48 protein-coding genes and 2 tRNA genes (2 of these 50 cut by a window edge) are annotated in these 57,671 nt (G+C 48.4%); 17 read left to right on the top strand and 33 right to left on the bottom strand.

Annotated elements, in window-relative coordinates; translation table 11 throughout:
• On the top strand, positions 1–610 hold the 3' portion of the coding sequence (locus tag ACFSUS_RS17075; RefSeq protein ID WP_381524643.1) for a YheT family hydrolase. 356 nt of this gene lie to the left of the window's left edge; 610 of the gene's 966 nt are visible here — the last part of the coding sequence; the start codon falls outside the window, past its left edge; the stop codon is at positions 608–610.
• A gap of 56 nt (positions 611–666) precedes the next feature.
• Here ACFSUS_RS17075 and ACFSUS_RS17070 read toward each other — a convergent pair whose 3' ends face one another.
• The 7 genes from ACFSUS_RS17070 to ACFSUS_RS17040 form a co-directional block, all read right to left on the bottom strand.
• The gene (locus ACFSUS_RS17070; protein ID WP_381524641.1) at positions 667–1,545 is read right to left on the bottom strand and encodes a MerR family transcriptional regulator; all 879 of its coding nucleotides are present in this window, start codon (positions 1,543–1,545) and stop codon (positions 667–669) included.
• A 198-nt stretch (positions 1,546–1,743) separates the two neighbouring features.
• Positions 1,744–2,406 (bottom strand): carotenoid biosynthesis protein, encoded by a 663-nt coding sequence (locus tag ACFSUS_RS17065; protein ID WP_381524638.1) that lies wholly within the window; start codon positions 2,404–2,406, stop codon positions 1,744–1,746.
• Between the two features lie 79 nt (positions 2,407–2,485).
• A tRNA-His gene (locus ACFSUS_RS17060) sits at positions 2,486–2,561 on the bottom strand.
• Positions 2,562–2,662: 101 nt separating this feature from the next.
• On the bottom strand, positions 2,663–3,277 hold the full coding sequence (locus tag ACFSUS_RS17055; protein ID WP_381524636.1) for a superoxide dismutase: 615 nt from the start codon (positions 3,275–3,277) through the stop codon (positions 2,663–2,665).
• Between the two features lie 56 nt (positions 3,278–3,333).
• Entirely contained in the window at positions 3,334–3,771 is a 438-nt protein-coding gene (locus ACFSUS_RS17050; RefSeq protein WP_381524633.1) for a nucleoside deaminase, read from the bottom strand.
• A gap of 59 nt (positions 3,772–3,830) precedes the next feature.
• Positions 3,831–7,733, bottom strand: a complete 3,903-nt coding sequence (locus ACFSUS_RS17045) for an Ig-like domain-containing protein (protein ID WP_381524630.1) — start codon at positions 7,731–7,733, stop codon at positions 3,831–3,833.
• A 284-nt stretch (positions 7,734–8,017) separates the two neighbouring features.
• Positions 8,018–11,101 carry a glycoside hydrolase family 3 N-terminal domain-containing protein gene (locus ACFSUS_RS17040; RefSeq protein WP_381524627.1) on the bottom strand — a complete coding sequence of 1,028 codons (3,084 nt, stop codon included), beginning with the start codon at positions 11,099–11,101 and terminating at the stop codon, positions 8,018–8,020.
• Between the two features lie 284 nt (positions 11,102–11,385).
• On the opposite strand from ACFSUS_RS17040, the gene ACFSUS_RS17035 reads away from it, so the two are divergent.
• Positions 11,386–11,886: a rhodanese-like domain-containing protein gene (locus tag ACFSUS_RS17035; protein ID WP_381524625.1), complete on the top strand. Its 501-nt coding sequence runs from the start codon at positions 11,386–11,388 to the stop codon at positions 11,884–11,886.
• 1 nt (position 11,887) lies between these two features.
• On the opposite strand, the gene ACFSUS_RS17030 is transcribed toward ACFSUS_RS17035, so the two are convergent.
• Both ACFSUS_RS17030 and ACFSUS_RS17025 read right to left on the bottom strand, forming a co-directional pair.
• Positions 11,888–12,133 carry a hypothetical protein gene (locus ACFSUS_RS17030; protein WP_381524623.1) on the bottom strand — a complete coding sequence of 82 codons (246 nt, stop codon included), beginning with the start codon at positions 12,131–12,133 and terminating at the stop codon, positions 11,888–11,890.
• Between the two features lie 144 nt (positions 12,134–12,277).
• Positions 12,278–13,117, bottom strand: a complete 840-nt coding sequence (locus ACFSUS_RS17025; RefSeq protein ID WP_381524621.1) for a T9SS type A sorting domain-containing protein — start codon at positions 13,115–13,117, stop codon at positions 12,278–12,280.
• Between the two features lie 178 nt (positions 13,118–13,295).
• Between ACFSUS_RS17025 and ACFSUS_RS17020 the strand changes: the two genes are divergently transcribed.
• The 5 genes from ACFSUS_RS17020 (at position 13,296) to ACFSUS_RS17000 (ending at position 18,543) form a co-directional block, all read left to right on the top strand.
• Entirely contained in the window at positions 13,296–15,197 is a 1,902-nt protein-coding gene (locus tag ACFSUS_RS17020; RefSeq protein WP_381524620.1) for a sensor histidine kinase, read from the top strand.
• A 54-nt stretch (positions 15,198–15,251) separates the two neighbouring features.
• Positions 15,252–15,947, top strand: a complete 696-nt coding sequence (locus ACFSUS_RS17015) for a response regulator transcription factor (RefSeq protein WP_381524619.1) — start codon at positions 15,252–15,254, stop codon at positions 15,945–15,947.
• Between the two features lie 108 nt (positions 15,948–16,055).
• Positions 16,056–17,027: a porphobilinogen synthase gene (gene hemB, locus ACFSUS_RS17010; protein ID WP_381524617.1), complete on the top strand. Its 972-nt coding sequence runs from the start codon at positions 16,056–16,058 to the stop codon at positions 17,025–17,027.
• On the top strand, positions 17,024–18,361 hold the full coding sequence (locus tag ACFSUS_RS17005; protein WP_381524615.1) for a dihydroorotase: 1,338 nt from the start codon (positions 17,024–17,026) through the stop codon (positions 18,359–18,361). The genes hemB and ACFSUS_RS17005 overlap by 4 nt, the downstream gene beginning before the upstream one ends.
• 98 nt (positions 18,362–18,459) lie before the next feature.
• Positions 18,460–18,543: transfer RNA gene (locus ACFSUS_RS17000), tRNA-Leu, on the top strand.
• A 436-nt stretch (positions 18,544–18,979) separates the two neighbouring features.
• On the opposite strand, the gene ACFSUS_RS16995 is transcribed toward ACFSUS_RS17000, so the two are convergent.
• Positions 18,980–19,603: a hypothetical protein gene (locus ACFSUS_RS16995; protein ID WP_381524613.1), complete on the bottom strand. Its 624-nt coding sequence runs from the start codon at positions 19,601–19,603 to the stop codon at positions 18,980–18,982.
• A gap of 653 nt (positions 19,604–20,256) precedes the next feature.
• On the opposite strand from ACFSUS_RS16995, the gene ACFSUS_RS16990 reads away from it, so the two are divergent.
• The 4 genes from ACFSUS_RS16990 (at position 20,257) to ACFSUS_RS16975 (ending at position 25,386) form a co-directional block, all read left to right on the top strand.
• The gene (locus ACFSUS_RS16990; protein ID WP_381524611.1) at positions 20,257–21,678 is read left to right on the top strand and encodes a hypothetical protein; all 1,422 of its coding nucleotides are present in this window, start codon (positions 20,257–20,259) and stop codon (positions 21,676–21,678) included.
• Between the two features lie 393 nt (positions 21,679–22,071).
• Positions 22,072–22,473 carry a T9SS type A sorting domain-containing protein gene (locus ACFSUS_RS16985; protein WP_381524609.1) on the top strand — a complete coding sequence of 134 codons (402 nt, stop codon included), beginning with the start codon at positions 22,072–22,074 and terminating at the stop codon, positions 22,471–22,473.
• A 215-nt stretch (positions 22,474–22,688) separates the two neighbouring features.
• Positions 22,689–24,653, top strand: coding sequence for a response regulator (locus tag ACFSUS_RS16980; RefSeq protein ID WP_381524607.1), 1,965 nt, complete (start codon positions 22,689–22,691; stop codon positions 24,651–24,653).
• A gap of 223 nt (positions 24,654–24,876) precedes the next feature.
• Positions 24,877–25,386, top strand: coding sequence for a hypothetical protein (locus ACFSUS_RS16975; protein WP_381524605.1), 510 nt, complete (start codon positions 24,877–24,879; stop codon positions 25,384–25,386).
• Positions 25,387–25,406: 20 nt separating this feature from the next.
• On the opposite strand, the gene ACFSUS_RS16970 is transcribed toward ACFSUS_RS16975, so the two are convergent.
• From ACFSUS_RS16970 to rpmG, 13 genes are all read right to left on the bottom strand, one after another.
• Complete coding sequence (locus ACFSUS_RS16970; RefSeq protein WP_381524603.1) at positions 25,407–27,074, bottom strand: ABC-2 family transporter permease; 1,668 nt, start codon at positions 27,072–27,074, stop codon at positions 25,407–25,409.
• A gap of 4 nt (positions 27,075–27,078) precedes the next feature.
• On the bottom strand, positions 27,079–27,849 hold the full coding sequence (locus ACFSUS_RS16965) for an ABC transporter ATP-binding protein (RefSeq protein ID WP_381524601.1): 771 nt from the start codon (positions 27,847–27,849) through the stop codon (positions 27,079–27,081).
• Positions 27,850–27,959: 110 nt separating this feature from the next.
• Positions 27,960–28,970 (bottom strand): aspartate-semialdehyde dehydrogenase, encoded by a 1,011-nt coding sequence (locus tag ACFSUS_RS16960; protein ID WP_381524598.1) that lies wholly within the window; start codon positions 28,968–28,970, stop codon positions 27,960–27,962.
• Positions 28,971–29,502: 532 nt separating this feature from the next.
• On the bottom strand, positions 29,503–29,940 hold the full coding sequence (locus ACFSUS_RS16955) for a porin family protein (protein WP_381524596.1): 438 nt from the start codon (positions 29,938–29,940) through the stop codon (positions 29,503–29,505).
• A gap of 146 nt (positions 29,941–30,086) precedes the next feature.
• Positions 30,087–30,707, bottom strand: coding sequence for a 5-formyltetrahydrofolate cyclo-ligase (locus ACFSUS_RS16950; protein WP_381524594.1), 621 nt, complete (start codon positions 30,705–30,707; stop codon positions 30,087–30,089).
• A gap of 9 nt (positions 30,708–30,716) precedes the next feature.
• Positions 30,717–32,264 carry a bacillithiol biosynthesis cysteine-adding enzyme BshC gene (gene bshC, locus ACFSUS_RS16945; RefSeq protein WP_381524593.1) on the bottom strand — a complete coding sequence of 516 codons (1,548 nt, stop codon included), beginning with the start codon at positions 32,262–32,264 and terminating at the stop codon, positions 30,717–30,719.
• A gap of 84 nt (positions 32,265–32,348) precedes the next feature.
• On the bottom strand, positions 32,349–33,662 hold the full coding sequence (gene rimO / locus ACFSUS_RS16940; RefSeq protein WP_381524591.1) for a 30S ribosomal protein S12 methylthiotransferase RimO: 1,314 nt from the start codon (positions 33,660–33,662) through the stop codon (positions 32,349–32,351).
• Positions 33,663–33,867: 205 nt separating this feature from the next.
• Positions 33,868–34,326, bottom strand: a complete 459-nt coding sequence (locus ACFSUS_RS16935; RefSeq protein WP_381524590.1) for a hypothetical protein — start codon at positions 34,324–34,326, stop codon at positions 33,868–33,870.
• 53 nt (positions 34,327–34,379) lie between these two features.
• A complete protein-coding gene (locus ACFSUS_RS16930; protein ID WP_381524588.1) occupies positions 34,380–34,586 on the bottom strand; it encodes a type II toxin-antitoxin system Phd/YefM family antitoxin in 207 nt (68 codons plus the stop codon).
• A complete protein-coding gene (locus ACFSUS_RS16925; RefSeq protein WP_381524875.1) occupies positions 34,583–34,795 on the bottom strand; it encodes a type II toxin-antitoxin system RelE family toxin in 213 nt (70 codons plus the stop codon). Before ACFSUS_RS16925 ends, ACFSUS_RS16930 begins: the two co-directional genes overlap by 4 nt.
• A gap of 55 nt (positions 34,796–34,850) precedes the next feature.
• The gene (gene ftsY, locus ACFSUS_RS16920; RefSeq protein ID WP_381524586.1) at positions 34,851–35,807 is read right to left on the bottom strand and encodes a signal recognition particle-docking protein FtsY; all 957 of its coding nucleotides are present in this window, start codon (positions 35,805–35,807) and stop codon (positions 34,851–34,853) included.
• Between the two features lie 178 nt (positions 35,808–35,985).
• Entirely contained in the window at positions 35,986–36,141 is a 156-nt protein-coding gene (locus tag ACFSUS_RS16915) for a DUF4295 domain-containing protein (RefSeq protein ID WP_012929818.1), read from the bottom strand.
• A gap of 99 nt (positions 36,142–36,240) precedes the next feature.
• Entirely contained in the window at positions 36,241–36,426 is a 186-nt protein-coding gene (gene rpmG / locus ACFSUS_RS16910) for a 50S ribosomal protein L33 (RefSeq protein ID WP_012929817.1), read from the bottom strand.
• Positions 36,427–36,585: 159 nt separating this feature from the next.
• Between rpmG and ACFSUS_RS16905 the strand changes: the two genes are divergently transcribed.
• The gene (locus ACFSUS_RS16905; protein WP_381524584.1) at positions 36,586–37,806 is read left to right on the top strand and encodes an NADH-quinone oxidoreductase subunit D; all 1,221 of its coding nucleotides are present in this window, start codon (positions 36,586–36,588) and stop codon (positions 37,804–37,806) included.
• A gap of 44 nt (positions 37,807–37,850) precedes the next feature.
• On the opposite strand, the gene hpt is transcribed toward ACFSUS_RS16905, so the two are convergent.
• Positions 37,851–38,378: a hypoxanthine phosphoribosyltransferase gene (gene hpt, locus ACFSUS_RS16900; RefSeq protein ID WP_381524582.1), complete on the bottom strand. Its 528-nt coding sequence runs from the start codon at positions 38,376–38,378 to the stop codon at positions 37,851–37,853.
• Between the two features lie 186 nt (positions 38,379–38,564).
• Here hpt and ACFSUS_RS16895 point away from each other — a divergent pair, with 186 nt between their 5' ends.
• Positions 38,565–39,782 (top strand): tetratricopeptide repeat protein, encoded by a 1,218-nt coding sequence (locus ACFSUS_RS16895; RefSeq protein WP_381524580.1) that lies wholly within the window; start codon positions 38,565–38,567, stop codon positions 39,780–39,782.
• A 69-nt stretch (positions 39,783–39,851) separates the two neighbouring features.
• On the opposite strand, the gene ACFSUS_RS16890 is transcribed toward ACFSUS_RS16895, so the two are convergent.
• The gene (locus ACFSUS_RS16890) at positions 39,852–40,319 is read right to left on the bottom strand and encodes an Lrp/AsnC family transcriptional regulator (protein ID WP_381524578.1); all 468 of its coding nucleotides are present in this window, start codon (positions 40,317–40,319) and stop codon (positions 39,852–39,854) included.
• A 173-nt stretch (positions 40,320–40,492) separates the two neighbouring features.
• Positions 40,493–40,786, bottom strand: coding sequence for a TIGR03643 family protein (locus ACFSUS_RS16885; RefSeq protein WP_381524576.1), 294 nt, complete (start codon positions 40,784–40,786; stop codon positions 40,493–40,495).
• A gap of 46 nt (positions 40,787–40,832) precedes the next feature.
• Between ACFSUS_RS16885 and ACFSUS_RS16880 the strand changes: the two genes are divergently transcribed.
• On the top strand, positions 40,833–40,994 hold the full coding sequence (locus ACFSUS_RS16880) for a DUF2256 domain-containing protein (protein ID WP_381524574.1): 162 nt from the start codon (positions 40,833–40,835) through the stop codon (positions 40,992–40,994).
• A 46-nt stretch (positions 40,995–41,040) separates the two neighbouring features.
• Positions 41,041–42,729 (top strand): family 10 glycosylhydrolase, encoded by a 1,689-nt coding sequence (locus tag ACFSUS_RS16875; RefSeq protein WP_381524572.1) that lies wholly within the window; start codon positions 41,041–41,043, stop codon positions 42,727–42,729.
• 2 nt (positions 42,730–42,731) lie between these two features.
• Here ACFSUS_RS16875 and ACFSUS_RS16870 read toward each other — a convergent pair whose 3' ends face one another.
• Positions 42,732–43,973 carry a 4-hydroxy-3-methylbut-2-enyl diphosphate reductase gene (locus ACFSUS_RS16870; protein ID WP_381524570.1) on the bottom strand — a complete coding sequence of 414 codons (1,242 nt, stop codon included), beginning with the start codon at positions 43,971–43,973 and terminating at the stop codon, positions 42,732–42,734.
• Between the two features lie 130 nt (positions 43,974–44,103).
• On the opposite strand from ACFSUS_RS16870, the gene ACFSUS_RS16865 reads away from it, so the two are divergent.
• Both ACFSUS_RS16865 and ACFSUS_RS16860 read left to right on the top strand, forming a co-directional pair.
• Entirely contained in the window at positions 44,104–44,607 is a 504-nt protein-coding gene (locus tag ACFSUS_RS16865; protein ID WP_381524569.1) for a flavin reductase family protein, read from the top strand.
• A gap of 46 nt (positions 44,608–44,653) precedes the next feature.
• A complete protein-coding gene (locus ACFSUS_RS16860; protein WP_381524567.1) occupies positions 44,654–45,955 on the top strand; it encodes a hypothetical protein in 1,302 nt (433 codons plus the stop codon).
• A 9-nt stretch (positions 45,956–45,964) separates the two neighbouring features.
• On the opposite strand, the gene ACFSUS_RS16855 is transcribed toward ACFSUS_RS16860, so the two are convergent.
• The 6 genes from ACFSUS_RS16855 to ACFSUS_RS16830 all read right to left on the bottom strand — a co-directional run.
• Complete coding sequence (locus ACFSUS_RS16855) at positions 45,965–47,488, bottom strand: GH3 auxin-responsive promoter family protein (RefSeq protein ID WP_381524566.1); 1,524 nt, start codon at positions 47,486–47,488, stop codon at positions 45,965–45,967.
• A gap of 71 nt (positions 47,489–47,559) precedes the next feature.
• Positions 47,560–48,438 carry a glycerophosphodiester phosphodiesterase family protein gene (locus ACFSUS_RS16850; RefSeq protein WP_381524564.1) on the bottom strand — a complete coding sequence of 293 codons (879 nt, stop codon included), beginning with the start codon at positions 48,436–48,438 and terminating at the stop codon, positions 47,560–47,562.
• Between the two features lie 68 nt (positions 48,439–48,506).
• Complete coding sequence (locus ACFSUS_RS16845; RefSeq protein ID WP_381524562.1) at positions 48,507–52,019, bottom strand: VCBS repeat-containing protein; 3,513 nt, start codon at positions 52,017–52,019, stop codon at positions 48,507–48,509.
• Positions 52,020–52,100: 81 nt separating this feature from the next.
• Positions 52,101–53,636: a RagB/SusD family nutrient uptake outer membrane protein gene (locus tag ACFSUS_RS16840; protein WP_381524560.1), complete on the bottom strand. Its 1,536-nt coding sequence runs from the start codon at positions 53,634–53,636 to the stop codon at positions 52,101–52,103.
• A gap of 24 nt (positions 53,637–53,660) precedes the next feature.
• The gene (locus ACFSUS_RS16835) at positions 53,661–57,134 is read right to left on the bottom strand and encodes a SusC/RagA family TonB-linked outer membrane protein (RefSeq protein ID WP_381524558.1); all 3,474 of its coding nucleotides are present in this window, start codon (positions 57,132–57,134) and stop codon (positions 53,661–53,663) included.
• A gap of 11 nt (positions 57,135–57,145) precedes the next feature.
• Positions 57,146–57,671, bottom strand: partial view of a FecR family protein gene (locus tag ACFSUS_RS16830; RefSeq protein ID WP_381524556.1) — the 3' portion only. The gene runs 473 nt beyond the window's last position; the window shows 526 of its 999 coding nt (coding positions 474–999); its start codon lies beyond the right edge, outside the window — the gene reads right to left on this strand; it ends in the stop codon at positions 57,146–57,148.

The raw sequence follows: 57,671 nt of genomic DNA, 5'->3' as shown, positions 1-57,671 counted from the left end.
TGAATTGCTCGATCATGCTTTACGGACTAAGTCGTATGAGGAAATCGTACTCGTCGGCTACAGTATGGGCGGAAACATTACCCTGAAATACCTTGGCGTTCATGGTAAGCATCTTCCGGACGTAATTAAGAGAGGAATTGCTATTTCAGCTCCGACGGATCTAGGTGCTAGTGCCGCTCTGCTCGACCGACCATCGAATCGCTTTTACAGAAACCGGTTTATGAAAAAACTGGTCGTCAAGATCAGCCAGAAGGCGACGCTTTTTCCCGGGCGGTTAGACATGACCCAGTTACAGCAGGTGAAACAATGGCGAGATTTCGACGAGTTTTTTTCGGCTCCGGTCAATGATTATCGCGATGCAGACGATTTCTATGAGCAGGCATCGGCTGTCAATTTCATGCCTGGTATCACTGTGCCAACACTATTGCTGAACGCTCAGAACGATCCGCTCTTATCCGTTGAATGTTCGCCAGAGTGGCTAGCTCAGACGCACCCCAACGTATTTCTGGAAGTACCCCGAACAGGAGGGCATGTTGGTTTTCAGGTGCCACGCGATTCGCACACGTATGCCGAACGGCGGGCTTTAGCCTTTGCTCGGAACCAAGTCTGAGCAGGTAACCTGAATGAAGATTAGGATGAGTAAAATGCCTTTAAATGCCAAAGGCTTTACGTAGCGGCCAGACGGATCAGATCTTCGATCTGGTTGATAATCGTTGCATTCTCCGGAATCTCTATGTCCTGCCCAACGACTTGATAGCCAGTTAAGAGTAAGTGAGAGTCTGGAAACGTTTTCACCATCCGGTCGACGAAAGGCTGTACTTCATGGTTGGATGGTACCGAGGTGATAGCGGTAAAGATGTAATCTGGCTTATGGACGTTGTAAGCAAATACTAACTCATTGAACGGTAAGCTTTGTCCTAAATAGATAACCTTGTTGTAACGAGCGCGAATGATGTAATTGGCAAAAAGTAAGCTTATCTCATGCAATTCGCCTTCGGGTAGGAACAGCATGTATTTCTTGCCGTTCGGTCGCTGCTTGCTTACCTGACCATCAATGGCAACGATGATCTTTTGGCGAATAAGGTTGGTGATGAAGTGCTCTTGTGCTGGGCCGATGGAGCCTGTTACCCACAACGTACCAATTCGGCTTAAGAACGGGTAAATGATGTGAATCATCGTATTCTCAAAACCAAACTGCAGAATATTCGTGCTGACAATTTTTTCGAAACGCTCTTCGTCCAAATCAATCATTGAGATGGTCAGCGCGTGAATCTGATCAGGATAGTTGAGTTGTCTGTCAGAAATCTTGATAACTTCTCGGTACATTTCCTCCACCGAGAGCTTGGATATCTCTGAAATCTTATACCCGTGGTCTTTCAACAGGGAGATATTCAAGACCAGTTTAAGGTCCTGATCATCGTAGGTACGAATGTTTGTGTCTGTCCGTTTGGGCGTGATAATGTTGTATCGTTGCTCCCAAATCCTCAGTGTGTGGGCCTTAATGCCTGACAGCTGTTCTAGATCTTTTATCGAATAATTGCTCATAATATAAGACCACTAAAGATAAACGGACAAGTAAGTAATCGTTGCTTACAGAATTAGATTGTTAAGTATAGCAAGTAGTTGCATCTGGTTAAAATTTACCGATATATGAACAAAAGAAGACTGCTCGCTATGGGTAATATCAACTTCTAAAAGCCGACATTAACACAAAGATAACCCAGCTATGAGAGTTTTGTTTAATTATTTTCGCAAAAAGATGAACAAGTTATGACTTATGAAGAAGAGAAATTGTAGAGTCAGCAGCCATTTAGCCAATCTGTTTTCTTTGCGAAACGGGAGAGCGTACCAAACACTGAATAAAACGGCGGAGACGAGCCACCAGCCGATATAATTTCTTAGAGGCACCGGTTGGTCAAACCAAGTCCAGAAATCTAGCTCTACAGCAACCGGTTCAATAAAAAAATCCAATACAACCATTAACGTAGCGGCTGCAATAACCTTAGCATAGGTTGGCACTTTAAGATGGCTGCATACCGAGCCACAACAGTATGAAAGGGCTAGCCAGTTAATGCCGATGACTGGAGGAACTTCCCATAGTCGAAAGCCTAGCCCCCATCCATACGCATAATGACCGAAAATCAAGCCCGTGTGTACTCCTAACAGTTCAATAAAGTAACCAGTTAGCACCGCCAGCACTAGGTAAAGATAAAAAGCTGGGCGCCAATCGGTGTGGTACAACAAGAGAACAACTAACGAACTTATTAAGGTAAACGGACTAAGTGGTCGGAAATAAACAGCTAAACCGGGTAACTGTAATCCTATAACACCTGCTATGTAAGCAAGAGTTAATACCGTGCGGACGGTAGGATGATAACGAGGAGCTATAGGAATACTCGCGGGCATGAATAAACAACCGCCTGTTGGAGCAGAAGGTTAGCTTACAGAAATGAAAAAGCCCTGACGGTGTCAGGGCTTTTAACTAGGGTGAAAGACGGGGCTCGAACCCGCGACCTTCGGAACCACAATCCGACGCTCTAACCAACTGAGCTACAATCACCGTTTTAGGATTGCAAAAATAACGATGAATGATGAATTATAAATGGTATTGGCGCATTTTTTCGCGACTTCATTCATAATTTATCATTCATCATTGAATAATTTAGGCTTGCTTTCCTTGCTGATAGCGCTTTTCCGCTGCGTTCCAATCAATTACATTGAAATAAGCCGCAATGTAATCGGGTCGGCGGTTTTGATATTTTAGGTAGTAAGCGTGCTCCCATACATCGAGGCCAATAATCGGAAAGCCCTTCGTTTCTGCAACATCCATCAGCGGGTTGTCCTGGTTTGCCGTTGAGGTAATGGCCAGCTCGCCTTCGGGAGTAACAATTAACCAGGCCCAGCCTGAGCCGAAACGAGTTGTTGCCGCTTTGGTAAACTCTTCTTTAAAAGAATCGAACGAACCAAACTTCTGGTTGATGGCTTCGGCTAAATCGCCGGTAGGTTGTCCTCCACCACTACCAGAAATCGTGTTCCAGAACAATGTATGGTTATAATGGCCACCCCCATTGTTCCGAACTGCCACTGGCGACTGGCTTACACTTGCCAGTAAGTCTTCAATGGATTTATTTTCTAATTCGGTCCCGGCGATGGCATTGTTCAGGTTCGTCACGTAAGCATTGTGGTGCTTTCCGTGGTGAATTTCCATCGTTTGCTTATCGATGTTGGGTTCGAGCGAATCGCTTGGGTAGGGTAGCGGATCTAATACAAAAGCCATTTTACTAATCAGTTAGAATGGAAGATTATCGGATGGGTTAACAAGCCACTTTCAAATTATGTTCTTAAGCGCTTAAAAAACTTCGTCAGTAGCTCCTGACTTTCTGTAGCTAGTACCCCTGTTTCGAGCCTGGTTTTTGGATGAAGCAGTGAGGGCTCAATGCGGCTATACCCTCGTTTAGCGTCACTCGCTCCAATAACTAACCGGCCGACCTGCGCCCAGAATAAAGCTCCGGCGCACATTACACAAGGTTCCAGCGTGACATAAAGGGTACAGTCTGTAAGGTATTTGCCGCCGAGGTACTGAGTTGCCGCCGTAATCGCCAACATTTCGGCGTGGGCGGTTACGTCGTTTAACTGTTCCGTTTGATTGCGCGCTTTGGCAATAATGCGGTTGCGGCAGACGACCACAGCACCAACTGGAATTTCGCCTTCATCGGCCGCTTCTTCAGCCAAGCCGAGCGCGATCTCCATAAAATAGTCGTCGGTGAACATAACATCCGGGAAGGTTCCCGGGAGCAGTATAACATAAAGCACTGCTCCCGGAAAATGACTTACTGCTTCAATATCTTTCGTGCCGTTTGCCGGTCGCCAACCTGAATACGCAACATATATAATCCATTCGGCTGACTTGTTAAGTCAAGTTCATTTCGGCGGTTGCGTGTTAGTTGTTGTAGTATGGTACGTCCTCGAAAGTCGATAACAGTCAGTGTCGCCGGATCGCGGGTCAGAGGTAAATCTAGCTCGACTGTGATAGTAGTGGTAGTTGGTACTGGATAGGTCTTGACCAGCGGATCGAGCGAGTTGTCTTCCACGCCCAACAGCGGTAAAACTGCAACTGTGGCCGTACCTGAGCTAGGGCCCGTGCCGCAGCTGTTGCTTACAGACGTTATACGGTAGTTTGTTGTGCGAGCTGGGCGTACCTCAGAAACATAAGGATTGGTCGTTGCTATGGCCGAGTAACTACGTATACTATCGGCATAAGCAATTGTCCAGGGACCGTCGCCCCCTAACGTAATGGTTAGGTTGGCTGGCGTGCCCTCGTATATATTTTGGGTACCTGCCAATGTAGCTGAAGGCAGTGAACGTACGGTCAGCATTGTGGGGCTGTTGGAACCTGTAACACCGATACCCGGATTTGAGGCTTTCACCCGAACGAAGTATTGGCCACTGGGTAAAGCACTCGGTAGATCACCCGTTACTGGTGAGCTGTTCGCGGTAGCTAAAACGTCGTATTTTTTAGAGGTATCCGCTGCGCTGGCCAGCTCAATCTGAAACTGATTGCCTTGGTTGAACTCCCCCGTCGTTGTAAAGGGAACGACAAGCGACGTGCCAGCGCACAAGGTCGAAGAGCTTATCAACTCAGTTGAAACGGTTGGCACCCGAACTGTAACCATAGCTGTGGCAGGGTTACCGGGTAAGCCAATTCCGCAACCATTCTGAACGGCCGTTACCTGATACGTTGTATTGCCACGTGGTAATACCGCAATCGTGGTATCTGATGTTCGCGATGTTCCGGCATAGCCTCCGGTAAGGGTATAGCTATAAGGGCCGGAGCCCGTAAATCTCAAATGTAACGGAGCCGTTTGACCAAGGTTAACTGATGCTACCGGAGCAACTAAAGCTAACGTTGGCGTCGTGTTGACAACAACTCGTATCATGGATCGGGCGCTGTAACACCCGTTAGCGCCAATTTGATACACGTAAAAGGCGTCGCCCTGCGGATCAACGTTGGTATTAAGCGTTGATGGGGTTGGCGCATCATTCGTCGGGCGGTTATAAGGGTCGATCCAACGTAAACTAGCTCCTGATGCTGCAACCGCTTCTAAGGGAGTAGCATTATCATTGATACAATAAGCGACCAGTGGTTTAGGAACGACCGGAGCCGCCACTGCATTAACGGTTACCTGAAGGGTAGCTTTTGCGCCTTCACACCCATTCACAACCTGGCTTACCTGATAGGTTTGAACTCCGGCTTGGTCGATTGACGGAATAGGCGCATTGGGAATCGAATTGTTATCGGTAGTGTACCAGCGCAGATCCGATCCATTAGCCTTTAACGGATCTATATTTTGTGCTGGCTGATCCTGTTGTTTTTGGCAATAACTAACCGGAGATACGCCCGGCGCACCCGGCAACGGTTTTATAGTAACGGTTAAGGTGGCTTTAGGACCTTCGCAGTTGTCAACAGTTTGAGAAACGCCAAAAGTTTGATCACCTACAATACTGGTATTAGGAGTAGGTACTCCTCCAAGTGGATTGCCAGTTAGATCAAACCATTTTAATTCAGCGCCTTGAGCTTGAAGCGGTTGAGCCACTTGATTATTACAATAACTGATTGAGTTTACACCAGGTGCAGCAGGCAACGCTTTTACCCGCACATTCACGCTGGCTCGTGGGCTCTCACAACTTTCTAATGTCTGGCTGACGTAGTACGTTGTTGTTCCAGGCGTGTTGTTCGACAAAGCGGGTGGGATAGTCGCCCCTGTTCCGCCGGTTGCCGCTGTTCCATACCATTTTGGGGTCGCGTTTGTCACGAACGTTGCTGACAGGACCGGAGCTGGAGTGCCCTGACAAAATTCAATAGCCGACGTAGCTGGGGCACTGGGGGTAGGTTTTATGGAAACGGCAATAGGTGTTCGACCGCTTTCGCAACCATTGACGGTTTGTGTAACGTAGTAGGTAGCAGGCCCCACAGTAGTAGTACTAGGTATCGTGGGATTTGAAGAGCCAGTGCCACCGGTTGCCGCCGTCCCGTACCATTTTAAGCCTTGACCCGTAGCCGTTAATGATTGTACTGTGGCGCCCTGGCAAAAAGGAGCTGGTGCAGTAGCGGTTGGTGGCGCTGGTACAGGACTAACCGTAACGGTAAGTGAGGCCCGTGGGCCTTCGCAGCCAGCAACACTTTGGCTGACGTAATACGTTGTAGAACCCAAGGCCGTAGTTGACGGAGCCGGAGCGGCTGACGATGGCGTGCCGCCCGTTGGGGCTGTCCCATACCAGTTCAATGTTCCGCCCGTAGACGGAGCCGCGGTTAAGGCAACGGCCGTTTGACTCTGACAAGCGGTAACAGGACTCGCAACAGTTGGGGCGCTTGGAGTAGATTTTATAGTTACAGGAATAGAGGCACGGTTACTCTCGCAGCTGTTAACCGTCTGGCTGACGTAATAATTAACAGTCCCTGCCTGAGTCGTAACCGGTGTGTTTGCTGTTGGTGATGGAGTACCGCCGGTTGCGTTTGTGCCGTACCAATTGAGCGTTCCACCAGTGGATGGGGTAGCCGATAAGGCAACCGCTGTTTGACTTTGGCAGTACGATGGAGCTGTTGTCGGAATTGTCGGTGATGCTGGTTGAGGCTTAACCACTACAGCAATGGCAGTCCGGGCGCTTTCGCAGCCATTAACCGTCTGGCTAACGTAATAGTTAGTTGTGCCATCCGTAGTTGTAGCAGGTGTGGTTGGTGTTGGAGATGCCGTTCCGCCGGTTGCCGCTGTTCCATACCATTTTAACCCTTGTCCGCTGGCTGAAAGGGCTATGGCCTGAGCACCTTGGCAATACGTAGTGGGGGCTGGAGCGGTTGGAGCCGCTGGAGGAGCACTAACTGTTACGACAATACTAGCGCGAGGGCCTTCACAACCATTCAGCGTTTGACTGACATAATACGTCGTGCTGCCTGCGCCAGTTGTTGACGGGGTAGGAGCTCCAGACAAAGCGGTACCGTTTGATGGAACTGTATACCAGTTAAGCGTAGCCCCAGCAACGGCCGTTGCCGTCAGCGGACTAGCTGCCTGACCCACACAATAGCCAATCGGACTAGCTCCCGGTGCGTTAGGTTTATCTTTTACAGTGACAGGAACAGAGGTTCTTGGCCCTTCGCAACCACCAATCGTCTGACTGACGTAATAAGGTGTAGTCCCAATTACACTAGTATTTGGTGTTGGGGCATTGCCCGATCGAGTGCCGCCGGTTGCGTTTGTGCCGTACCAGTTGAGCGTTCCGCCGGTCGATGGGGTGGCCGATAAGGCGGTTGCTGGGTCGCCTTCGCAATATGGATTTGGAACCGTTACTGTAGGATTTGGTGGGGCATTAACCGTTAATGCCACTAAGCTATTGGTACCGACTCGTGCTGGAGCGCTCGATACAACCCGAATGCGGTACGAAGAACCTCCCGCTGTGTTAGCAGGGATTGTGGCGGTAAGAGTGCCTGCGTTTTTGACTGTGCCTATGGCCGTTGGATTTGCCGGAAACGCGCCAGTTGGATCAGACAGTTGAGCGGTGAAGGTGTTGGATGCTGCAAAGGTGCCGGATGTAACAAAGGTTACAGTAACCGTGCCGCCGGAGCATACGCTAGTTGGAGTAACCGTCCCTGTTGTGATTGTCTGAGCAAAACTAGCAGTAATAAGCCCAAGGATGCATAACCAGATTAATAAACAGGAGTAAAAAATACGTCCTTTCATAGTCAAGAGAATAAAGCAGTAATGGGCCTAAAGTTAAGATTTTTATGTACTATATTAAGTTAGCTGATAAGCACATTGTAGTTCATATATTCATGCTGTATTGTGTATATTGGATGCCTAGTTGATTGGCGTACAGAAGTTTAGTGTGATAACTCAATTGCCCCTCTGGTAAAAATCGTGTGTGAGAGACATGCAGCAATAAAAATGCCACTGTTTTAAAACAGTGGCAGTGAATAAGTTAAGTGCATGAAAGCAAAGAAGAGTTGACTATTAAAAATCTTACCTTACTGAACAGCGCTGTAGATTACCTCATGAATGCGTCGACGGAGTTTAGTCGTATTAATCGAATTGTTACCCGCTGTTGGATAGATTCGGTTAGAAAGGAAGATAAAGATCAACTCCTGATCGGGATCGACCCAAACGACGTTGCCCGTGAAACCTGTATGACCAAATGAACGGGGTGATGCTTGCGGGGCCATATAAACGCTACTTGGACTCTCCGGATTTGGCTTGTCCCAGCCTAAGGCCCGGTGGCTGCGGTTGCTCAGCGTTTGCGTAAAGTAGGGAACCGTCATCGGTTGAAGAATGCGCTGGTCACCGTACTCACCTTTTTGAAGGTTCATTTGTAGTAACGTCGCTATTTCGCGGGCGTTGCCAAACAAGCCAGCATGGCCCGATATACCTCCCTGCACAGCTGCCATCTGGTCATGCACCGTGCCAACCAGCAACTGATTTCGGTAGTACGTATCTTGTTCGGTCGGCGCGCATTGCGGATGCTGCAACCGTTGCAACGGTGTAAATCCTAACTGATGCAATCCTAAAGGTTTATATACGTTCTCCGTAACAAACTTGTCTAAGGGCTGCTTACTTACTCGCTCCACGACTTTCTGTAAGGTCAGGAAGTTTAAGTCGCTATACACATAAGCAGGCTTGCCCGACTCGTCCAGTTTTTTCGACATAGGTGATTGAACAACCCACTTCCAGACGGAGTCTTTCAGCGCTGGTACGGCCCAGAGCGTAGGAGCGATCTGCAGTGTGTGCAGACTGTCAGGCGTAGCGTTATAGTATTCAGCTTTCAAGCCGCCACCCGGCATCCGGGTACGGTCCCAGGTGGTTGGGTAAAAAGACACCATGCCTGATTGGTGCCAGAGCAGATCCAGCAAGGTAATATTTTGCTTGTTTGTACCTCGTAACTCGGGCAGGTAAGCCGATGCTTTCTGAGTTAGATCAACTTGCTTGCGATCGTATAAGACCATCACCGACTGGAGCGTAGCGAGTACTTTGGTTAGCGACGCCAGATCATACAATGTCTCATCGGTCACCTTTTCGGCACCTGGGGCATAGGTCAGCGCGCCAAAGTTCTTGCTGTATACAATCTTACCTTTTCTGGCTACCAGCACCTCACAGCCAGGAACGACCCGGTCTTTCACCGCATTCTGCACAATGGCATCTATTTTGGCCAGTACCGTTGACTTCATTCCGACGCTTTCGGGCGATCCCATCGAGAGCCGCCCTTCAGGTCCTAACGTCAGGCCCATCCCTACTTTCATATCGCCGGTAGAGATTGGTAACATACCACGTGCGCCTAAACCGCCGAAAAGCACCTGAGGCACCACCCGTTGCATGTCGTCGAGCTCCTGGTAAGCGCAAACGAGTGCGTCGGCCTGACCAAACTGAGGCAGGCTGTAAGGCGAGCCAAAGGCTGTTACAATCACTTTTGTGCCCCGCTGTTTCAGACGTGCAATGAGATCAAGCGAGGCTTTGGTAATGCCATACTTACGAGCCCCTGATTCGCTCATGCGGTGGAAGCTCACCACGACCGTATTGGCGTCGCCAATCTGAGTCATCATATTGCTCAGGTCAGCTTCCGAAACTGGTTTTTCTGGATAAGCTAGCGTCTGGAACGGCGCGTACTGATTGAGTGTCTTTTGAAATACGTTACCTGGCTCAGCACCAATAGCTACAGAGGCCAGCCGTAAGGTATCAATACGTTTCAGCGGCAACAAATTATTTTGATTGCTGGCAACCGTAACCGATTGCTCACATAGCTCCTGCTTCAGCAGCTCTGCCTCCGGTGAATTCAGTTCCGACGACAACCCCGCCAGATTTATTGGCTTATACTTGTTTAGCCCGGCCCAGTATTTGGCCCGAAGTATCTTCTTAACCTTTTCATCAACAAACTCCTGGGAGATAACCCCTTGCTGAATGGCATTCAGGATATTGGTGGTGGCATCACGTACGTTTTCCGGATACAGCAGGATGTCGTTACCAGCAATAAGCGCCCGCAGGTTAACATCCATCGCTTTGGGCGACCGGCTGATGCCACCCATGTTCAGCGCATCGGTGAATACCAAGCCGCGAAAGCCTAATTCTTTCTTGAGTAACTCGGTAACAATTTTTTCGGAAAGGGTCGCGGCTAAGGCGGGCGTGTTATCCATAACAGGCACGTGCAGGTGGCCTGTCACAACCCCCATCAAGCTATCGGCAATAAGTTTGCGGAATGGATACAAGTCAATCTCTCGCATCTGCTCCGACGACCGACTAACCGTTGGTAAGGTATGGTGCGAGTCGGCGTTGGTGTCGCCATGACCCGGAAAGTGCTTAGCAGTTGCGATAACGTGGGTCTGCTGTAAGCCCCGCATGTAAGCCGATGCCTTCAACGCTACGTTCTCTTTCGATTCGCCGAACGAGCGAACGCCAATGACTGGGTTTGCCGGGTTACTGTTAATATCGGATACGGGAGCAAAATTGATATGAATACCCAGACGTTGGCACTGCCGACCAATCTCGGCGCCCATGCGGTAGATCAGTTCATTATCGCGAATGGCGCCCAAGGCCATTTGCTTCGGAAAGCCCATCGCGCTGTCAAGCCGCATACCCAAACCCCATTCCCCATCAATGCCAATCAGCAGCGGCACTTTAGACAAGGCCTGGTAGCGGTTCGTCAGTACGGCCTGGCGATACGGGCCACCCTGGAAGAAAATCAGCCCACCAATATGGTTGTTCTGAATGAGGTGATCAATGTATTGGTAGTGGTTCTCGTGACGGTTAGAGAACGTAGCCACCATAAAAAACTGGCCAATCTTTTGTTCAGGAGTGAGCGTCTGAAATACACTATCGACCCAATGTTGGCCACTATCTGTTAGATTAAATACTTCGACGGGACGAGCCGCTGGCCCAAATACGTAGCTGGAAATCTCCTTACGGGCAACCGGGGTTACATGGCGCTTGGAGGCATGTCTGTGAGACGCTGAATGGGAAAGCCGCGCCCAAAAAGAGCGGCCTGGTTTGGTTAAACCAAACGCGGTTAGCAAACTGACGGACAAAAAGCCGACGAGTAAAATTGGCCGTACTACACTACTACGCATGGATACTCAATGGGTAAAAAGGTACAGTCAGCTATCGGTGGGGTTTTGCCAAACCATAAAAGTAGCCAATGACTATCGAAAACCATAACCCGTACTGGAATTGTCTAAGTTTTTAACAATATAATGTAGTGTGAAGGTTTCAGGTGCTGGATTAATACAAAATTAAACATAGGCAACGGTTATTTTTGCGTGTATAAAAATTAGGCCAATTTCTATTCTATAGATAGAAAAAATGCCTAGTAGTTTAGTAGTAAAATAAACGCAGAGAATACTAAGTAAGTATTATGAAGCAATTATGGGTTTTGTTGGGAGCATTGTTGGGCACAGTGCTGGTGAGTAAGGCACAGACAACCAGCAAGACGTATGGGGCGATGCTCGAAGCGATGTATAAAAAAACCGTGCCGTTAGTCAGTGTAGCCGAACTGAAGAAGATACCTAATGCCGTTCTGCTTGATACTAGAAGTAAACAAGAGTTCGATGTAAGCCATTTGCCCAACGCGCGGTGGGTTGGTTACGACGACTTTGATCTGAAACGGGTACAGGGAGTACCTAAGGATGCGAATTTAGTGCTCTACTGCTCGGTAGGGTATCGAAGCGAGCGGGTCGGAGAGAAGCTGCTTAAAGCCGGTTATCAGCACGTACACAACTTATACGGCAGCTTATTCGAGTGGGTCAATGAAGGAAATCCGGTAGTTGATGCGCAGGGGAAGCCTACACAACGTGTTCACGCTTATTCGCGGCTGTGGGGCGTCTGGCTAAACCGCGGAGAGAAAGTATACGAGTAAATTAATAGGCTTGTGCCGAGCCCACGCGTGCCAGAGCCGCAAATACACGCTTGCTTAAGCTAGCTTTACCTAACTCTACGGTTGATTGCCAGCATACGTCCGTAGACGATTTTGCTTTCATCATCGAAGCTGTTGCTTTAGCGCGCATTTTTTTGCGGGCAGCAAACACATTATGCGGATGGCCCATGCTCATCGCCTGTCCGCTCATACCTACTAAGAGAATTCCGATAATCAGGTACGTTTTCATTGCCTTTCGTTTGATTTACTATGCAAAGATATATGCTTTAGTTGGTATCTTGCAATACATAGTACTATATTTTTCATAATATTTTTTGTGGTAGATCAAGCAGCTGGTCTGAATAGACTTTTCAACTGCTTGATCCTTCAAGCTTTAGTCAACGACAACTCGCTTTACAGCCCCATCTTCGTTTTGAGTAACGGTAATGAAGTAAGCACCCTGTGGTTTTTTGCCAAGGTCAATCTGACCAACAAATTCACCCGAGAAGTCTTTAATCTCACGCCGGGCTACCTCTTTCCCCTTAGGATTCGTCACGATAATGCTGATATCGCCTTTAGCAGGTGCCGTGAAGCGAACATTCAATAGATTTTGATCGGGGTTGTTCGGGAAAACATCCAGCCCACGAATGGTTGACGGTTTACCACTGAAATTACGTGCCCAGTCTTCAAAAGGCCGAGCAAGCTGACGATCGAAATCCCTTGGCATCTGAAGTTTCATTCGATTCAACCGATCAGCTAACGAATCGGCTCCTCGGTGAAACTCATACCGCCAAGCCCGTGTATCCCAAGGGTCATTGCCCAATTTTGGTAACGGATTACGTTGTACGTACGCATCACCTTGACTGCGTCGCTGGCCAGGGCTCATTCGTTCGCGAGTCACAATCCGATCGCCATCGCTGTCTTCCACAATGATTGTCATCTGCCGTTTCCCACCGTCTTTCCCTTTCCGGGCAGCCTTCAGTGAGTCGACTAGTTTCATAACCATTTTGTCCCGTTGAGGATCGGTCATGCCATCCATACGATACGTCCGTTCGATTTCACGAACCTCGTCGCCATTGCGCTCTATAATTCTGACGTTTACTTCATTAGCGTCAGACTTATCCGACTTGGGTGAAGCTGGCGTTGACTTTTGAGCCAGAGCAGCCCCGCTTAAAGCACCCGTAAGCAGCAGCGCTGAAGCGAACCGGTGCCAGGTTAAAACTGTTTTTTTCATGGTACGATACGTTTGCAAACGAAGGAACAATAACTGGTTAAAACGATTGATACTGGGCTTGTTAAAGTTTGTTAAAGACCCAATTCTTGGTCAAAGCGGTTCGTACTTTTACTGACAACCTCAACCGTTTTGTAATAGATGCGTAAGTCGGCCAAAGGTTGCATGAGCGAGTAAAAAAATGTCTAAACAACGCATACGCTGGATTGTCCTGTTAATGGCCGTTGGGCTGTTGGGGCTGGTAGGGCTGCAGCTCTATTGGATTGGCAGCGCCTTACAATTACAGAAAGAACAGTTTGCTTATAAAGTGACGGATGCCCTGCAGGAGGTTGTCCGAACGCTGGAACGGCAAGAGATTAAGGTCTACCTGACGAAACAGCACACTCAGGCTCGTGAGCAACAGAGCCGGTTGATGGCTATTGCCAAAAAAGAGGGCAAGTCTACAACTTCCAAGAAAGCCGATCGGCAGGCGATACCGAGCCGGACCGAAAATTTAGCTCAGCAGCCTAACCAGTCAAAATCAATACCGCTGACCAGTCAGCAGATGATGCCGATTGGCGCTGCTCCTGCTGGGGCCGTAGTCGTTCAGTCGGACGTACTGCATCCCATTGTTCGCCCGCTCTCGCCTGAGCAGATGATGGTTGTTGAAGAATTCTTCCGGCAGCAGGATGAGCTGATGGCGATTGGAGACTGGCAGACACAGATGGTGCAGCAGCAACAGTTTGATCATTGGGTTGAGCACATCCTGGCCAATGAGATGACCAATATCAATAACCAGGCAGCTCGTCGGCAAGATTCGACTAAACGGGCGCTTAAGAATCGTGTTAAACGTCAGCAGCAGAAAGCCCAACAGGCCAATATCGTAGCAGCTAACACCATGGCGCCCATCAGCCGCCCGGCCAGTCTGAGCCAGCATAAAGCTGAAGAACAGTCGAACATGGTCAAGGACGTGCTGAAAGGACTTTTCTTGTCAGACCGGCCCATTGAAGACCGGGTGAATCGGCTGGCCCTTGATACATTACTTCGCCAAGCACTCGTCGAGCGAGGCATTAGCATACCGTTTGCTTACGGAGTGCGCACCCGGTTACAGCCTAAATTCCTGTTTACGTCGATGGGAACGGAGCCGCATCAGCTCGATGTCAATGGCTACAAAGCGGCTTTATTTCCTAATAATCTGATGGAAACGGGCAACTACGTGTACGTGTACTTCCCGACCCAGAAGCAGTTTATCATGAGCCAGCTCGGCTTTACGTTCGGCGCGTCGGTTGTGCTGATTCTGGTTATTCTGGCCTGCTTCTATATTGCTATCAGCACCATTGTGCGGCAAAAGAAACTGGCCGACATCAAGAATGATTTCATCAATAACATGACCCATGAGTTCAAAACGCCCATATCGACTATCTCACTGGCGGTCGAAATGGCACAGGAACAACTCCGGTCAGAAGGGAATAACCTGTCATCAGCGCCCGAATCTGGCGGTAAGCTCGACGTTCGTTTGACACGCTACATGGGGATTATCCGGGACGAAACCCGGCGGCTCGGCTCGCACGTGGAAAAAGTATTGCAGATGGCCTTACTTGATCGGGGCGAAATCAAGCTGAAGCTATCGTCGGTAAACGTTCATGACGTTATCGAGAAAGTACTCAATAACATCGGCATTCAGATTGAACAGCGTGAGGGTGAAGTTGATTTAGATTTCGAGGCTGAGAATGAAATTATTGAGGCTGATGAGGTGCATCTGACGAACATCCTGTATAATCTGCTCGATAACGCCATTAAGTACTCGCCCGAACATCCGCACATCACGATTCAAACCCGAAGCTTGCCCGAAGGTATTAGCATCACCGTTGCCGATCAAGGATTGGGCATGACTAAAGAGCAGATCAGCCGGATTTTTGAAAAGTTTTACCGCGTACCGACCGGAAACCGGCACGATGTAAAAGGCTTTGGTCTGGGATTGAGTTACGTAAAGAAGATGATTGACGAACACCACGGTCAGATCCAGGTTGAAAGCCAACCCGGCAAAGGCAGCTCGTTCGAGATAATTTTACCATATACAATAAGTGAAAGAGTAAAAGAGTGAAAAAGCGTTGGGTAACGCGCTTTCACTCTTTCACTCTTTCACTCTTTCACTATCATGCCTAAAATCTTACTTGTTGAAGACGATCCTAATCTTGGCCAGTTGGTACAAGAATATCTGTCCATGAAAGGCTATGCCACTGATCGCGCTACGGATGGTAATCAGGGGTTGCAGCAGTTCATGGCGAATCAGTATGACCTGTGCATCTTCGACGTTATGATGCCCAAAAAAGACGGCTTTACGTTGGCTAAAGAAGTACGTATGGCAGGCCGTGATATCCCCATCATCTTTCTGACGGCGAAATCGATGCAGGAAGACACCATCCAGGGGTTTAAAGTAGGGGCCGACGATTACATCACCAAGCCGTTCAGCATGGAAGAGCTTTTGCTCAGGATTCAAGCGATTCTTCGTCGTTATCAACGCTCGGGCGATACACCAGAGCCAACTACGTATCAGATTGGCTCGTTTGCATTCGACTATCCACACCAACTTTTAACACATCAGAATGATAATGGTGAAGCGCAGTCACAGAAGCTAACCAGTAAAGAATCGGAACTGCTGAAACTGCTGGCGCAGAACCTTAATCAGCCCGTTAGCCGCAGTTTTGCCTTGAAAATGGTCTGGGGCGACGACTCGTATTTCAACGCCCGCAGCATGGACGTGTACGTAACGAAGCTCCGTAAATACCTCAAAGAAGACGCGGCCGTTCAACTCGTCAACGTCCACGGCGAAGGATTTAAACTTATCGTTTGAAAAAGTTGTAGAGTTATAGAGTCGTATAGTTGTAAAGTCATTCTGATCTGCCAGGGTTGGCTGGCACAAAAATTTACAACTTTACGACCTATAACTCCTCAACTTAGTATGCTTATAAATCGCCGTCCGCGTCGGAACCGCCAATCGGCTGCCATCCGCGATATGGTTCAGGAAACGCATCTGTCCGTTTCTGATCTGATACTTCCCCTGTTTGTTATGGAAGGCCAGAACGCTCGTTCTGAAGTTGCTTCCATGCCGGGTATCCACCGTCTGTCGACGGATTTGTTACTGGACGAGATTCAGGAATGCATGGATCTGGGCGTCCGTGCTTTTGATCTGTTTCCAAACTTACCCGAGTCCAAAAAAGATAAATACGCTACCGAGAGCTACAATCCGGATGGGCTGTACCTGCAAACAGTGCGCGCCGTTCGGGATCGGTTTCCCGACGCCGTGATTATGACCGACGTAGCCATGGACCCGTATAGCTCCGATGGGCACGATGGTATTGTTGAAAACGGCAAAATCCTGAATGATCCAACCCTGGAGGTGCTCGGCAAAATGGCCTTGGCGCAGGCGCAGGCCGGAGCCAGCATCGTGGGACCGTCGGACATGATGGATGGGCGAGTGGGTTATATCCGGCAAGTGCTCGATGAAGGCGGTTTTCACGACGTGGCGATCATGGCTTACACGGCCAAGTACGCCAGTGCTTTCTATGGTCCTTTCCGCGACGCCCTTGATTCAGCCCCAAAATTTGGTGACAAAAAAACGTACCAGATGAATCCAGCGAATAGCCGCGAGGCACTGATCGAAGCCCAACTCGATTTTGCCGAGGGCGCTGATTTTTTGATGGTAAAACCTGCACTGGCTTACTTGGATATCATTAAGCTGCTGAACGATAATTATGACTTGCCGATTGCAGCCTATAACGTCAGCGGAGAATACGCCATGATTAAAGCGGCAGCGCAGAATGGCTGGCTCGATGGCGAACGGGCGATGCTCGAAGCGCTGATGAGCATTAAGCGGGCGGGGGCTAAAGTGATTTTGACGTACTTTGCCAAAGAAGTCGCCAACATCTTATGAGTAAACTCTTAATCCGCAACGCTCAGTTAGTCAACGAAGGCCGTATTACTGAAACCGATGTCTTAATTGAAGACGGCTTTATTGCCCAACTGGGTACTGGTTTATCGGACAGTGGAACCAGTCGTGTTATCGACGCGAACGGTCAATACCTCTTACCCGGTGTCATCGACGATCAGGTGCATTTTCGCGAGCCGGGTTTAACCCATAAAGCGACGATCCAATCCGAGTCGCGGGCTGCCGTGGCCGGCGGGGTTACGACGTTTATGGAAATGCCGAACACTGTTCCGAACGCCTTAACGCAGGAACTGCTGGCGGATAAGTACGCGATTGCCGCCCGGACGTCGTTGGCGAACTACTCATTTTTTATGGGGGCGTCCAACGATAACCTCAGCGAAGTGCTCAAAACTGATCCGAAGACGGTGTGCGGCATCAAAGCCTTTATGGGATCGTCGACGGGTAACATGCTGGTCGATAATGAGCAGCTCTTGAACGAGCTGTTTCGGGAAAGCCCGATGCTCATTGCCACCCACTGCGAAGACGAAGCGACCGTTCGAGCCAACACAGAACGGTATCGCGCCGAATATGGCGATCGGGCCACCGCAGCGCTGCACCCGGTTATCCGCAACGAAGAAGCCTGCCTGAAATCGTCGTCGCTGGCGGTTGAACTGGCGCGTCGGCACAATACGCGCCTGCACATTCTGCACATCTCGACAGCCAACGAGCTGGCTTTATTCAGCAACGATAAACCCTTGACCGAAAAACGCATTACGTCGGAAGTATGCGTGCATCACTTGTGGTTCGATAGCCGGGACTACGAACAACTCGGCAATTTGATTAAGTGCAATCCGGCTATTAAGGCTCCGCACCACAAGGAAGCTCTGCTGGCGGCCTTGCTTGACGATCGGTTGGACATCATCGCCACCGACCACGCCCCACACACCTGGGACGAAAAGCAGCAGCCGTACTGGCAGGCACCCTCGGGATTGCCACTGGTTCAGCACCCGTTGCTGATGATGCTGGAGTTTGTGCAGCAGGGTAAGCTATCCATCGAAACGGTTGTCCGCAAAATGAGTCACGCACCCGCCGACTGTTTCCAGATTGACCGTCGGGGCTACGTTCGGGAAGGCTACTGGGCCGATCTTGTCCTGGTGAATACTGCCCGGCCAACTCAGGTATCTAAAGAGAATATCCTGTACCACTGCGGGTGGTCGCCGATGGAAGGCCACACGTTTAGCGCGACCGTTACGCACACGATTGTATCGGGCGAGCTGGTCTACGAGAACGGTGAACTTCTCACGGATCGTGCTGGTGAGCGACTAGCCTTTAATCGGTAAAAGCCTGAATTTTTTTGCCTGAAACGCTTGCAAAAGCCGAAGAGCGGGCTGTATCTTTGCAATCCCAACACGGGGAAATGTGTTGCCACAATAGAATTGCCGAAGTGGTGAAATTGGTAGACACGCACGTTTCAGGGGCGTGTGTCTTTACGGACATGCGAGTTCGAGTCTCGCCTTCGGCACAAATATTAGCCGTAATCAATTGTAAGTCAATTGGTTGCGGCTTTTATTTTTAATGCGGGGGACGGTTTAGGGGACGGAATTAGTTAAAAGGTGTGGCAAAGCGATTATGGCTACACATTATTGAGAACTATACCTGTATCGCCTGGGGTCACTAGTGCGAGCCCCGTCCGGACCGCCAACTTTGACGCCACTTATATAAGCATCAATGCGCAAGTATTTGTATAGATTGCTGGTCCTGTTACTGGCAGTTAGTTTACTCTCCCAATGCAAACAGGCAGATTCGCCTGCTCCTTGATTGGGCATACCCACCGTACAAGCAGCCTTGGAAGTAAAGACGGATGAGGTTTTACTATAAACAGATACTTTGCTCGACAAGTGGGCATAGGCGGTATGACTCCCGGCCATGACCGAGAGTCGTATCAAAGTTGAAGCAGCTTAGTGACCACCCAAAACAAACTGAGCCCCTAAACCAACACTAGCATATCTGAGCAGGCTTGTGTTAAAAGTGCCATCATAATTAAAAGGAACTACATTTATTTGTCCGGTTAAGGCTAATCTTTTCTTGATCGAATAGGCCAATCCTAAGCTGGCAGATAAACTTGAAGCGGAGGAATAATTCGTTAAAAAATTTCCGACTCCTTTTTCCCTAGCGCGGGTTGGAAGGCCAGGGTTGTCAGAGAACATATGTATGTAGCCAATGCTGCCATATCTAATCCTTAAAAAGGGAGAAAAACGCGTAGCCATAAACGTGTAACTAATCTCAGGGCTTAGGTTAATCATATAAGTCCTTGATGTATAATACCCAGGTGTAGCTGTTCTGAGGGATCTGTTACTGTACTCCCCCAGTAGCCAAATCCCTACGGCTAACTTATCGGTTAAATAGTAATGTACAGAGGTTCCTAGATTAACATATTGACGGGAAAAGATGGAGTCGGACTTAAATTTCCACTCACTAACCAACGCCTGCGGATTAATTACAAAACTCCCCTTGCTGGGTTGTGCCCATAAACGGCCATGAGGAAGCAATAAACACATTAGTAAACCTAGAAAAAATCTCATATAGAGGGGTAAGCGTTTAAGCAATGTAATCTATGTAAGCCTAGCAGTAAGGCAGTTGAAAACTGGCTGGCTCTTGGAGCGGTATATTATTAGGGTAGCTACTGTCTTCGACATTATTGGTGAAAGCTAAGAACGTGATATCCAAGTTAATGGTAGATTTTACAAGGCCAGTAGCCCATGTTCTGAGCCTAGCTAACCGAAACACGGCTAACCTCTGACCGGCACCGAGCCAAACCGTGACACTCATAGCTGTGATAGGCATAAGCTGACCGGCTACCACAGATGAGAACGGTAGCAACGGCTGGACGTGGGCTAACATGCTTGCGATGATAGGTGCTAGTAACAGTGCCTTGGCCGAAGACGTTGGCTACTGGCAACAGCGCTAGGAGAAAAAGTTGTTTCAAGGTTCAGCAAGGTTACGGAGAGGAAGCGCCAGTACTAACTCATTGTTGAAGTCAGCTATCGACAAGTTTACTATAATTCCGAGTCAGCGTACTGAAAAATCTACTGGACGGTTTAACTATCAAATCATTCAGTCTGCTATAAATAAACAGCTAGTTTAATTCCATCAAAATCACGGTACACTGCCAACTGGGCTACTAGTTAATGACCGAAAAGTAACTTACTTTACTCTCCACTTAATTGCCGTAGCTATGACAAGACTTTACATACCTTATCTTTCTTTTTTACTAGTGTTAGCATTAAGCACAACCCTAACACTGGGTCAAAATGCTAACTACATTGCTTCCGAGCCTAACTCGACTACTCCAGGCAGCGCCAACACGTTTGTTGGCCCAGCAGCCGGTCTAAACACGCAAACTGGCGCTGAGAATACTTTTGTCGGGGCGAATGCCGGACGAAATTTAACTTCGGGTGGCAATAATACCGTTGTTGGGTCCTTTGCTGGCATTGGGATGCAGACCGCTAGTGCTAACACGTTTGTTGGTTATGGTGCTGGAGCGCTCAATCGGACAGGAAACAGGAACGCCTTTATTGGCGCTGGCGCTGGCCGCTTAAATGATGAAGGTTATAATAACATATTTATTGGCTATGAAGCTGGACGTTTTAATCGACAAGGACGAAGAAACGTCTATGCAGGTTTCTTGGCTGGCTTCAATGGCGATACTGATGACAATGTCTTCGTCGGCGACTCATCCGGTTATAACAATAAGGCTTCCGCTAACCTATTTATAGGCAGTAAAGCCGGTTTATCGAATCAGACAGGCGTTCAAAACACGTTTCTTGGCTACCACTCTGGCTATAACGCAATATCTGACTCCAATACCTTTGTTGGCTACCAATCCGGCTACGCAACGACTACCGGCCGAGGCAATACCTTCTTTGGTGCGGCATCCGGCCGAGGTAATACCACGGGAAACCATAACACATTTGTTGGAAACGGGGCCGGACCTTCCGGTAGCAACAGTGATGACAATGTTTACATTGGCCACAATACGGGCCGTCATGATAGTGGTTCACGCAATACCATATTAGGAACGGGCGCTGACGTTCTGGCTCAGAATCTAACCAATGCAACGGCAATTGGGGCCGGTGCAGGCGTGGCCGTCAGTAACGCCCTGGTCTTAGGCCACAACGCAAATGTTGGTATTGGTACCTCTGCTCCCACTACCCGCTTAGAGGTAAATAGTGGGATCAGTCATGAATCAGGGCTTCGCTTAACTCAACTGCTTTCTGAGAGTCCAGTAGCTTTAGTCACCGCTGATAAAGTATTAACCGTCGATGCAACAGGTCGCGTTATTCTTACCCAAGCTGGCCGTTATTCGGTGCGAAGCGTTACCGATTGGTCTGACAACGTGTTTACCCCCGGCTATCGGCTAGCTCCTCTCAAGGAAGTAGAGCGCTATATTACTGCTCATCAACATCTCCCCGGTATTCCCTCCGCTGAAGAAGTGGTAAAAGAAGGCGTCGATGTTGGAAAGATGGAGGCTAAACTGTTACAAAAAGTAGAGGAACTTACCCTCTACAGCATCGAGCTGGAGAAGGTAAACAAGCAGCAACAAGCTGATATCAATGACTTGAAACAGCTAGTAAAGCAACTGTTAGAAAAGAAATAAAGGTAAGTACTATAGTTTTATGTGTAGTTCGAATTGCCAACTCAATGCAAGCCTTAATATTGTGCTTGTCCAGCGAGAAATCAAGTATCTCAGACATTGGAACGGATGGCTGAGCCAATGTCTGATCAATCGTTTAGTCGACATCCTTAATTTATAATACATACAACAAGGGAACGCAGGGCAGTTCCTTGTTGCACAAAGCTTTAAATACCACGCGCTTCTTTATGAAGTACCTCTCCAGGCTTTTGCCTGCTAATTTTGCCCTTCCACGGCTTATGTGTTTTCTTTTCTCAAAAGTGCTAGTATCTGACTCATTTGAGACAGCCTTTGCTGGCTAACCACCCGACCTTTGATCTATCCAAAACGGACAAACTTTCTAAAACACGATAGATCATGAAAACCCTCATCAAACCCCTGCTCATTGCTTTCGCTTTCGTATTGATCAACTTCTCTGCCGCTCAGGCGGAAACCACCAAGCCCATTGGTCGTCCAAGTTCAGCCGTCGCTTACCAGAGCGGTATCTACACCACCGTTGAAGGTAAAGTACAAATCGGTCTGGCTAAACAAGCGGGTGGTATGGTCGAGATTCGGTTGACTAATGCAGCTGGCAAAGTCTTATTCACCCAGCAAGTGGGTAAAAATCAGACAGCGGCCCGTATTCGTCTAGATGTGAGTGCATTACCTGATGGAGCTTATCAGTTGGAGATCACTAACGGCGTCGACAGCACACGTCATGCTATAACCTTAGCCACCCCACAACCTAGTGAACAAAGCCGATTAGTGGCCCTTGATTAACCTGTAGTAATCGGATAAACAGTACGTGCCCTACTGAGCAATTAGTCTTCTGTCTGACTAAGCTGCTCAGTAGGGCATTTTCTTGAAACAGCCGTAGAATAGGGCAGTTCAAGCGTCGTTTCGTACCTTAGCCTGATGGCCGGGACTCCTTTACGCCGGAGCCGACAGGACACGATTCGCCAGGGTTGGCGGCCTAACGCTGGCGCTCTACATTGATGAAGACCAAAATACTCCTCGTGGATGATGAAGTCGATTTGGCACTTCTCTTCCAGCAACGTTTTCGCCAACTCATTCACAATGGTACCTACGAGTTTGTTTTTGCCCACGACGGTCAGCAGGCACTGGATTTGCTTCAGGAGCAACCGGACATTGATCTGATACTAGCCGATATTAACATGCCCGGTATGGATGGTCTGACACTGCTGGACCGCCTTCCTCAAATCAACCCGATTGTACGTACCGTGATGGTCACGGCTTATGGTGATATGGCCAACATCCGAACCGCCATGAACCGGGGTGCCTTTGACTTTATAACCAAGCCCATTGACTTCACGGATCTCAAAGCGACCATCGAGAAAACCCGGCGCTACGTCGATCAACTGCGGCACACGCAAGAGCTGCAAGCCCTCGACGCTATGAAAACCCGTTTCTTTGCTACCGTCGTCCACGAGTTGCGCTCGCCTTTGGCGCTGATCATGGCTCCGGTGGATAAACTGTTAGAAACTGATGGGTTGCCGGAGCCCTTGCAGGAGCCACTATTGACTGTCCGGCGCAATGCCGGTCAAGTGCTGCGGCTGCTGAATCAGCTGGTTAGCCTTCATCAGCTCGATACCGAACAAGTTGAGCTGGTAGAGCAGGTGGGGGACTTACCCGGTTTTGTGGGCCAACTCGTTGACCTATTTCGGCCGTCAGCGGAGTTAAAACAACTGACCCTGACGTTTGAAACCGATTTGCCCGTGGGTAACTACCGCTTCGATGCAGGCAAATGGGAAACCATTCTGGCTAATTTGCTCACTAACGCCATTCGGTTTACCAACAAGGGCGGAATCACCGTTACGTTGCAATCAACAACTTCAGGAATTCGCTTAGCGGTACAGGATACAGGTATTGGCATCAGCGCCCATAAGCTACCGCACGTGTTTGATCGCTATTATCAGGGAGATAACCAGCGCATCCGAGCCAATGACAGTACGGGCGTTAGCTTAGCCCTGGTGCGCGAATTGACCCTGCGACTTGGAGGGCAAGTGTCCGTGGAAAGCCAGGTAGAAGGGGGCAAAGGGCCATCCGGTACCCGCTTTATACTCGATTTGCCGCTACAACGTATCGCTGAAGCCGGGGTGGCAGCGGCCACCATTGCCCCGGAGGTAGTAGTTGATTTACCTGCCGTACCTAAGTCGTCGCCAGATACCTCCGCGTTTGGACCAGCTTCATTGCCCCCGTTGGTGCTGGTTGTGGAAGATAATGCTGAATTACGGGCGTTTATAGTTGCTGAGCTGGCCACTGAATACCGGGTTCGCTCGGCCGCTAACGGGTACGATGGCTGGGTAATCGCCAAAGAGGAGTTGCCTGCTATTCTGATCACCGATTTGAGAATGCCCCGCGTGGATGGCTACGGCCTGCTTGAACGCCTGAAAGCAGACTCGGCTACGGATCATATTGCCGTAGTCTTACTGTCGGCAGAAGGGGGTGAGCAGCCACGCTTGCAGGCGCTATCGATGGGCGCTGACGACTATCTGACCAAACCGTTTCATCTGGCCGAGCTGCGATTACGCTTACGTAACTTGCTGATACGTCAAGAACGTTTGCAGGAGAAGTATCGTCAGCAGTTAGCCCAGCCTGATAGCCCTAATCCGTTGCTGACGGTAGGTGATCAGTTTTTACGCCGATTGTATGAGCTGATTGAACAACGCCTGGACGATTCGACGTTGAGTGTAGAATGGCTAGCCGATGCCTTGGCGCTGAGCCGCAAAGCACTGTACTTAAAAGTGCATAATCTTACTCACTTGTCGCCTATTGAATTGATTCGGCAGTATCGGCTTCGCAAGGCCATTGATTTACTACGGCTAGGGCATAGCGCGGCCGAAACGGCCTATTTGGTAGGTTTTGAAAGCCCTTCTTATTTTACGAAGGTTTTCCGGGAGTTTTATAAACAAACTCCAACGGCTTATCAGAAGGGGTAGATCGTTGGGGTTTGGCATAGTCTGGAGAGTATGCTCAACAGGAAAGGGATAGATCGTTAAGGTTTGGCGTAGTCTCCCGACTACGCCACAGCGTTATCCGGTCTCCGACCGGAATAGTTAATACTTAAACCGGTCGGAGACCGGATAACGCCGGAGCGTAGTCGGGAGACTACGCTCAACAGCCAGACCATGCTCAGTAAACGCCGACTTTTAACGCAAACCGATGCTAAACCCCAGCTTAAACCCCGGTGATTCTGTACTCGATAAGATTTATCTGTTCCTGCGTGAGATAGGACTTAATGTGGTTGAGACAATCCTCGATGTCCCTACGTTTATGCCTGGTATTTTGATCGATGCGGGGACAGTAAAAGTTGATCCTACCAAGCTACTTTACCCCGGCGACGTATTACACGAAGCGGGCCACGTAGCCGTAACGTTACCTGAAGAAAGGGCATTCCTTCACAACAACATTACGCACGAACGACCCGATAAACAGGGCGACGAGATCGCGGTGCTGCTGTGGACATTCGCGGCTTGCCGGCACATTGGTTTGCCTTACGAAGTTGTCTTTCATCCCGATGGCTACAAAGGGGACAGTCAATGGTTGATTGATACATTCAGTAAGCAAGAATACATTGGCTTGCCGTTGTTAGTCTGGATGGGAATGACGCAGGCAGATACGTTCCCAACGATGACTCACTGGCTACGACCCGCCTTACACGTAGATGACTGATTAATAAAGTCGCTCGTAATTTATCCCATCTCAATTTGCGCCCAGCTCGTGCGTCGATATTGCCGGAACAGATACCAGAACAAGCCTATTGATAGTGGGATCGCTATCCAAACCCCATAAGGCAGAAACGTAAGCCCATAGTGCGAAAAGCCAACGACGCCCAAAACAAGGCTTATGGCAATGCCCCGGGCCGTATTATTTTGTTTAAGGGCATCCTGTGCCACGGAAAACGGCATGTAGCGCGTTGACAACAAAGCCGCTCCCATAAGCATGATCAGCGAATTGCTGTAAGCCAGGAGTACGTCGCTAAGTTTATCAACGCCGTAGCGGTATAAGATATAACCTGCCAGGACAACGTAGAACGGCGTCAGCAACTTTATAATTAACGCTTTCAAAGAGCCCGACAGAACATCACCCGGATCGCGAATCGGGGCGCTACCGTAAATCCATGCTGCCCGGTAGTTGTCGGAAACACTCAGTTGGTACTGGGCTACCATAACATAGATTCCAGCGAAATAGAGGGCGAATAGGTAAAAGAAGCCACTAGCGTCCGATCTCCGACTTTGCAGCGACATAACTACGACGTAAGCAAGGCCAAAGCCTAGTTGAGGGTAGGTTTTCAGTTTGAACTTCCGGTCACGACCCGTTATGCGCCAGGTAAAACCAAACGCGGCTCGTTCGAGCGGGCTTGTGGTGAACCAAGTCGATAATCGCTCCAAAAAAACCGAATTCGTGGGTGCTGCCGACTGTGCCGAGGTCGTGGATGGTTCGGTCCGGTTCTCCTGATCAATACCGCTTAGCGTTTGGGTGAAGTTAGTGGTCAGAAACCGGTTCATGAACCATAGTCCAGCGAATGGCGTCAACAGGGCCAGTAAGAAAAACGTCAGGTGTGTAGAGTCGAGTGCAGGGCGAACAATGGTATCAACGGCACCGGCCATCCACATGGGCGGAACAAGGTAATGCCACCACTCGTGCGTAGTAACCTGAGTCATCGCCGTACGGCCAATCAGCTGAGGCAACAACTGATAGCCTCCGTAGAAGAGGATGGCCATCACAATCTGGAAGTAGTTAATGACTTCGCGTACTTTCTCTTCACTCACGAAGCGCATGAGTACTAAATACACTACGTTCGTCAGAAACACCATCAACACCGCTGACAATAAGCTCATTATCAGAAAAACAAGCCCTGCCAAGGCGCCGAACCGGTACGCAATGACCAGCACCGCTACGACCGACAACGACAATGCAATGGCGAACAGATAACTGGTGATGTGAGTGACCCGCGCTACCCAAAGCGTTCGGCTACTAACGGGCCGGGGTAAAATGATCTGGTTGTCTGACGAGTCCAGAATGACCGATGAAAAGTCGGAAATGAGCGTCATGGCACATAAGGCCATGATGTACGAAAACTGCAACGTAAGCGGCAGAAACATGGCTTCCTGCGGAGGGACCATTAACATACTCAAACTAAGCAAGCCGCCGATCAAGGCATAAACGCCCAGGATTTTAGTGAAACTATTGCTGGTTTCTGCCGCTTGCTTGCCGTACCGTCCGAGTGTGACGATGCTCCGGCGGTTGTCCATCATGAGCTTGACCTGCACGATCGCCCGCACCTGGTCATGGTTAGCACCGGATAGCACAAGTAAGGGTTTTATTCGGTTAAGGACCCAGAGAATAAGGTTAGTCATCCTGTTACTTAGTTAGCGTATGAATAAACTCTTCGGCTACGCTCGTTTGGCCGTCGCTGCCGGTTAGTTCGGCAAAAAGCTGTTCGAGCGATTCAGGACGCTGGTGTTGCAGCTCAGCAAACGTACCGTCGGCAATGATCTGACCCTGATTAATAATAATGATCCGGTCTGAAATCTTCTCAACCACATCCATGATGTGCGAGCTGTAAAATATCGTTTTGCCGCTGTTAGCCAACTGACGGATAATTTCTTTCACCAGCACAACGGCGTTAGCATCTAAGCCCGACAAAGGTTCGTCCAGAAAAATGACATCCGGATTATGCAGGAGGCCCGAAATAAGCAGCACTTTCTGGCGCATACCCTTTGAGAAAGTAGTCATCCGCGCATCAGCGTGGGTGCTAAGTTGAAAGAGCCGTAACAAGTCAAGTGCTTTCTGTTCAAGCTGATGCGTGTCGACTTCATACAGTTGCCCAATGAAGCGCAGGTATTCCATGGGCGTCAGCGTGTCGTACAAAGCTGCGTTTTCGGGTACGTACCCAATTCGACGTTTAATATCGAGCGCGTTGGTTTTTACGTCCATACCCAGCACGGTGGCTTCTCCCGAAAAGTCGGGTAACATACCAATCAAAATCTTGATGGTCGTTGATTTACCCGCGCCGTTGGGGCCAATATAACCCACAACTTGCCCGGCTTCGACACTGAGGTTAATTCCTTTAAGGACGGGCGTTGCCCCGTATGACTTATGAAGGTCCTGAAGTTGGATGATGGCAGACATTGCGACTGTTATTCGTTGTTTAACGCTTTACGAAAGATAACCAAAAAGTCCCGCCCAGCAGTAAGCCGAACGGGACTTTAGGTTATTTATCAGGATGGCCGGTGGCCAGACTAGACTGCTTCAGTAACAGCTAATAACTCGTGTTTCATTAAGTATTCTGCAATTTGAACGGCGTTTGTGGCGGCTCCTTTACGGAGGTTATCGGCCACAATCCACATATTCAGCGTTTTAGGCTGGCTTTCGTCGCGTCGGATACGACCCACAAAAACCTCATCGCGGCCGTGAGCCGTCAACGGCATTGGGTACACCTTATTCGCCGGATCGTCCTGAACAATTACGCCTTCTGCGTTGCTTAGCAGTTCAACAACCTCACTGAGTTCAAACTCGTTCTCGAACTCAACGTTAACCGCTTCCGAGTGCCCACCGATGGTTGGGATACGTACCGTTGTGGCCGTTACCTGAATCGAGTCGTCACCCATAATTTTCTTGGTCTCGTTTACCATCTTCATTTCCTCTTTAGTGTAGCCATTGTCGAGGAAGACGTCGATGTGAGGCAGGACGTTCAAATCAATTGGGTGCGGATATATTTTTTGCACATCTGATCTGCCTTCGCGCTCGGCGAAAAGCTGATCGACAGCTGCCTTACCCGTACCCGTCACCGATTGATAGGTCGATACGACAACACGCTTTACTTTGTAGCGATCGTGCAGCGGCTTCAGGGCCACCACCATCTGGATAGTCGAGCAGTTCGGGTTTGCAATGATTTTATCTTCGGGAGTCAACGTATTGGCGTTGATTTCAGGAACAACCAGCTTTTTAGTTGGGTCCATGCGCCAGGCCGATGAGTTGTCGATCACGGCAATACCCGCTTCGGCAAATTTTGGCGCTAAGGCCAGCGACGTGCTGCCACCCGCCGAGAAAATCGCAACGGCTGGTTTGGCCGCAATGGCATCCTCAAAGCTAACAACCGTGTACGGTTTACCCTTGAACGTAACCTGTTTACCAACCGACCGCTCGGAAGCAACTGGAATGAGTTCAGACACGGGGAAGTTACGTTCTTCCAAGACCTTCAGGATTTCGCCACCGACCAGGCCTGTGGCACCAACGACTGCGATTTTCATATTAATTTACCTTGATTATTGTGAAATTGGCTGCAAAGGTACGGTAAAAGTTTGATGGCCAGGGCTGATTTTTTAAAAAGTTAAAAGCAGCCTACTAAACTTATGCCTGTTTGCGTAGATTCAGAGTAGGGTTCTAAACGCCAGGAAACAGAACGTCTGGTTAAGGCTCGATTGTATGTTTGTACGGCTCGGTGCAGACTTTGATTGACTTTGTAAGAGGAAGCCCCGATGCCGCAAAGAATACCGCCGAGCAGAATGAGACTTAATCCGGCAATGGCTCGGCCTCGTTAGGTAGGTTGGTCACGGTTCGTTTGAGGATAGGGCGATTGATACTGGGCGTTCCGCTGTTCTCGAATTGCGCGTATGTAACTCGCTCCCACACCCATGCCGGCACCAGTGATTAGCAAGCCAAAAACGGATGCCATTGTGTTTCCTTGCCGAATCTGTACGTATTGGTTATAGGCTTCGCTAGTAGCTGAATCACCAAGCGCAAAAAAATAACGTGGTAATTCTTTGCTGGGTTTGAGAATATCTACTTCATCATAGCTATAAATCCGCTGAATACTAGGACTACCATTTCGGTAGAATGTGCCAAGTTCTCGGTATTCAATGCTGGCCCAGCTTCTACGCCGTACATCAACTGAATGGGAACCTCAACGTAGTTAAATGTATACGTTCCTTCGGCGTCATTACCGCCTAGGCCGCCCAAGAGCGCATCAAAGTTAAGTTTCATGCCCTTAACCGAATACAACACCTGGGGACGAATGGAAAAACTTTCCGACAAAGCAGCATCCAGAACAAGACCAGCTGTAAAGCCAATGCGGTTTGAGCCACTTAACGAAAACCCACCAATTTCATTTTTTTGGTTAGCGAGTTGGACACCACCGGTTACGCCAACCCGAACCTGGGCAAACGTGGTTAAGCTCGCTACTAACAAAGTACTTACTACAAGTGTAAATTTTTTGATCATGTTTAACACGTGTTTGGTGAATGAAATAGTAAAATCCAACGCCAAATGTAGTTACTCTGATTAGATGAACCCGGCTTATGATTGAAAAAATGTTAATCTATTGGTAATATGGAAGTAATCAGGGTTATTGATAAACGGGTGCTTAACTAAGACAGATGCATGAAGCTGTACACACTTTGGGGCGTAACGCATTTATCTAGACGAACATCCGTTATTTCAACTTCATCAATCCGTTCAACCGGCTCGAAAAGAGACAAACCCACTTTTAAACAATCAGGGCGGCACTCAGCGAGAAAGCGATCATAAAAGCCGCCACCGTAGCCAACGCGGTGCCCTTGTTGATCGAACGCTAGGAGTGGGACCAGAATTAAGTCAATAGACTCAGAACGGACTGGCTGTCGTTGCCAAACCACTGGCTCAGGAATGCCCCAGCGGTTGTTCAGTAAAGCGGTATCCGGTGTGAGCTCGTAATGCAAGAGATGGCGGGTTGACATGTCGGTCACAGAGACCACGATCTGAACGTTGACATAGCTACCCCAGATACGGTGAATGATTGGCCACGTATTGACTTCGTTCTGCTGGACAATGGGCAGAAATACATGAATCATTTTAGGCTTAAAACCGACCGTTGACGAGCTGATTAGCTCTTTAACCGGGGCGTAAGCCAACGTGTTGCCTGCAATGGTTGTGCTCAGCTTTTCAACATCTTTTGCTGATAAAGCCCGGCGCTGGGCCAGATACTGAGTTCTTAACTCGGCTTTTGTCACGGGCTTGGTTTACTCCAGACAAAGTTGCATTTGGTAGTTGAACGGATCGAAAGCTGATAACATCTTCTGCAGAAACGTCCGGTCGTTTAAATAAAACGTCAGGAAGTTTTCGCTACGTTCCTGCAAACTACCATTGGGGAAAAGCTCGTTCTTTACGGCCAATAGCTGTCGGATACCCGTTTCCTGATTACGTTCTTCGGCGCGTCGCATCTTCTTTTCGAGTCGGACAATCGCGTTGGCAAACCGCTTCGTTTCAGCTAATACGGCTTTTTCCAATGTCGGGTCAACCATTTGCGCTTTATGCAAAATAGCGTCGAGCGCCTGGTTAACCGTCTTGTTCTCCTTATCAAACTTCAGCGAATGGCGAGTATGTGTATCAACAAATTCGTGCTTAAGAGTTAAGTTATCTTTGAACAGATCTTCGGGCGTTAGTCCTAACTTTCGGATGCGTTTAGCGCTCACGGCCGGAATATACATCGCAAAGTTACGCGGCATTAATAGAGGAAATGGCGTCTGAAAATGGTCAAAAACGTCTTTCAGCTGTAGCCAATAGGGCACCTCCGATGGCCCACCGATATAAGCCAGATTCGGCAGAATCGTTTCCTGGTACAGAGGTCTAAGCACTACGTTTGGGCTGAACTGCTCAGGGTGCTCCGCCAGCAAGGCTAATATCTGGCTTTCCGAAAATCGAATCTTCGTATGTATGACTCGATAATCCCCTTTTTCGGTTCGTTCGATACGCTCGCGTATCTGATCGTCGAGGTAAAACAGATTGATGTCGCGGGGCGTAATAACGGTTTTGTAGCCCATCTCGGCTAATCGCTCGGTTTGCTCGTTCACAAGCTGGCCTGAATGCTGATTCAAGAGCTCATCACGCATAGTTGGCGCAAAAATGCCCTTTAAACCGGCGTCATCAGCGTCTAAACAAATGAGCCCTTCGACGCCAAATAGTTTGTTGATATAATAACGAGTTGCGTCGGCTAGTGTATCCTGCTTTAAGTAAGCTTCTTCAAAAAGAGACAGCTTTTCGGGAATTTGGTCGAAAAGATTTTTCAGCTCTTTGGGGTTCATACGACCAACGGCCCCACGCTGCTCGGTCTGCCAGGCATAGTTCTTTCCAAAGAATGAAAAATGGTTGATTTCCGCGAAGTCATGGTCTTCGGTTGCCATCCAATAGACAGGCACGAAGTTATAGCTAGGGTAAGTTTCTTTCAACTGCTTAGCCAGGTTAATCGTCGTGATGAGCTTATAGACGATATACAGCGGTCCCGTAAAGATATTCAGTTGGTGCCCTGTTGTAACTGTAAACGTGTTTGGTTCAAGCAGAACAGAAAAATCGGGTTTATCAGCAATGGCTTCGTACTGTCGTTCGAGGGCATCGACCAGAATTCGCCGTTTTGACTCATCAAATGATTTTTCTTTTATCTGCTCACGAAACGCTGGCAGCTTTGGAAATCGGTTGTAGAATGGTCGGAGGCTGTCTTTTTGGGCGAGGTAATCAAGAAAAAGTTGGGAGAATTGACCGGTCGATTCAAGCGGTAGGTACTGACAGTCCATGCAAGGTTGGGATTTATTCGGCTCAACAATGAGAAAACCCGCAAGGTTCGGGCAGGGCTAACGAGGCTTGCGGGTTTTGGAAAATTAAGAAATTACTTCTCCGTAAAGGTCAAATTCTTCGGCGCGATCAATTCTAACGTTGGCAAAATCGCCGAGTCGGACATACGGCCCAGCCGCTGGAACCAGTACTTCATTATCCACTTCGGGTGAGTCGGCTTCGGTGCGACCAATGAAGTACCCGCCTTCTTTACGGTCGAATAGCACCTTATACGTTTTGCCAACTTTCTGTTGATTGAGTTCCTGCGAAATCCCTTGCTGAAGGTCCATCAATTCATCGGCCCGTTCCTGCTTGATCTCAGCCGGAATGTCGTCGGGCATTGAAAACGAATGGGTATTTTCTTCGTGAGAATACGTAAACACGCCCAACCGGTCGAAGCGCATCCGTTCGACAAAATCATACGTTTCCTGAAACATGGCCTCGGTTTCACCTGGGTGTCCAACAATCAGCGTCGTACGGAGCGTGATGTCAGGAACCCGCTCCCGAATCGTATGGATCAGGGCTTCGGTTTTTTCTCGCGTAATACCCCGCCGCATGAGTTTGAGCAATTCGGTCGAGCCGGTCTGTAATGGCATGTCGAGGTAGTTGCAAACGTTCGGGCGGTCACGCATAACATCGAGTACGTCCATCGGGAAACCTGACGGATACGCATACTGCAACCTGATCCAATCAATACCTTCAACATCGGCCAGTTGATTGATCAGGTCAGCGAGGTTGCGCTTCTTGTAAAGGTCTAGTCCATAATACGTCAAATCCTGCGCAATGAGGATCAACTCTTTCGTGCCGCGACGTGCTAGTGATTTGGCCTCGGTGATTAACTCGTCAATCGGCCTGGATATATGACCACCCCGCATCAGCGGAATAGCGCAGAATGAGCACGGACGGTCGCAGCCTTCAGCAATTTTCAAGTAGCCGTAGTGGGCAGGCGTCGTTAGCAAGCGTTCTCCAACGAGTTCGTGTTTATAATCCGCTTTGAGGGTCTTCAGAAGCCGGGGCAATTCATTAGTCCCGAACCAGGCATCGACCGTTGGGATTTCAACCTCCAGCTCGTCTTTGTAGCGGTGCGACAGGCAACCCGTTACGTACACCTTATCGACTACGCCCGCATCTTTAGCATCTACGTAACGGAGAATGGTATTCACAGATTCTTCCTTAGCGTTGTCGATGAAACCGCACGTATTGATGACAACAATATTGGCGTCATCTTTCTTTGACTCGTGCGTCACATTCATGCCGTTGCCTTTGAGCTGTGTGAACAGCACCTCCGAATCAACCAGATTCTTCGAGCAGCCGAGCGTGACAATATTTATTTTATTAGTACGTAAGCCTTTGGTTTTCAAAACAGCAGATTTTTCGAGCGTCAATGTTAGTTAACGCGTATTATGAACCGCAAAGTTCGGCGTTTCAGTATTTTGGGAAGTTGTAACTTGAGGAATTCACAATAAGTGGTGCCAGACGGATATTATGGTATTTATCTGAAAAGCCGGTTAAGAATTACGTTTGTACTGAAGTAGATGTGCTTAGACTAGCAGTGTCTTTATTAGCTTAAAATACAGCCCCATGTGTTATTTCCAGTCTGTGCTGGGACAGTCGGTTTTTCGATACGGTAACCGGATTAATATTACTCTGGCTATCGAATAGGTTGGCGTACAAACCTTTTGGCTCACGTACCAGCACCGTATAGCGACCAGCCGGTAAGCTTACGCAGAACTTGCCATTTTTATCAGTCTTAACCGTTTTAACCGGTTTGGCTTCCCGAACGGAATTAACAAAACCGTTGTCGCCTGCATCTACTTGCCCCAGGTTTAGCAGAGGAAAAATCAATACCTCGCGTTCGGCCGGTACACCACCAGGGTTAGGGCGGGGCGAATCCGGGCTAGGCATGTAGTTACCGCGTTTGACGACAACGTTCCCACAAATTCCTTGCACGACCGTAGACTTTGACGTTTTTGAGCGCTGGCTTTTCTGCGCGTTGGCTGAAGGCGATGTACATAGGCCTAGCATGATAAGCAATGTAGATAGATAGCCCATCCTGTGACGGTAGAAACGGTATCTTATCATAGTTCTAATTGCTTATTCACATCATCTAATGTATGCCAGGTGGTTGTTTCGTTTTTTACGTTTAATGCATGAATGTAATCGAGAAAGTCTTCAATATTATCAAAGGAGGCAAGACTTTGCTGAATCGCTTCGTATTCTTCATACGAAATGACCGCAAATTTGGGTTTGCCTTCGGCCTGTATAATTTGCGCGTTAAGTATCATTCGTAAATATTTTTTCGATGTCCAACGTCGATAACTGCAATGATGCGCACTGTATCATGCTTGTCGTACAAAACTCGGTAATTACCTACTCTTAATCTGAAAATGGTTTCCGGATGATTGTTCGAGCGTTTAACATTCGTTTTGCTATCCGGGTCTATCGCTAATTCCTCAAGAGCTGTAATGATTCGCTCGTTGTCTGCTTTAGGAATTTTCTTAAGGCTCTAGAGCGCTTTATCCGAAAATTGAAGTTGATAAGCCGCTATATCACTTCTTAAAGAACGAGTCGACGAACTCCATCTTGTTGAACGTTTGCAGATCTTCAATCTTTTCGCCGACGCCTATGTATTTGACCGGAATCTTGAACTGGTCTGAAATGCCAATGACAACGCCACCCTTTGCGGTACCGTCTAGTTTCGTAATGGCCAATGCCGTTACTTCGGTCGCTTTCGTGAACTCCGTTGCCTGGATGAACGCGTTTTGGCCCGTTGATCCATCAAGTACTAAAAGTACCTCGTGCGGAGCATCGGGCGTAACTTTCTGCATCACGCGCTTAATTTTGGTCAGCTCGTTCATGAGGTTAACTTTAGTATGCAGTCGACCAGCAGTGTCAATGATTACTACGTCAGCATTCAGATCTGTTGCTTTCTTCACCGCATCGAACGCTACGGCTGAAGGGTCTGTATTCATGCCGTGCGAAATAACCGGCACGCCCACACGGTCGCCCCAGAGCTTCAGCTGGTCAACGGCCGCAGCCCGGAACGTATCGCCCGCGCCCAACACAACCTGCTTGCCCCGCTTGTGGAACTGAGCCGCCAGCTTACCAATGGTTGTCGTTTTGCCCACACCGTTGACCCCTACCACCATAATGACATATGGCTTCTTATCGGCGGGTAAATCAAAATCGTCAGGTACATCGGTTGTGTTATTGTCTGACAGCAGAGCCGCAATTTCTTCGCGCAGAATACGATCGAGCTCATCGGTACCCATGTATTTATCACGGGCCACCCGATCTTCGATCCGGCGGATGATCTTAACGGTTGTCTCGACGCCAACGTCTGAAGAGATCAGCACATTTTCCAGCTCATCGAGTACTTCTTCGTCGACGGTTGATTTACCGACGACAGCTCGCCCAAGCTTGGAAAAAAAGCTGTCTTTCGTCTTTTCCAGTCCTTTGTCGAGCGTTTCTTTCTTTTCTTTCGAGAATAAGCCGAATAAAGCCATAATGGTGGTTAATGAGTTGGTCAGTTGCTGGTTGGACAGTGTTTACTACGCATAATTACTCACTGACCGCCTGACTCACTAGTTAGCCTAACTATTTTTTAATAAAAAAAGTCCCACTAAGCCGCTGGGCTGTGGGACTTCCTGATGTCTTTGTACGGGAAGTTGACAAAGGATGGGCTTAGCTTTTCAGAGCAGCCTGCACTTCATCAACCGGGACCATTTCTTCTTTGAAGGTGTAAGCGCCGGTTTTAGGCGACTTAACGGCTTTGATGATTTTGGCGAATGCCTTACCGTTATCCTTCGTTTTCAGGGTTGCAACTACCTTTTTTGCCATTGTAGTACTTCGGTTTTCGTTTTACAGTTTATCGGGGTTCCGTTGCTACGGCAGCAGACTAAATATAAGCCTGCTATAGACCAAAAACTATAAACGGACTTATTTAATTTCTTTGTGCAGCGTTACTTTCTTAAGGAACGGATTATATTTCTTCCGCTCGATACGAGCCGGCGTATTCTTCCGGTTTTTCGTGGTGATGTACCGGGACATGCCGGGTACACCGCTGTCTTTCTGCTCGGTGCATTCCAGTATAACCTGGATTCTATTGGCGCCTTTCTTTGCCATTGCTAAAGTTCGTTTTCTCGATAAGGAGCGCAAAGGTACGAAATCTGTTTCAATCAGCAAACATATCCTTAAGAAAAGTAATGATTTGTAGCTGGTTACCTGATAATTCACTCCTGGTTTTTGACTTTAGGCTCTTGACTTTCGACCTTTGGTAATGTAATGACTACGCAAACAATCCAATATGAATATGCCCCCGGTCACTTTCGGGCGTCGGAACCAAGTGTCTACCGCCCGGAAATGCTCAACGAGGGCGAAATGATTTTAAACATGGGACCGCAGCACCCGTCAACGCATGGTGTGTTGCGGTTTGAAGTGGTTACCGATGGCGAAATCATTGTCGATGTGGTGCCGCACCTGGGCTATCTGCATCGTTGCTTCGAAAAACATGCTCAATCGTTGCCCTTCAACCAGACCATCCCGTTCGTAGACCGGCTCGATTATCTAGCTGCCATGAACTCTGAACACGCTTTTGTGATGGGCGTGGAGCGGATGTTGGGTATCGAAAATAATATTCCTAAACGTACCGAATATATCCGGGTATTGGTTGCGGAATTAAATCGGATTGCCGCGCACTTCGTAGGCATCGGTACGTATGCACTTGATATTGGCGCCTACACACCTTTCCTGTGGCTGATGCGCGACCGTGAACATATTCAGCGGTTGTTAGAGTGGGTCAGTGGTGCCCGAATGTTATATAACTACATCTGGATTGGTGGGTTGTTTTACGACTTGCCTGTAGGGTTTGAAGAGCGGTGCCGGGAATTTGTGCAGTATCTGAAGCCAAAGCTGGTTGAGTTACAGCAATTGGTTATTGAGAACGAAATATTCGTTAAGCGGACGGCCAATGTAGGTGTTTTGCCAATGGCAGTAGCGATCAATTATGGGTGTACAGGGCCAATGCTTCGGGGCTCTGGACTACGCTACGACCTTCGGCGAGTGGATGGCTATTCGGTCTACCCAGAACTGGACTTTGACGTTCCTATTGGCGAAGGCAAAATGGGGACTGTTGGAGATTGCTGGGATCGTAACAACGTTCGTGTACTCGAATGTTGGGAGTCATTACGTATTATCGAGCAGTGTCTGGATAAGCTACTGGGCGAGCACAAACGAACGCGGGATTACGACCCACAGGCTGTTGTTCCCAAAAAGATTCGTCCGAAAGCTATGGACTTCTATGCCCGTGGTGAAAGTGCCAAAGGTGAATTAGGCTTTTTCTTTCGCACAGATGGCCGATCTGATACCCCAGTGCGTTGCCGTTGTCGGTCCTGTTGTTTTCACAACCTGTCGGTCATTAGCGAGATCTCACGTGGAGCCATGCTGGCTGACCTGGTCGCCATTATTGGGTCAATTGATGTCGTGATGGGAGAAGTAGACCGTTGACAGTGAACGGGTAACAGCCAGCAGTCATCAGTTTTGAGTGGGGGCTACTCTAGCACTAAAATGTCTTGCGTGTTCCGACCTAGGCCGTCATAATCTAGGCCGTAGCCAAGCACAAAGCGATTTTCGATCTCAAAACCAACGTAATGTAAATCAATCGGCGTTTTTAGAGCGGCTGGTTTGAACAGCAACGTGGCAACGGAGATTGACGCCGGACTGTCAACAGCAAGTTGGTTCCGCACTTCGCTAATCGTGAAGCCTGTATCAACAATATCCTCGACAACAATCAAGTGACGATCGGTGACGGATTCACTGAGGCCGAGAATCTGTTTGAGCTGTCCTGTTGATTGGGTAGCTGTATACGACGCGACGCGAATGAATGTAATTTCGCACGGAATGCTCAGATGCTTCATGAGATCGGCAGCAAACAAGAAAGCTCCATTAAGAACGACCACTATGAGTGGCTGTTTATCGGCGTAGGCTTGATTGATCTGCCCAGCCAATTCCTGAACTCGTGCCTGGATGGCATCGGCGGTAATGAATGGGACGAATGTCTTGTCCTTGATTGTGAGCATATGAGCGTCGGCGAAGGTCAAAGATACGGCAGGCGCAGGGTGGTGGACAATATTTTGCTCAAAATTAACCAGAAGCAAACGTACCGACCGCCGATTACGTTAATTACGTACTATGGGCTATAGCCTGATTTTGCTCTGATTATCACATTTATAATAACGGGTTAAGACCCGTGATACATAGACTAAATGAAGAACCTATTGTTGGCGGTATTATTAACGGGACTGGCTACTCTAGCACAAGCTCAACTGTATGACCCGTCGGCGTTTGATAAGAAGTATGATGGGTTGTTGAAGCACCCTGGCGTTCAGATTGAGTCGGCGGAGGCTATCAACCAGATGTACAATTATAAGTTTTATGAAGCCGATAAAGAGTTTCGTTGGCTCCGGCTCCGCTATCCGAAGCACCCGATGCCTTACTTCTTGATGGGGCTGGCTGAGTGGTGGAAGATTGTGCCAAATACGGATGTCACTGATTACGACGATAAGTGTTTGATGTATATGGATTCGACCATTGCGTTGGCGGAGGAGCTATATGACAAGAGTGAAAACAAACTTGAGCCGTCGTTTTTCCTGGCGGCTGCCTATGCTTTTAAAGGGCGGCTTTATTCCGAACGCAAGAAGTGGCCGAAAGCGACCCTTGCCGGTAAGAATGCACTGAAGTACTTCGAGAAGTGCAAGGGTAATGCAGAGTTTAGTCCCGAGTTGCTTTTTGGTGATGGGATGTATAACTATTACGCTCAGTGGATTCCGGAAAACTATCCGCTTCTGAAACCAATCTTGATGTTTTTCCCAAAAGGAAACAAACAAAATGGCATCAAGCAACTGGAGAAAACCGCAAACACAGCGTTCTATACGCGAGTCGAAGCTCGTTACTTCCTGCTACAGATATATAGTATGGAAAATCAGTATGACAAGGCCTACGAAATGGCGAAGTACATGACTGAGCAATATCCCGACAATCCGTTCTTTGAGCGCTACTACGCTCGGTCTGCGTTCGTGCAGGGGCGTCTGAACGAAGCTGAACGAGTCTCTAAAGATATTCTGGCGAAAATTGAACGAACGCAGTCGGGCTACGAAGCCGTCAGTGGTCGGACGGCTGCTTACATTCTGGCTTATGTCAATCATTTGTTCTACAAGAACCTACCAGAAGCTAAGAAGTATTATCAGCAAGCCATTGATTTTGCGAAGCAGACTAATTCAATGAATGCTGGGTATTATTGGTCGTCCGTATTGGGTCTGGCTAAAATTGCTACCGAAGAAAAGAACTATGACTTAGCCCAGACGTATTTTAAAGAAGTACTGGACAAAGCAGAACGAAAATCCAGCCAGTATAAGGAAGCTAAAAAAGCATTAGACGACGCTAAAAAGTCGAGGAGAGAGGAGCGCCGGAAGCGGAGAGGGTAAAATAGTAAACAGCGAGCAGCCAACAGTTGCGTATTAAAAATACCTGTTGGCTGCTCGCTGTTTACTAAATCAAGGGATTGGCAGCACCTTGCTTTCTTTAAACGTAGACATAATTACGCTCGTCTGTGTGCTGGCTACTTCTTCGATCTCGTTGATGACGTCGAGCATCAGGGCCTGATACGACGAGATGTCTTTCGAAATCACCTTTAGCAAGAAATCACCTGAGCCGGTAATGTGGTGACATTCAATGATTTCCGGAATCTTGTGGACTTTATCCACGAATAGCATTGTGGTGTCTTTTTTGTGCCCAACCAGGGTTACTGTTACGAATGTCGTTACGCCGAGCCCCACTTTCTCACGGTTAAGCTGAGCATGGTAGCTTTGAATAATGCCCGATGTTTCTAGCTTTTTAACGCGCTCCAAAGTAGGAGCAGGTGATAATCCAATTTCTTTGGAAAGTTGAGCGTTAGTGATTTTTGCGTTGGCCTGGAGTATTTCTAATACGTTGCGATCTATGTGATCTAATTTGTGGTTCATAAACGGGGTGATGTGTTTAAAACTTTATTGCTGGACCTTACAAAGCTACTATCTCTAAGTTAAAATTATCTTAAAAGATATTGGTTTTTTGATAAAATCAGAACAAATGTAGCTTTCATCCGTGATTAACGGGACAAAATTAAGCGAAATGAGCCGCTTGCCAAATTAACCGTTTAGCGCTTGCTGATCTTATTGAGGGTTATGGACCGCTGTTGGCCTGATTTAAAACGGGCGTCTTTAACTGCCGAGAGATCAGCGTGTTTTGTCGAACGGCCTTGGACACGGGCCCGCCACATACGCCAGGATGTTGGTTTCATTTCCCGACGCATTAGATTAATAACCTCTTGCTCCGACAGGCCAAACTGCGCTTCTATAGCATCAAATGGTGTTCTGTCTTCCCAAGCCATTTCAATGATTCGGTCGATGTCTGCATCAGTAAGGGCAAGTACCTTCTCGGATCTTTTCATGATGTTTAAACTGACCAACGAGGATAAGGGTTCTTAGCTTATGAGAATGCGCAAAAAATCAGAACTGCCAACCAAGATTTGCCCTGTGTGTAATCGATCATTCGCCTGGCGCAAGAAATGGGAGCGCGATTGGGAAAACGTCATCTATTGCAGTGATGCCTGTCGGGCAGCAGGCAAACGGCAAAAAACGGGGCAAGAGTCGGCTTAGGTATGCTGCACTATGATTAATTTTGGCGATTAACCCGACCTCGCCAATGCGCTCGTTTGCTTACGTTTGTTTGGTTCTTACCGCCTTCCTGGTAAACAGTTGCCGCCAGGCCAAGCCCGTTGCTACAAAAAAGCCACTTAGTAAGCCTGCTCCCTCAAGACCTGTTGCTGTAAAGCCGGCCCCGCCTAAACCCAAAAATACGGAGCCTAAGCCAACAACGGCGGTGGTTGTTGCGCCCGTTGATACGCTTGAGACCGAGGAAGTGGCCGATTTATCACCCGCGCCACCTAAACGAGAGTTTCGGGCCGCCTGGATTGCGACCGTAGATAACATTGACTGGCCCACTAAAAAAGGATTACCTGTTCCTGATCAACAGCGGGAGTTTGTGAGCATGCTCGACCAGCAGCAGCAAATGGGCTTAAATGCGGTCGTGGTACAGGTTCGCTCGGCGGCCGATGCATTCTACGCCAAAAGCTCTGAACCCTGGTCAGAATGGCTCACAGGACAGCAGGGACTCGCCCCTGAGCCCTTTTACGACCCGCTGGAGTTTATGATTGAGCAGGCGCACCAGCGGGGAATGGAGTTTCATGCCTGGTTTAATCTGGATCGGGCAACGTTCAGCAAAGCGGCAAGCGTAGCCCCAACAAACATTATCTATCGAAAGCCCGAATGGATACTTGACTATGGCGGTCGTAAACTCTTTAACCTTGGTATACCCGACGTTCGCTCATACATCGCCGGTATTGTAGCCAATGTCGTGCGTGAATATGACGTAGATGGAATTCATTTTGATGATTATTTTTATCCGTATGCCATAGCGGGGCAGGTGTTAGCCGACGATGTTACGTATCAGGCCAATTTCAATGGGATGAAGAAAAACGACTGGCGACGCGACAATGTAACGAAGCTGGTTGTTGAGATACGAGATTCTATTCGGGCAAATAAGCCGTGGGTTAAATTCGGGATTAGTCCGTTTGGCATCTGGAAAAACCAACGTAATGACCCTGATGGATCTGCCACAGACGGCGGGCAAGCTTTCTACGATTTGTATGCCGATACCCGAAAATGGGTGCGTGATGGATTGATTGATTATATCGTGCCGCAGGTCTACTGGAGCTCCGAGTTTGGCCGTGTACCTTATAAAACGCTGGTAGAGTGGTGGACCCGTAATTCGGGTAAATGCCATTTATACATTGGTCACGGAGCTTATCGGGTTGGGCGAGGTTCGGAGCGAGATCCGGGTTGGGGACGCCTGACGGAGTTTCCGGACCAAATGCGTTACAACCGTCAGCAACCCGTAGTTCAAGGAAGTGTGTTCTTTAGCGCTAAAAGTCTACGAGATAACCCACTGGGTATACGGGATTCACTGCAAACTAATTTTTACCGCCATACGGCCCTGGTGCCTACCATGCCCTGGTTAGACAGTATTCCGCCCTTGCCCCCCCGCGATCTAAAAGTAGCTACAACCCCCGAAGGCGTTGAATTATTCTGGCAGCAACCCGCTGAAGCGCTGGACGGCGACGGAGCGAACTCGTATCTGATTTATCGTTTTGAAGGTCGACGTCCACATCTACGCCTTGATGATCCCCGATTCATTATTGCCAAGTGCATCGGGGAGTCGACCACGCGGTATGTAGATAAAACCGCTGATTCGAAGAAGAAATACGTTTATGTGGTTACGGCCGTCGACAGATTGAACAACGAAAGCCGCGAAGTAGTGGTAAAGGTGCAATAAACCTATTGCACTAATTCGTCCATAACTTCCTGAACAGGACGAGCGTTAGGAAAGAAGCCAACGAGCTTTAATAAGATACCTTCTACGACCGCATCGGGGCAGGAAGCTCCACAGGTAAGGAGCACCGTAGTTGGCTGAGCTGATTGGCTATGTTTTGTGATGAAGTTTTCTGTCACAACTTCCTGTTTCGTGTGGTTGTTGAAGTGCCGAATGAGGGATTGAGACAAAATCTTCTGTTCCGATTCAATGAAATAAGTTGGCAACTTCTGTTCACAAAGCTCAACAATGTGCGACGTGTTGGACGAATTGTAGCCACCGGCTACAATGGCGAAATCGGCCGGATACGTTAATAGCGCATAGGTCGCATCCTGATTGTCGTTCGTAGCATAGCAAAGTGTGTCGCGGGTGTTTGCGAAATGTGCTTCAACTTGCTCGGGTTGCAACGCATATTTCCGGATCATCACCTGCTTGAGGTAGTCGGCAATGCCCTGCGTATCGGAGGCCAGCATGGTTGTCTGGTTAACAACGCCGATACGTTCTAAATCACGGGTTGGGTTGAATCCTTCGGAGAATTGGCCCGCGAACTCGATGTAAAACTGGTCGACAGGTAACTCGCCGGTGATGTACTTAGCCAGCCGTTGCGCCTGGCTCATATCTTTCACCACAACGGTTGGGGCCGATTCTTTACTGTGCGAAAACGTAGCGCGCGTTTCTTCGTGGCTGGGCTTCCCGTGCACAACGACTGTGTAGTTTTTTTGTCCAATCTGCCCCGCTTTATTCCAAACCTTCTCGACAAATGGACACGTAGTATCGTATTTTTCTATATCCAACCCAATGGATGACAGTTGATGCTGCGTTTCGAGCGTAGTGCCAAAAGCTGGAATGATTACCACATCGTCGGGCGTTAGATCTGACCAGGGCAGCAGTTGCTTGCCAGTAGTATCCATAATGAACCGGACACCACGATCCTGTAAGTCAGCATTAACATCCGGGTTGTGGATCATTTCGCTGAGCAGAAAGATGCGTTTACCCGGATTTTCAGCAATAGCTTTATAAGCGATCTCAACCGCGTTCTCAACGCCGTAACAAAAACCAAAATGCCGGGCAATGAAGAACCGGATAGGGCCAAAGTCGAGTAGCGTGGGCGTAAAATCTCGCTTCAACTTGTCTCGCTTCCGCCGAAACTCTTTCAATGGCGTAATGATGCTGCTACGGTAATACTCGGGTATGTCAAACGATTTCATATGCGCTTTAAATCAGGTACCGCAGGTTGAAGAAGCTCTAGTTGGTCCTATTACATAGATAACAAACCCGTAAATTGCTTCGTTCGCGTCAACTATTGACTTACAAACTTACTCACTTATCCACTTTTTTATGGCTAAGCGCCTGTTGAAGTACAAAAACTATGACGTACATAGTATTACAACCGTTGCCGGAGTTGGCACATCGGCACATCGTCAGAACGCCAATATCGTTACGTGGTTGACCCAGACGGCCATGGGCGGTAAAGTGGTTGCCGTGGCCTTATACAAAGTAGATTACACCATTGAACTCGTTCGCGAGAGTGGTCTTCTAAACATTAACCTGTTAGCTACCGACCAGACCAGCTTAATTCGAAAACTCGGGCAAAAATCGGGACGTCCTGAACCAGACCGCCACGTAGATAAATTCAAAAACGTTCCTTACGCTCTGGATGACCGTTCCTGCCCTTATTTAACCGAAGCAATCGGCTACGTTCAATGCCAAGTACTGCACAGCGTCGACGCGGGCGATCACGAACTATTTGTTTGTCAAGTACTAAAGCAAGTTGTACTCAACCCCGATAAGGAGGTAATGACGTATCATTTTTTGAAAGAGAAAAAGTTGGTCCGTGGATAATTGCTTTGATTATATTTGAAATATCCCTCCTAAACTTTTTCTGACTATGATTTCGCCTTTAACTAGCGAAAGTAGCGCTACGGTTCGTGTGACTGACAATTGGCTGTTTTGGCGCAAGCTGCTGTTTCGCTTCTCGTGCATCTATCTACTGCTTTATATGTCACCCTGGACCTGGCTGGGTGATCTACCCTTGTTGAACGTAGTAGCTGAACTCTACGGGCAAGCTGAGGACTGGTTAGTTAACCTGGGCAACACATACTTATTTCATGTTAAAGATGTGCTTGTGCCAATGAACGGCAGTGGCGATACGTCGTACGGTTATGCGCAATTGTGTCTGTTTACACTTATCGCCGTTGTCGGAACGGCTGTCTGGACAGTAGTAGACAAACGCAGGAATTATGACGTGGGTTATTATTGGCTACTAGTGGGGGTACGGTATTATGTAGCCATGGTTGCACTACGTTACGGGATCATCAAACTGTTTGGGCAGCAGATGATTTTTCCATCGCTTAGCGCGTTAGCAACTCCGCTCGGTGACTTCCTGCCCATGCGTTTTTCCTGGTATTTTATCGGGTATTCTACCCCTTACCAATTCTTTTCGGGAGCCGTTGAAGTGCTGGCGGGCGTATTGCTATTGTTCCGGCGAACAAGCACATTGGGAGCATTTGTGGCCGCGAGTGTCTTTCTGAACGTAATGATGATGAATCTGTGCTACGACATTCCCGTAAAGCTATTTTCAATTCATCTGTTTGTGATGAGTAACTTTCCGCTTTTGGGTGATGCGCAAAGGCTTTTAAACTTCTTTGTTTTTAATAAACCAACGCAACCGGCGTTCCGAATAACAATCCCTAACCGACGGTTGCGAATGGTTCGGACCGGTCTAAAAGTAGCTTTTGTGGTGCTATTTTTAATATTGCCGGTTTGGGAAACGTATCAGCGCACGTCATGGAACAGTAATCCTACCGTGAAGGGTAAGCTAACGACCGGTTTCTTTGAGGTTGAGCGCTTTCAGGGAAACGTTGCGGATAGCCTGCGTTGGAAAGATCTAATTTTCGAGCAAAACACGACTGGTAGTATTCAGACGGCGGACACTTTGTTGCGGCAACGTTATCGGCGGGGGTATTTCTCTTACGCGCTGGATTCCACTAAAAATACCATCGCCTTTAAGAAGTCTAGTATGGACACGAGCGCACTGTTCACCATGAATTATACCATGCCTGACACCAATCATTTGTTGTTACGGGGTAAGATTCGTAACGATACGGTTCTGATAGCGCTGAAGCGTCAGAATCGACATTTTCAGCTCGCTGAGAGACAGTTTCACTGGTTGTCCGAAGCGAATCGATAATGTAGCTTGTCAAAGCTCAAGCACTCGCCCGAGAATATCATCGAGGTATTCGCGCGAATTGGCAAGGCGAGGTACTTTGTGCTGCCCACCGAGTTTACCCCGTTGTTTCATCCAGGTGTAGAACGTACCTCGGGGAACAACGTGTATGCGGGGACGCTGCAGCACCATATCGTTGTAGCGCTTGGCGTCGTAATCAGAATTAATCTGACGTAGTGTTTCGTCCAGTAGCTGATTGAAAGTGTGCTGATCGTGTGGCTCCTGCGCAAACTCAATTACCCATTCATGACAGCCGCTGGTTCCATTACCCATGTATACGGGCCCGGCCGTATAATCGGCGATAACGGCACCTGTTGCTTCAGACGCTCGGGTAATGGCGGCTTCGGCATTTTCGACGATTACTTCTTCACCAAAGGCGTTGATGAAGTGTTTGGTCCGGCCACTTACTTTTAAACGATGGGGGTACAGCGAGGTAAAACGGATAGTATCCCCAATTTTATAACGCCACAAACCGCCATTGGTCGATACAACAAGGGCGTAGTTCTTATCTAACTCGACCTCTTCGATCGTCAGCGTTTTGGGAAAAGGCTGATCAGCGTCGTGTGCTGGAATAAATTCGTAAAAAATGCCGTAATCAAGCATCAGCAGCATCTCGCCAACTCGACTTAAATCGTCCTGAATAGCGAAGAACCCCTCTGAAGCGTTATAAACTTCCTGATAGCGAACAGACTTTGATGGAAATATCTGATGCTGAAACAACTCTCGGTAAGGCTGAAAATTGACCGCACCGTGAACTAGTAATTCAAAATTCGGCCAAACTTCCAGAATGTTTGCCTTTCCGGTGCGGGCCAGTATTTTGTCGATCAACACCAAACCCCAGGTTGGCGTACCAAGTATGCTGGTAACGTTTTCCTGCGAGGTAGTCTCCGCCATGCGCTCCAGCTTCGATTCCCACTCGTCCATAAGGGCAACTTCAATCGATGGTGTTCGTATGAACTGAGCCCAGCTCGGCAGATTTTTCATAACAACGGCCGATACGTCGCCAGCGGCACTGTTGCTACCGTATGGGTTTTGGTGCAGACTCCCACCGATTGATAGTCCTTTGCCTTCAAACGTACGACTATTGGGGTTGTTGGCGATGTAAAGCGCCATCATGTCCTTACCGCCTTTAAAATGACTTTCGTCCAGCGATTCGGTCGTGACCGGAATGAATTTGCTGCGGGCGTTGGTCGTACCAGACGATTTGGCGAACCAGCGAACCGGAGAGGGCCACAACACTTTAGGCTCTCCTTTCATGACCCGTTCAATGTAGGGGAATAAATCCTCGTAACTGGACACCGGCACCAGCTGCTGGAAATCCTGTATGCTTCGGATGGATTTGTAATTGTGTTTACGGCCCCACTCGGTTCGTCGTCCGGCCCGAATAAGTTGATTAAATACCTTTTGTTGCACCGCGCCGGGCTGTTTCATCATGGTCTCAATGCGCGGCAATCGCCGTTGCAGGAGCCATTTAAGCGTGGTGTTTAAAAAGGTCATAGTGTAAAAGCAGGCAGCAACCAGCTAAACAGGCCGGTTAGTGGTAGAAACTTACAAAGTTGCGGGTTGGTTTACAAACCGCTTGCCCGGTCGGGATAATCGGTAATCAATCCATCGACTCCCCATTCTTTCAGGCGTTCCATATCCTTCCGTTGATTCACAGTCCAGGGAATCACCTTGATGCCCTGTTTGTGCAACCGGTTAATCTTATCCTGACTGAGCAGTCGATAATACGGACTGTATATATCAGGAATAAAGCCAAGCTTGTCTAAATTCTTCTCAGGACTACGTAAATTTTCTACCAAAGCCGCAAGCCGAACGTTGGGATACTTTAGAGCTGGTTGGTCGCTACGTTCTGTCTGGTGTTTCCATTCTTTTAATATGGCAAAGTCAAAGCTTTGAATCACAATACGTTCGGAGGGAAGTTGCTTGATAAGAACCTCTTGTACAAGTTTACAAAATTCGGCTGGTTCGGGCTGGCTTTTGTTATATTCAGACGGTTCGCTTTTGATTTCGATGTTGTACGAAAATAAAGGCAGATTCTTACGCTTCTGGTACGCTTCCGTCTGCTCAATAACTTCGCTCAACAAGGGCTTATACGTTTTAATCTTTTGCTGGTCTGGGTAAGCCGGGTTACCATTTGAGCCTACGTCGTATTGCTTAATATCGGCATAATCCATTTGATAGAGAACCAGACGTTTCTGCTCATTTTTATCGACCGGTTTTCCACTCGGAGTTATACTAAAGGCTGAATTGAAGTAAGGCTCGTGCGAGACAACCACTTGTTTGTCTTTACTGATGACGACATCTAGTTCGAGCGTGTTAACACCAAGGTCAAGCGCTTTCAGAAAAGCAGGCACTGTGTTTTCGGGCATTAAACCGCGGCAACCCCGATGGCCTTGCAAGTCGAACATAGGTGGAGCCGGTTGAATAAAGGCACTGGTAATCATACAGATAAGAACTAAACTAAAGCGCATAGAGGTGAACCGATAATGCGTTCAAAAGTACTGATTCTTTTTTAGTTGGACTTAACCGTCGTATAGCGGGATGATTGTGATAAATAACCACTACCCCAGCTCCACTGGTTATCTTGTGCCCAATTGCTTGCTTTAACGGTTCTATGTTGACTGTCAGCGTCGTTAATGGATCGATATGCTGTTTTATCCGCTGTTGCTTTGAAAGCACGCAACGGCCCATTGTTTTGCGTGGCTATGTAGCTAAGTTGCCCGCTTGCCAGTAGAACAGTAGATAAAGCTTTTGCGTCGCCATCTACAACGAAGCCTGACACCAATGGCGACAGCGGTTTGAAATGCCCTTTTCCATTACCCAGCAGACACAACCCCAATCCGGCGTCCAGCCAGCCCGATAGCACTTCATTCGCGTAATCATTGCCGGTAAGTAATATGTCTAAGTTACCATCCTGATTTACATCAGTTGCTACTGTTCCGAACACGGGAGAGAATTGTGCTTCAATTGGTAATTCGTGCAACACCAGTGTGCCAGCCCGATTTTCTATATAAGCTGATGATAAGTACGTCGCCCGCATGATTAGGGCTTCCTCACGTTGCGCGTCGGACAAAAGCTCGTTTATTCTTGTCTTACCGTAAGTAGCAAACGTCGTTATCTTTTTTTTCAACGAAGGCACCTGATCTGTCAGGACGTCGCGCGGATGGAACGGGTATTCGCTGTCGCCATTGAAAAAACTTAGGATTGGGTCAAGCGTGCCGTTTTTGTCATAGTCGGCTGCGTACACAGAAATTGGTCGGTCAGCCGACGCCTGGAAGCGGCTATTTTTTCCTAGGTTGCCTGCAATGTAATCCATATCGCCGTCATTGTCGAAGTCGCCAGGCGTAAGACTGTTCCAAAAGCCAACAGCTTTGGCTAACGTAGGCGCTGGTAAAGGAATTAGCTGCTTGCCATTTTGGTTTTTGAAAACCGTTATTGGCATGAACTCACCGGTGAGCATCAGATCGGGCCAACTGTCGTTATCAACATCTGTCCAAAGGGCAGCACATATTAGCCCAGCTTTAGCTAATACTGGCGCTAGCTGGTTAGTTACGTCGGTGAAGCGAACTTGGCCGGTCCGACTGTCATTGCGTAACAGGTAACTTCTAGCGGGTTCAGGATACCGCTGAGGCACAATACGCCCACCAACGAATAAATCCAGATCGCCATCGTGATCGTAATCGACGGCTGTTACGCATGAACCACTAGCTGTAGTAGGAGGGAGCGCGCCTAACGCTGACTGAAAGTTGCCTTTTCCATCGTTAAGATATAGGCTGTCCTGATACCGGCTTTCATTACGGCCAAACTCGGTGCTTCCATGAACGGCGTAGAGATCAAGGTCGTTGTCGTTATCGGCGTCAAATAAGAGTACGCCAATCTCTTCGGGTTGTTTAGCGGGTCGATTCTTTCGTTTAAATGTGCTATTCGCTTGCTGGAGAAAAAACGTGCCGCCCCGATTGGCTGCTCCAGCCACGTAAATGTCGTCGAACCCGTTTCCATCTATGTCACCAACGGCTAAGCCTGGGCCAATTTGGGAGTGTTTATGAAACAGTAGCGTCTGCTGCGCCTTATAATCGACAAAGTCATCTTCCTGATGTTGAAAAACTAAGCCGAGTGGGGTTGAAATTTCTGTTAATAGCGGCTTAACGGGGGCTTGTAGCCGGAAGAATGTAGCTGGCTGGGGGCTAGCGCTACGTTCTTCTAAGGCCAATATTTGATTGGTAGACAGGTTTCGTAAAACTTGCCCCTTTCCGTTTGGCCAAAGTATTTTTAATGAATCAATTCGATTGGCCTTTCCTAAGCCCAGATGAATACCTGACTCTACGGTTGATTGATAGCCTCGTTGACGAGTATATTCAGCGTAATACACGTTTTGGTCAATCCAGAGCGCAACTTTAGCGCCCAGTCCTTCCCGATTAGTCGAATTGCCTGCCAGGCGAATCTTAAGGAAATGAGTGGATGTTGAATAGTCCCGATCATCGATGGTTTTATTTTGATAAATGAATGCTTTGTCGTTGATGTTGTTCATGACGAGGTCAAGATCTCCATCATCATCAAGATCAGCATAAGCAGTCCCATTCGTAAATGACGGCTCATCAAGGCCCCATTCGTCTGCTACGTCCGAAAATTTCAGGTTGCCATTATTATGAAACAAGAAATTAGGCTTGTAAACGGGCTCCAGGTCTTCAATCCGTTTCAATAATTGGGCACGTCTATCAGCGTCGGAGCCGAAGGTGCCAGCATCCCGGTTATAGCTGGTAAAATCAAGGTCGGTTATGTCTTTGCGATAGCCATTCGTGATTAGCAGATCGCGAAGACCATCATTGTCTAGGTCGGCAAATAAGGCGCTCCAACTCCAGTCGGTTGCGGCTGTTCCGGCCAGATAACCAATATCACTGAAGAGAGGCATGGGGTTTAACGTATCGTTAGTTGCTGGAGCTAAACCGCGGTTTAGCTGGAGTGTGTTGCGGATGTATTGTGGTTGATAACCAAGCCGCCGGGCCATTTGAAAGCGGTCGTACGGGATGGTAGAGAACATGGTTTTTTGCCGTAGGTTGTCGTCAGGCAGCATATCGACAACGGTAAGATCAGCAAGGCCGTCGTTGTTAATATCGGCCATGTCAACGCCCATGCTGTTATGGCTCTGATGCTTGAGCGCTTTCTCTATGCGGTTAGTGAAGGTGCCGTCTTTGTTGTTAACAAGCCAGACGTCGTTTGACTGAAAGTCATTGGCAACGTAAATGTCTGGCCAGCCATCCTGATTAATATCGTTAACAATCACACCTAAACCCCAGCCTTCATGAACCAGCCCAGCCTGTTTAGACACGTCTGTAAAATGGGGAAGTCCGTTTGCGGATAACCCATCATTCCGGAAAAGCTTGTCTACGCTGCGAGCCGAGCCATCATTTCTGGGGCCGGTGACATTATTCCGGTTATACACTTCCAGGGCGTTTGTCAGTAGAAAAACGTCCAGGTCGCCATCATGGTCATAATCTAGAAACGTAGCTTGTGTGGTATAGCTTGAGTCGGCAAGGCCAGCGGCCTGAGCCATTTCGCGAAATTGAGGAATACCATCGGCGTCGTTTCCCTGGTTAATGAAAAGTAGGTTAGGCACCGCATGGTCGCGCTTGGGATGAATGGTAGACACATACACATCCTGCCGACCGTCCTGATTAATGTCTGCTACGGCTACGCCTGTGCACCAGAACTGCGTTGATACGCCTGCGGACTTGGTTACGTCTTCGAATTTAAAGTTTCCTTTATTCAGGTACATCCGACTTGACACCTGATTGCCGGCAAAAAACACGTCACTTTTACCATCGCCGTTGAAGTCACCCACGCCCACGCCACCTCCGTTGTAGATGTACTCGAACTCCAGAACATTGAGTGAATCACTTTCCGTGATGGTGTTTGCAAAGTCGATGCCGGTTTGACTAGCTGGCAGCCGCTTGAAACGAGGTGAGTGATTGGTGCAGCCGACCAGCATGATAAGAAGTAGTCCGGTCAGTTTTAGCAAAGCATGCATAGCCGAAAGGTAAACAAAATCCCCGGCCGTGCGACAATGGCAAGCCGGGGATATAACTTGGGATTTATTAGATGGGCATTTTCAATAACCTGGGTTCTGGTCTTTCTGACTCAGTTTACTGTTGTTGTCCAGCTCCTGCTGAGGAATGGGCAATAGCTCTTGTTTATTTTTAACGAAGTATGAAATTGGCTCGGTTTTTAGCTTGCTTTGCGCTCTCCAGCGTAATATATCGCGGTTGCGAATCTGCTCGCCAGCCTGCTCGACACGCTTTTCGTGGACGATTGCCTGGAACACTTCGTCTTTGTTGCTAACGGGGTATTTTACCGTTGGATAAGCAGGCATAGCTACACTTTTTCGCGCCCGAATTTGGTTAAGCAAGGCTATCGCGTTAGCTGAGTTTCCTGTTTCATTTTCGGCTTCTGCCATCATGAGCAGTACCTCTGCGTAGCGAATTAGCCGCATGTTGATACCCGATGTGTAGAAGGTTTCGTTGTTTTTGTACATAGCCGTGTACTTGCGCCAGCTAATTTTCTGGGCTGTGCCATTAAACACCGATGTATTGCCCTGCACTTGCGCATCCATTAGTGTATTCTTTCCCAGGTTGTAGGTGTCGCCAATAAAATAAAAGTTATACCCCAGACGAGGGTCCGTTTTAGCATCGCCCTTAGCCGTGTGCTCATACTCGGCTAGTAAGCTTTCCGACGGGATCAGGTTGCGCCAGCCGATGGGTGAATACTCCTGGCTGCGGGTCATGTTTTCGTTCGCGCCGTTATCATTCCCGTCGGCATCCCAGTTGAAACCACCGATCAGGGAAAAACCAATTTCAAAAATAGATTCTGTATTAAACTCAGTTTCCTCTACGAAATTATCGTTGTACTCATCCGTTAGCTTATATAGGCCCGAACTGATAATTTGCTGAAGCTGGGTTTTAGCATTGGCGTAATCGCCTTTTTGCATATACACCCGTGCCAACAAAGCCTGAGCAGCACCTTTGGTAGCCCGACCAAGGTCAGCTCCTGTAGCACTGGCTGGTAAGTCGGCCTGAGCGGCTGATAAATCGGTCGTTAGGAGCGAATAAATCTCGTCTACCGTTGCTTTGGGCTTCGTGCCGTCTACCTCCGTCACGTAATCTGTATAAAGAGGCACGGCTCCCCAATTGGTCAATAAATCAAAGTAAGCCATGGCCCGCAAAAACTTGGCTTCAGCTACTACTCGCTTTGTCAAGGTTGGGTTGTCTGGCACCGTCGCTCCATTGTCGATTACTACGTTTGCCCGGTGTACAACCCGGTAAAGACCGTTCCAAACGGAAAAAGCAACCGCATTTGCGGGGGTTTGAGCACCAATCAGGATTTGGCTACGTGCCGCTTCTAACTGACCACCACCGGTGGCCACATCGTCGGAACGGAGATCATTAAGAAAAAACCATTCACGGCCGGTTAGATTGGCACTTTGCCAAACGGCATATACAGAATTAACCCCTTTGAGTAACTCATCGGCGGTTTTGTAGTAAGTGCTTGTTATGAACTGGTTCGGGTTGATTTTATTCAGGCTGTCGGTGCTGCATCCGAAGAAGAGCCCCATGGCCAGCATACCGGTTGTCCAATATGTAGATTTCATGTTCGCTTAGTTTATCCCTATTGGTTAAAAGCCTAGTTGTAGTCCGACTAAAAATGTACGAGCTTGTGGAAACTGGCCATAGTCAATGCCATTCGTCAGCGTTGGATTCGTGTTGCTGGTACGTGTTCCAACTTCAGGATCATAGCCAGTATATTTCGTGAATGTCAGCAGGTTTGTCGACGATACGTAGACGCGTGCCCGGCTGAGTGTTCCGCGTGAGAACGATTGCAATGCTGCGGCTGGAATAGAGTAGCCGAGGCTAAAATTCTTTAGTCGCAGATAGGACCCGTCTTCAATAAATCGATCTGAAGTGCGTGAGTTGCCATTAGGGTCGCCATCAACCGCACGCGGTACATCGGTATTGGTGTTGGTAGGTGTCCAGGCCCGTAAAACGTCTGTACCCGCATTGAACAACCTCAGCATTCCCTGCTCAAGTACCTTTACGCCATTATATATTTTGTTGCCTTGTACCCCCTGGAAGAACAACGACAAGTCGAACCCCTGGTAGTTAGCGCTTAAGTTCAAGCCATACGTAAACTTCGGCAGAAAGCTACCTAAATTGACACGGTCGTTGGCGTTAATTACTCCGTTGTTATCTACGTCTACAAACCGAAGATCGCCGGGTTTAGCATTGTCCTGGGTTGGTGCGGCCTTGATTTCATCGGCGTTTTGGAAGATGCCTGCTACTTTCCAGCCGTAGAAGTACTGAATCGATTGACCGGCTTCTGTGCGAGTAATGTCAGAGTTACCATAGTCAGCGTTAGCACCATTCAATAAGGGAGAAATGGTTGGTCCAAGACTCAATACTTTATTCTGAATAAAACTCATATTACCCGATGCGTTAAATCGTAAAGCCCCTTTCGTCTTGTTATAACCTAGCTGGAACTCGACGCCGTTATTACGCATGCTGCCTACGTTTACGACAGGTGATTGTGAATAGCCAATAGACGGCGCAATGGGTTGGTTTAAGATCAGACCATCGGTGTTGCGCTGATATACTTCGGCCGACAACGTAATACTGTTGTTCAATAAGCCCAGGTCAAGGCCGATGTTACTCATCTTCGTTACCTCCCAGCTCAGGTCCGTATTGCCCAAGCGGTCAAAGTAACTTCCCTGTGCTCGATCTCCGCCCAGAATTGCGTTTGTGTTCTGCGCTATCGTTACTTGCCACGCATAGTCACCTATCCCGTTGAAGCCCATGGTACCGTAACTAGCCCGCAGCTTCAATTCTGAAATGGTAGGTATATTCTTAATGAACGATTCCTCGCTAAGGCGCCATCCGGCTGATACCGATGGGAAGTTACCCCACTTTTTACCCGGTGCAAATCGCGACGAACCATCACGACGGAACGATGCCCCTACTAAGTATTTACCACCGAATTCGTAGTTAACACGTCCTAAATAGGAAATCAACACGTTTTCCGATCGATTACCACTCAAACCAGCACTTGTACTGACTATTCCGTTTAGCTCGCGAATGGTGTTAGATGTTGCCTGTCCAGTGCCAACTATTTGTAAAGTTGTGCCTGCCTGGCGCTCGGCAACGGCTACTGCGTTGATGGTATGTTTACCAAACGTTTTTTCGTATGTCAACTGGTTAGAAATCAGTGGAGAGGCATACGTCAACCGGTCGTCTGATAGGTTAGCCAAAGCGCGGGCGTTGAAGCTTTCGCTGTAGATCGGTAAGAACGAATACGTGCGAGCCGTAACATAATCGATACCCCCCCGTAGCCGATACGTCAGTCCGTCAAAAAGCTTTACATCAACATAAGCACTACCCAAAATTTTCATGCGCTGGGTTTTACTTTGGTCCTGCAAAGCTGCCCGCACCGGATTCTGAGGATCGGAGCCGTCAGACCCATCGGGACCACGATAACCGCCAGGCAGTGTCGGATCTTCGACGGGCATGTAAGGCGTCATCCGGATCATGTTCTGAACCTGCGTTCGACCGCCAGCGCTAACCTCATTGAGTTTGTCGTCGTAGGAGATTGTCAGCGTCTGCCCGAACGAGAAGCGTTTGCTGATGGTGTGGTCTGAGTTGATGCGAAAATTGCCGCGTCTATACCCCGTACCGATCATGATACCCTGCTGATTAAAGTAACCAACCGATGAGTAAAACCGGGATCGCTCGTTTCCTCCGGAGAGTTGCACACTGTGTTGAGTAATGGGTGCATTTCTGAATACCGCCTTCTGCCAGTCAGTATCTGTCTGGGCATATGTCTGAGTGGCCCCTGCGTAAATAGGCTGGTTTAGATTGCCAAATCGAACCGGAATGGGTTGACCAGCATTGGTACGTAGCGCCGTACCGTATTGGATATATTCATCCCGGTTGAGCAGATCAAGCTGCCGCCAGGCACTTTGTGTACCGACGTAACCATCGTAGCTAACACGGAGCTTACCATCGCTGGTGCCTTTCTTAGTCGTTACAATGATGACACCGTTAGCAGCTCGTGATCCATAGATAGCGGCCGAAGAAGCATCTTTCAATACATCGACTGACTCGATGTCACGCGTATCAAAGTTGTTTAAATCACTGGTCGGAAAGCCATCAATGACGTAAAGAGGATTCGCTGCGTAATTGATCGAGCCAATGCCACGAATACGTACTACAGGGGTTTCGCCCGGTGAGCCGTTCGCGACCACCGTTACCCCGGGTACTCGGCCCTGAATAGCTTGCTCTACGCTTGGCACCGGCAACTGCGTAACTTCCTGAGCCGATATTGACGAGATGGCTCCTGTTACGGAGGCACGCTTCTGGGTACCGTAACCAACGACAACAACCTCGCTGAGGGCTTTGACGTCGTCAAGCAACGTTATGTCGATCCGACTGCGGCTTGATACTGGAATTTCCTGAGAAACGTAGCCTACAAAGCTAAATATGAGCACGCCATTGTTTGGCGCGTTTAAACTATACTCACCATTTGCATTGGTGGTAGTACCACGGTTGGTGCCTTTCAGAATTACACTAACCCCCGGAATTGCCTGCCCACCTTTGTCAATTACTCTTCCATTGATATCAGCTAGAGACTTTGCCGAAGTCACAGACCAGCCAATACGCTCCAGCTTGTTAACTGTTCCGTTGGATAACTCTATAGGGGCGTTCGTTTGATCAGCAGCAGTTTTTGTTTCGATCTGCTCAATTTTTCGAAAGAGCCTGGGACTTTTGTCTTTCGCTGGTAAAATGGCGTAAAATTTTGGTTGCACTTTCCGGTAAGATAAGCCTTGATCAGTAAGCAACGCAGTTAATTCAGCTTCTACATTTTGGCTTCGCTGGTTGGTTACTTGCACTTTGGTGTCAACCAAATTTGTTGGGTATATGAATGAGACACCATAATACCGCTCCAATTGGTTTAACGCGCTTCGGAGGGTAGTTTGTCGGGTATCGACCTCACGGCTTTGGTAGGCAGAATAGCGATTGTTCGAGGCCAGTAATTGCGCCTTAGAAGGCACAACACCAATCAGGAGCAACGATACCCAAAAGAATAATTGTCGTTTCATAATCAGAGTGATTAGGTTCGTTTGATTAGAATTTTATTATTGTGTTGAGTAATCTTTAAATCAAATAAGCTGGAAAGTCCGTTAAGAATAGTTGACATGGACTGGTTGGGAATCGTACCAGAAATGGTTTGCCGCCTTAGTTCAGGATCTGCGATTTCTACCGTTACACCGTATGTATCTTTTAGTATTTGGGCTACCTCGGCTAAACTGGTTCCGTCAAACATCAGCTTACCCGTTTGCCAGGCCGACTGTGCCGCTGGGTCTACCCGTTTACAGTAATAGGTTCTTGTCTGTACATCGGCATAGACGAGGTCGCCCGGTTTCATGATCAATTTGTTCTGCGCTTGTTCACCAACATGAAGTTGGATCTTGCCTTTGTTGAGTACCACCTTTGCTCGACTTTCACGAGCCAGTACATTGAATTGGGTACCTAATACTTCAATCGTTGATTTGTTGGGCAAGTGAACAATAAAGCGCTCATGATTTTGCTGATGAGTTACGCTAAAGAAACCTTCCCCATCGAGCCATACTTCTCGC

It is taken from the genome of Spirosoma soli, assembly GCF_042684525.1.
Taxonomy (GTDB): Bacteria; Bacteroidota; Bacteroidia; order Cytophagales; family Spirosomataceae; genus Spirosoma; species Spirosoma soli.
This window is presented reverse-complemented; position numbering and strand designations above follow the sequence as displayed.

Coding starts and splice junctions, on each gene's coding strand:
- ACFSUS_RS16890 (WP_381524578.1), bottom strand. CDS start 40,319: ATGAACCACAAATTAGATCACATAGATCGCAACGTATTAGAAATACTC.
- ACFSUS_RS17055 (WP_381524636.1), bottom strand. CDS start 3,277: ATGGCTTTTGTATTAGATCCGCTACCCTACCCAAGCGATTCGCTCGAA.
- hemB (WP_381524617.1), top strand. CDS start 16,056: ATGCTTATAAATCGCCGTCCGCGTCGGAACCGCCAATCGGCTGCCATC.
- ACFSUS_RS16965 (WP_381524601.1), bottom strand. CDS start 27,849: ATGTCTGCCATCATCCAACTTCAGGACCTTCATAAGTCATACGGGGCA.
- ACFSUS_RS16960 (WP_381524598.1), bottom strand. CDS start 28,970: ATGAAAATCGCAGTCGTTGGTGCCACAGGCCTGGTCGGTGGCGAAATC.
- ftsY (WP_381524586.1), bottom strand. CDS start 35,807: ATGGCTTTATTCGGCTTATTCTCGAAAGAAAAGAAAGAAACGCTCGAC.
- ACFSUS_RS17040 (WP_381524627.1), bottom strand. CDS start 11,101: ATGCGTAGTAGTGTAGTACGGCCAATTTTACTCGTCGGCTTTTTGTCC.
- ACFSUS_RS16870 (WP_381524570.1), bottom strand. CDS start 43,973: ATGAAATCGTTTGACATACCCGAGTATTACCGTAGCAGCATCATTACG.
- ACFSUS_RS17025 (WP_381524621.1), bottom strand. CDS start 13,117: ATGAAAAAAACAGTTTTAACCTGGCACCGGTTCGCTTCAGCGCTGCTG.
- ACFSUS_RS17070 (WP_381524641.1), bottom strand. CDS start 1,545: ATGAGCAATTATTCGATAAAAGATCTAGAACAGCTGTCAGGCATTAAG.
- ACFSUS_RS17015 (WP_381524619.1), top strand. CDS start 15,252: ATGCCTAAAATCTTACTTGTTGAAGACGATCCTAATCTTGGCCAGTTG.
- ACFSUS_RS17035 (WP_381524625.1), top strand. CDS start 11,386: ATGAAGCAATTATGGGTTTTGTTGGGAGCATTGTTGGGCACAGTGCTG.
- ACFSUS_RS16855 (WP_381524566.1), bottom strand. CDS start 47,488: ATGACCTTTTTAAACACCACGCTTAAATGGCTCCTGCAACGGCGATTG.
- ACFSUS_RS16970 (WP_381524603.1), bottom strand. CDS start 27,074: ATGACTAACCTTATTCTCTGGGTCCTTAACCGAATAAAACCCTTACTT.
- ACFSUS_RS17020 (WP_381524620.1), top strand. CDS start 13,296: ATGTCTAAACAACGCATACGCTGGATTGTCCTGTTAATGGCCGTTGGG.
- ACFSUS_RS16850 (WP_381524564.1), bottom strand. CDS start 48,438: ATGATTACCAGTGCCTTTATTCAACCGGCTCCACCTATGTTCGACTTG.
- ACFSUS_RS16885 (WP_381524576.1), bottom strand. CDS start 40,786: ATGAAAAGATCCGAGAAGGTACTTGCCCTTACTGATGCAGACATCGAC.
- ACFSUS_RS16895 (WP_381524580.1), top strand. CDS start 38,565: ATGAAGAACCTATTGTTGGCGGTATTATTAACGGGACTGGCTACTCTA.
- ACFSUS_RS17045 (WP_381524630.1), bottom strand. CDS start 7,733: ATGAAAGGACGTATTTTTTACTCCTGTTTATTAATCTGGTTATGCATC.
- ACFSUS_RS16980 (WP_381524607.1), top strand. CDS start 22,689: ATGAAGACCAAAATACTCCTCGTGGATGATGAAGTCGATTTGGCACTT.
- ACFSUS_RS17065 (WP_381524638.1), bottom strand. CDS start 2,406: ATGCCCGCGAGTATTCCTATAGCTCCTCGTTATCATCCTACCGTCCGC.
- ACFSUS_RS16880 (WP_381524574.1), top strand. CDS start 40,833: ATGCGCAAAAAATCAGAACTGCCAACCAAGATTTGCCCTGTGTGTAAT.
- ACFSUS_RS17030 (WP_381524623.1), bottom strand. CDS start 12,133: ATGAAAACGTACCTGATTATCGGAATTCTCTTAGTAGGTATGAGCGGA.
- ACFSUS_RS16995 (WP_381524613.1), bottom strand. CDS start 19,603: ATGAGATTTTTTCTAGGTTTACTAATGTGTTTATTGCTTCCTCATGGC.
- rpmG (WP_012929817.1), bottom strand. CDS start 36,426: ATGGCAAAGAAAGGCGCCAATAGAATCCAGGTTATACTGGAATGCACC.
- ACFSUS_RS16845 (WP_381524562.1), bottom strand. CDS start 52,019: ATGCATGCTTTGCTAAAACTGACCGGACTACTTCTTATCATGCTGGTC.
- ACFSUS_RS16935 (WP_381524590.1), bottom strand. CDS start 34,326: ATGCTAGGCCTATGTACATCGCCTTCAGCCAACGCGCAGAAAAGCCAG.
- bshC (WP_381524593.1), bottom strand. CDS start 32,264: ATGGACTGTCAGTACCTACCGCTTGAATCGACCGGTCAATTCTCCCAA.
- ACFSUS_RS16860 (WP_381524567.1), top strand. CDS start 44,654: ATGATTTCGCCTTTAACTAGCGAAAGTAGCGCTACGGTTCGTGTGACT.
- ACFSUS_RS16875 (WP_381524572.1), top strand. CDS start 41,041: ATGCGCTCGTTTGCTTACGTTTGTTTGGTTCTTACCGCCTTCCTGGTA.
- ACFSUS_RS16930 (WP_381524588.1), bottom strand. CDS start 34,586: ATGATACTTAACGCGCAAATTATACAGGCCGAAGGCAAACCCAAATTT.
- ACFSUS_RS16915 (WP_012929818.1), bottom strand. CDS start 36,141: ATGGCAAAAAAGGTAGTTGCAACCCTGAAAACGAAGGATAACGGTAAG.
- ACFSUS_RS16835 (WP_381524558.1), bottom strand. CDS start 57,134: ATGAAACGACAATTATTCTTTTGGGTATCGTTGCTCCTGATTGGTGTT.
- ACFSUS_RS16985 (WP_381524609.1), top strand. CDS start 22,072: ATGAAAACCCTCATCAAACCCCTGCTCATTGCTTTCGCTTTCGTATTG.
- ACFSUS_RS16975 (WP_381524605.1), top strand. CDS start 24,877: ATGCTAAACCCCAGCTTAAACCCCGGTGATTCTGTACTCGATAAGATT.
- ACFSUS_RS16905 (WP_381524584.1), top strand. CDS start 36,586: ATGACTACGCAAACAATCCAATATGAATATGCCCCCGGTCACTTTCGG.
- ACFSUS_RS16840 (WP_381524560.1), bottom strand. CDS start 53,636: ATGAAATCTACATATTGGACAACCGGTATGCTGGCCATGGGGCTCTTC.
- ACFSUS_RS16955 (WP_381524596.1), bottom strand. CDS start 29,940: ATGATCAAAAAATTTACACTTGTAGTAAGTACTTTGTTAGTAGCGAGC.
- ACFSUS_RS16865 (WP_381524569.1), top strand. CDS start 44,104: ATGGCTAAGCGCCTGTTGAAGTACAAAAACTATGACGTACATAGTATT.
- ACFSUS_RS17005 (WP_381524615.1), top strand. CDS start 17,024: ATGAGTAAACTCTTAATCCGCAACGCTCAGTTAGTCAACGAAGGCCGT.
- ACFSUS_RS17050 (WP_381524633.1), bottom strand. CDS start 3,771: ATGTTCACCGACGACTATTTTATGGAGATCGCGCTCGGCTTGGCTGAA.
- ACFSUS_RS16990 (WP_381524611.1), top strand. CDS start 20,257: ATGACAAGACTTTACATACCTTATCTTTCTTTTTTACTAGTGTTAGCA.
- hpt (WP_381524582.1), bottom strand. CDS start 38,378: ATGCTCACAATCAAGGACAAGACATTCGTCCCATTCATTACCGCCGAT.